The organism is Scandinavium sp. M-37 (assembly GCF_043558715.1).
Lineage (GTDB): Bacteria > Pseudomonadota > Gammaproteobacteria > Enterobacterales > Enterobacteriaceae > Scandinavium > Scandinavium vulneris_A.
On record NZ_JBIGIN010000002.1, the window covers coordinates 1 to 56,043 of the forward strand.

Consider the following 56,043-nt stretch of genomic DNA (forward strand, 5'->3'; position numbering starts at 1 on the left):
GGTCGATATCGATGGTCTGGCCGTCTTTGTCGCCGATCTGAATGGTCAGCTTGTCTTTCGAGCCGTCCAGTACGTTCACGCCGTTGAAGTTGGTGGTCTCGGAGATACGCTTGATCTCGTCCAGACGGGCTGAAATTTCTTTCTGGATGGATGCGCGGTCATCGCTGGAGTTGGTGCCGTTTTTCGCCTGAACGGTCAGCTCACGAATACGCTGTAAGTTTTCGGTGACTTCTTCCAGCGCGCCTTCAGTGGTCTGTGCCAGGGAGATGCCGTCGTTGGCATTACGCGCCGCCTGGGTCAGGCCACGGATGGAGGAAGTAAAGCGGTTAGAAATCGCCAGGCCAGCGGCATCGTCTTTGGCGCTGTTGATACGCATCCCGGAAGAGAGACGCTCGATGGCGGTGCCCAGAGAGGTCTGGGATTTGTTGAGGTTGTTCTGAGCCATCAGGCTCAGTGAGTTGGTATTAATGACCTGGGCCATATTAATATCCTTTTATAATGAGAACGGACGGAAAGAGTCATTATGCGAATTAGGTGGCGCATACCTCATTCATCGGTGACAGAGCAAAATCACTGAAATATTTCTTTGATTTTTTTCAAAGGTTATAAATAGCGGAAGAAGTGACGGCTATTTTCTCAATCATAATATTTGATGGCGCAATAAGCGTGACTCTGTGTATTTACGCCCCTCTGACGTTGTTGCCGGAAATGTAAAAAATTAAACTTAACGCCATTCCCACCGATGGGTCTCAGTGAAGACTCTTATTTAATTAACAGGAACCCACATTATGGCGTCATTCGCTGTTCCGGGCCTTGGTGGATCCGGGCTTGATATTCCTTCTATGCTGTCGCAGCTGCGGGTAGCTGAAAATCAAAAACTCAATCCGTACCTGCAAAAGCAAAGCAGTTTCAACGGGCAGGTGTCGTCGTGGGGCAAGATCTCCAGCTCCCTGGATGCCATCAAATCGAACATGGAAAAGTTGCAGGATGAAGGCTTCAACGGCGTCAGCGTTGGGGATAACAAAGCGTTCAAAGCCACCGCCGGAAAAGGTGCCATCCCGAACAGCTATTCGATGGTCGTTAAACAGCTGGCAAAGTCGCATAAAATCGGTACCGAGCCGCAGACCAGCAACGACAAAGAACTCGGCGGGAGTGAGACCAACCGTAAAGTCAGCATCACGCTCGGCGACGGTAAGCCGATGGACGTCGATCTGAAAAAAGATGAAACCTCGCTGACCCAGATTGCCAAGAAAATCAATGAAAAGAATGGCGACGTCACGGCCGAAGTGATGTCGGCGGGCGGCGGGAAATTCAAGCTGGTTGTGACGTCGAAAAAGACCGGCAGCGACGGTGAAATCACCGTTAACGTTGACGGGGACAGCACGCTGGCTGAAGTGCTGAACTTTGATCCGAAAGGTTCAAGCAAAATGACCGAAATCACCGCCGCGCAGAATGCGCTGATTGAGATTGACGGGGAGGAGGTTGAGCGCAGTTCGAACACCATCGCCGATGCGATCACCGGTATTACCCTTGAGCTGCGTGAAGTGTCGGAGGTGGTGGCGGAGGGGCCACCAAAGGAATACAAATCTGAAACCCTCTCGGTGACGGCTGATACCTCACAGGTGAAAACCCTGATTGAGGAATTCGTTAAAAACTACAACGCTTTCCTGAATCTGTCGGCCAGCGTCAGCGCGTATACCGCCCCGGACAAAAACGCCGATCCGACCCAGCCGAACACCGGCAACGGCGCGCTGTTTGGCGACGGTACGCTGCGCCGCCTGACCAGCCAGATGAAATCCACCGCCGTCGGCAACTACGGCGAAGCCAGCGAACTATACCAGTCGTTGGCCACCCTCGGCATCACCGTGAAGTTTGATGACGTCAATCCGGGTGAAGAGCGTACCGGCACCATCGGGCTGCTGTCGATCGACAGCAAAAAGCTCGACGAAGCGTTGAAAAATAACCCGAAAGAAGTCGAAGCCCTGTTCCTCGGTAAAGACGGGGCGGATGGCCTGAAAGGCCGGATGGAAGATGTATTCAAAATCTATCTCGGTGACAGCGACAGCACGCCGAAAACCGAAGGGGCAATCACCACTGCGGTCAAAGGGTTGAAAGAGCAGGAGTCGCGCATCGCGAAGCAGATCACCCGAGTGGAGATGCGCATTGAGGACAGCCTTAAGCGTAGCGAAAAAGAGTTTTTACGGCTCGATAAAGCGATGACCGAAATGAACAGTCTGAGCCAGTCGCTGCAGGCCGCGCTGCTCGGCCTGATGAAAGAATAACCCCTCAACATTCCCGGGCAGTACGGCTGCCCGGCAGGATTTAACGATGTACACCAAAACAGGTAACAGCGCCTATTCCGCTGTCTCTCTTGATAGCCAGATTGTCGGTGCTACGCCGCATCAGCTGATTGTCTTACTGTTTGACGGGGCGATTAACGCGATGCGTCGGGCAGAGATCTACTTCCAGTCCGGTAATATCGCCCGTCGCGGGGAGATGATCTCCCGGGCTATCAATATTATCGATAATGGCCTGCGCGCCGGGCTGAACCATGAAATTGGCGGCAAGATTGCCGACGATCTGGAAAGTCTGTACGAATACGTTTCGCGTAATTTGCTCGAAGCAAATCTCAATAAAACGGGCGAAAAGTTGCCGCACCTGATTTCCCTGATGGTCGACCTGTCCGAGACCTGGAAAGCTATCGACCCACAGAACAAGCAGGTCAAACATGGATAACACAACGCTGGTTCAGCTAGAAGACCTGTTGGCGCGTAACCATGCGCTGCTGACCCTTGCCGGGCAGGAAGCCTGGGACGCGTTTGCTGACGATGTGGAAGTCTATTCTACGCAGCTAAAAGCGATGGTAGATGTTGATTTCAATGAGCTGGAAAGCACGGAGCGTGAAATGGCCGTGCAGCTGCTTGAGGCTCTGTTGATACAGGACTCGCGGCTGATGCAGTGCATCCAGGCCCGGCTCAATAACCTCAGCGGGGAGATGTCCTCCCTGCGGCAATCCCGCCGTTCTGCGCAAGCCTATACCGCCGTTTAACGGCGGTTTTTTTTGCCCGGTAAACGCACTGCCGCCGGGCGTTTTCTGCGGGCCAAAAAAAAGCTCGCCACCAGGGCGAGCAAACGTTGAGGCAACGAACGCGTTAACATTAAATCGTGATGTTGTATTTGCGACCGGTTGGCGCGAGGCTCGACTCTCCCGCCGGGCCGTACAGAGTATTGGCATGTCCAACGTGGTCGACCACCTTCTGCAGATGCTGGTTTTTATGCATATGTCTTTGCAGAAGCACTTCCACTTTCAGGTTGAGCATCCGGGTATCGCGAACTTTCTCATCAATCTGCTGCCAGCAGACGGACAGCTTACCCTGCGTAGGATAGGGGGCAACGAATGCCGACACCTGCTCCTGCTGGCGACGCATCTCATCGTAATACTGAATGGTCGACAGCAGCTGGCTTTTGTTATCAGCCAGCACCTGGAGGGAAACCGGATTGATTTGCCCCCGGTTGAGCTGGTTGACCTCTTCAATCATGATCGCCTCCAGTTCATCCAGAGACGTTTTCATCTGCGCGAGTATCGGGTACAGCTTATCCATATCTAAAAAAAATCCTGCGATTAGTGAAACTGAAACATATCCTGCACCAGCGCCTGGGCGATTTTTTCGGGCTCCAGAGGGAGTTCCCCGGCGGCCAGCGCGGCACGAATTTCGGCGACGCGGGCGTGATTCACATCGCGGCTGTCGTCGGTCTGAATCTGGCGAGTCAAGGCGCTCAGGGTGACGGCGGTTTTGTTTTCCCCGGTTGCATCGCCTGGGGTCGTGCTGTGGTCCTGCGCCGTGGTACGTGTACGCATCTCGGTAGCGGAGAGGAGGCTGCTAACCGGAGTCGTGGGTTGAGTGCTGTCTATGCTCATCGTGGTCCTCGCAGGTAAAAGGTTTTTTCGTCGGTCTATACATTGCTCATCGGTGTTTGGCGAAAAAACTAAAATTATTGTCGTAAAAAAATCATCACCTCACCGTCCGCCCCGACTTTCCCGCTGACGGTTTGCCCGTTGGCGGTCTGAACTTTCAGCATCTCATCGACTGCGGCGTTACCCAGCGCTTTGCCCTGACCGCGAATGCGAAAGCCTGCGCCGGAGGTGACTAAATCCACCGTTTGCCCGGCATGCAGTCGCCATTGCTGGCGCAGCTGGTTTTGCAAGACGGGTTTACCGACGGTGACTGCCCGGGTCAGGCGCTGACCGATAATGTCATCCGGTCTGAAGATAAGTCCGCTGGGCTGCCCGTCAATGCTGCCGGTGATCGGTTCGATATCACCCCGCTGAACAATAGTCCCACTGGGCAGGCTTTGGCTGGCGACCCACCAGGTCCCCTGCGCGCTGACGCGGACCGGCAAATAGTGTTTGCGCGCACCACAGCGGGCGCTCACGGTGCGTTTTCCGGTTAACCGCGTATCGTGCCCGGTGATGCTGAGTTCAGGCGCATCACAAACGGCGGCAATCTGCTGCGGAGTGGCAAGCAATTCAACGGTGCGCACAATCTCGCCCTCGGCGTTACCGGGCTGGAACAGCGCATTGAGTTTGAGCAACAGTCGCTGTTCGGCGCTCGGCAGCGACGGTACGCTGGCGTACAGTGGCGCAGAGCCGAATGCGGCCAGCATGACCGTGAGGAATAAAGGGAGTTTCATCTTGTTGCCTTGTTTAAATAAGCGTAGAGTCTTCTGGAATAATATCCATGGTTAAATTATATACGCATCGCAAATGCTTTTATTGGGCTAAATGCTGACACTTTTGCAGCCATTTAAATTCATCAGTCATTCCTCGCAAAAATATCTTCCTCGAATTCGTTAAAAGCGCTTATTTCTGTCGGGTCTTCGCAGTGTGATATTTCACCAGCGCTGTCTACACTATCGCACTCTGGATAATGCGAGGCAGGAGCCCCTCTTTATGGTCAATAAACTTGATGATGCGTTTCGCTTTCAACAGCAGGCGTTGAGTCTGCTCACGCGCCGTCAGGACGTGCTGGCATCGAACATTGCCAATGCCGACACGCCGGGCTACCTGGCGCGTGATCTGGATTTTTCTCAGCAGTTAAAAAGCGCCATGAGCAATACGTCTATGGCGAAAACATCGGTCTCACTTTCATTAACCTCGAACCGTCATATTGAGGGGCAGACAGTGCCATTTGATGACCCTCAGTTGTTATATCGGGTGCCCGATCAGCCCAGTGCCGACGGTAATACCGTGGACATGGACAGGGAGCGCGTGAATTTTGCGGATAACGCCGTGAAATACCAGTCCGGCCTGACATTCCTCGGTGCGGATATTAAGAAAATGATGACCGTACTCAGTCAGGGATAATTTCGATGTCGTTATTTAGCGTTTTTGATATTTCAGGCTCGGCGATGGCCGCGCAGTCTCGCCGCCTTAACGTCAGCGCCAGCAATATGGCCAATGCCGACAGCGTGGCGGGGCCGGACGGCCAGCCTTATCGCGCCCGTCAGGTCATGTTCGAAGTCGATGCTGCCGCAGGTGATGCCATCGGCGGGGTGAAGGTGAGCGACGTTGTGGAAAGCAGTGCCCCGGATCGGCTGGTGTATGAGCCCGGCAACCCGCTGGCGGATGAGCAGGGCTACGTGCGGATGCCCAACGTTAACGTGGTGAACGAAATGGTGAACACGATTTCCGCTTCCCGCAGCTATCAGGCCAACGTCGAAGTGATGAACTCCGCCAAAACCCTGATGCTAAAAACCCTGACCCTCGGTCAGTAAGGACAACAGATGGCAGTCTCTCAGGTCAATAACAGCGGCAGCGGCACGGACTACGGCACGGGTAACAGCGCCGGCGATCTCAGCCAACACTTTATGGAATTGCTGGTCGCGCAAATGAAAAACCAGGATCCGACCAACCCGATGGATAACAACCAGCTCACCGCGCAGCTGGCGCAGTTCAATACCGCAGCGGGCGTTGAGAAGCTCAATACCTCGGTGGCCAGCATGCACGGCTTAGTCAACCAACTGGGCAGCATGAGTGCCGCCTCGTGGGTGGGGCGTTCGGTGCTTATTGAGGGCGATCCGAAAGTGACGACCGGGTCCGGCCTGGGCATTCAGCAAGACGGGGTGGAGGGGGCCGACAAGTTCAGCTTCCTGCTGGGCGGCGATGCGGACACGGTCACCGTCACGCTTGATGACGGCAACGGTGGTGCCTACACCGCTGAACTGAAAAACGTTAAGGCCGGGGTCAAGACCTTCAGCCTTGATGATTTGCAGAACTTCCAGCCAGAACCTGGCCCTGCGCCAGATACCGAATACACGCTCACCTTCGAAGCGAAAAGCGCCGAAGGCGAGAAGCTGGAGGTGTCGGGGTTGATGCAGGCGCTGGTTGAAGGCGTGACCATGACCGGCAACGGAGCCGTCCTTCACCTGCGCGATCACGACCCGATAGGCATGGGCGACGTGGTCGTTATCCAAAAATAATTCACTCTCACTTACTGGAATCAAAATATGGGTTTTTCACAAGGTCTTAGCGGCCTCAACGCCGCAGCAAAAGCGCTGGATGTGGTGGGCAACAACATTGCCAACTCCCAGACCTTCGGTTTTAAGTCTGGCTCGGTTGCGTTTGCGGATATGTTTTCCGGCGCAACAGGGCTGGGAGTTCAGGTGGCAGGCGTGACCCAGAACTTCGCCGATGGCGGGCCGGAAGCGACGGGTCGCAACCTGGATATGGCCATTGGGGGGCGTGGATTTTTCCGCATGGTCAACGAAGGTGGCAGCGTGTTTTATGGCCGTAACGGTCAGTTTGAACTGGACGTTAACGGCAATATCTACAACAAAACCAACAATCTGTTTTTGACCGGCTATCAGGCAACCGGTACACCGCCGGTGATTGCCCCGGGCGCGCCGATTGGCCCGATTCAGATCCCGACCGGTGACATGCCGCCGGTGGCATCGACCTCCGGCTCACTGGCCGGCAATCTGAAAGGCGACTCTACCGACTTTCATGAAAAAGATAAGTTCGACTATGAGGATGATAAAACCTACAACTACACCAGCCAGGTTGAAGCCACTGACAGTCTCGGTAACACCCACATTATTAAGCTCTATTTCGTGCAGACCGAAGCCGGGAAATGGACGGCGTATGCCCGCGATGAAACCTCGCCCGCTGCCGGTGATGATGAAGTTGTCGAGTTGGATTTAGAGTTCAATCCGGATGGCAGCCTGAAAGGCCCAGACACTCGCCTTGCAGTCAAAGGCGCGTCATTCAACGGATCTGCCGCTCTGAATGTTTCTTTGGATCTGTCTGACATCACCCAGGTGAAAGGTGACAGCACCATGAAGCTTAACGAAATCGACGGTCAGGCACCGGGCAAATACCAGACCTTCGTGGTGGGTGAGAACGGTGAAATTGTCGCAACTTACAGTAACGGCAAGCGTCAGACCGTGGCGCAGGTGGTATTGGCTGACTTCGCCAACAGCGGCGGGCTGGCGGCACAGGGCAGCAACGTGTGGGCGGAAACGCCGCAGTCCGGGCAGCCGTTCTTTGGCGCGTCGGGCACCGGTAGCTTTGGTAATCTGAGCGGTGGTCAGCTTGAGCAATCGAACGTCGATATGGGCCAGGAAATGGTCAATATGATCGTCTACCAGCGCAACTACCAGTCTAACTCTCAAACCATCAAAACCCAGTCTGAGCTTCTGCAGACGCTGGTTAACCTGCGTTAAGGATAGCCGACGATGGATCGCGCAATTTATACCGCCATGAGCGCCGCCAACGCGGCGCTCAATCGCCAGGCGGTGACCTCGAACAATCTGGCGAACAGCTCTACGGCGGGTTTTCGTGCCCAGCTCACCGCACATCGCGCCGTGCCCATTGACGGGGAAACCCTGCGCACCCGCGCACTGGTCGCCGAGTCAACGCCATTTCATGACAGCAGCATGGGGCCGGTGACGCACACCGGGCGCAGCCTCGACGTGGCCCTGCCGCAGAACGGCTGGCTGGCGGTGGCGCTCCCGGACGGCAGCGAAGGCTACACCCGCAACGGTGGCATAGAGGTGGACAGCGAAGGGGCATTGAGCGTCAACGGTAAACCGCTGATGGGGGACGGTGCCCCGCTCACCGTACCGCCGCAAAGCGAAATTACTATTGCCTCTGACGGCACCCTTTCGGCGCTGGGTGCGGGCGATGACCCGACGGCTCTGGCCCCGGTCGGACGCCTGAAAATGGTCAACGCCACCCAGGATCAGCTCTATCACGGTGACGACGGTGTATTCCGCCCGCTTGCCGGTGGGGCGCTGGCGCAGGACGAAACCCTGCGCCTCAACCCGCAGGCACTGGAAGGCAGCAACGTCAGCCCGGTGAAAGCCATGACCGAAATGATCGCCGTCTCGCGCGGCTTTGAGATGAACATGAAGGTCATCCGCACCGCTGATGAAAATGCTCAGAAGGCTAATCAGCTATTAAGCGTGGGCTAATGCCACGCCAAGGAGTCATACCATGATCCGTTCTTTATGGATTGCCAAAACCGGGCTAGAAGCACAGCAGCTCAATATGGACGTTATTTCCAATAACCTGGCGAACGTCAATACCAACGGTTTTAAACGCCAGCGTGCGGTGTTCCAGGACCTGCTGTATCAAACTATGCGCCAGCCGGGGGCCCAGGCCTCCGAGCAAACCACCTTGCCAAGCGGCCTGCAATTGGGCACCGGCGTACGTCCGGTTGCCACCCAGCGGGTACACACCCAGGGCGGTTTTAACCAGACCGGAAACGAGCTGGACGTCGCGATTGAAGGCAAAGGCTTTTTCCCGGTGCAAATGCCGGACGGCAGCACCGCCTACACCCGTGATGGTCACTTCGACAAAAACGAAAATGGTCAGTTGGTGAATGCCGACGGGCATCCGATCCAGCCTGGTATTACCGTGCCGCAGGATGCCAAAAAGCTGGAAATCAGCCCGGATGGGATCGTCAGCGCCACCGTTCCGGGTCAGGCCCAGCCGCAGCAAATCGGCCAGCTGGTGCTGGCGACCTTCGTCAACGAAGCGGGCCTCGAAAGCATCGGCGGCAACCTGTATCGCGAAACCCAGGCCTCCGGCGCACCGAACGAGCTGAATCCTGGGCTCGAAGATGCAGGCACCCTGAAGCAGAGCTACATCGAAACCTCCAACGTTAACGTGGCGGAAGAGTTGGTGAGCATGATTCAGGTGCAGCGTGCCTACGAGATCAACAGCAAGGCGGTGTCAGCCTCTGACCAGATGCTGCAACGCCTTTCCCAGCTGTAATGTCCTCTCTCTGACCGCCCCGGTTAGCGACGGCGGTCAGACTTTTATCGACACTCAAATGAAAACACTTTTGAATTTTTCCTTGTCCCACGCGCCACGTGTCGTGTTGCTGGTAAGCGGGCTGCTGCTCGGTGGCTGCGCGCATATTATGCAGACCCCGCTGGTGGACGGACCCACCTCCGCCGAACCCTTACCGATGGCTCCGGTGGCTACCGGGGGCTCGCTGTTTATGGCCGGGCAGGGCATGAACTACGGCTATCAGCCGATGTTCGAAGACCGCCGTCCGCGCAACGTCGGCGACACGCTGACTATCCTGTTGCAGGAAAACGTCAGCGCCAGCAAGAGCTCCTCTGCCAGTGCCAACCGAAATGGATCGGCGGGGATGGGGCTTATCGCCGTGCCGACCAAGCTGGATAGCTGGCTGGGGGATGGCAAAGCCGATTTCGAAGCCGAAGGCAAAAATGACTTCGCAGGCAAAGGCGGCGCGGCGGCGCGAAACACCTTCACCGGCACCATCACCGTGACGGTCAACCAACTGCTGCCTAACGGCAACCTGCGGGTCGTCGGTGAGAAACAGATTGCCATCAACCAGGGCACCGAGTTCATCCGTTTTTCCGGGGTGGTTAACCCCCGCACCATCAGCGGCAGCAACACCGTGCCGTCGACGCAGGTGGCGGATGCGCGCATCGAATATGTCGGCAACGGCTATATCAACGAAGCGCAGACCATGGGCTGGATGCAGCGCCTGTTCCTGAACCTTTCACCATTCTGATATCGCCATGAAAAAAGAATTTGTCCTGTTTTTTATCAGCATGATGGTTTACGCCACCATGCTCAGTGTGCCGAAGCTGGCCCAGGCGGAGCGCATTCGCGATCTCGTCTCGGTGCAGGGCGTACGCTCCAACTCCTTAATGGGCTATGGCCTGGTGGTGGGCCTGGACGGCACAGGCGACCAGACCATGCAGGCCCCGTTCACCGGGCAGAGCCTGAACAACATGCTCTCGCAGCTCGGTATCACCGTGCCACCCGGCACCAACATGCAGCTGAAAAATATCGCGGCGGTGATGGTGACCGCCGAACTGCCGCCGTTTGCCCGCTCCGGCGACAAAATCGACATCGTGGTCTCCTCGCTGGGTAATGCCAAAAGCCTGCGCGGCGGCACGCTGTTGATGACTCCGCTAAAGGCGGCGGATAACCAGATCTATGCCATGGCGCAGGGTAACGTGCTGATTTCCGGCGCGGGCGCACAGGCGGGCGGCAGCCGAGTGCAGGTCAATCAGCTTAACGGCGGGCGTATCAGCGGCGGGGCGACGGTGGAGCGTGAAGTGCCGAACGATTTCGCCGCCCAGAGCGTGGTGCGTTTACAGCTGAATGAATCCGACTTCTCGCTGGCGCAGCAGATCAGCGATGAGATCAACCGCCGCTACAGCGGTGGGGCCGCTATTCCGGAAGATGCGCGTACCGTGCGTCTGTTTGCTCCGGCAGACGCGCCGTCACGGGTGCGTTTCCTCGCCAACATTCAGGACATTCCCCTGCGGGTCAGCGTTCAGGATGCAAAAGTCATCGTCAATTCGCGTACCGGTTCGGTCGTGATGAACCGCCATGTGTCGCTTGATACCTGCGCCGTGGCGCACGGTTCGCTGACCGTGGAAGTGACACAGAACAACGTGATAAGCCAGCCGGACACGCCGTTTGGCGGTGGCGAAACGGTGGTGGTGCCGCAGACCGATATCTCCATTCGCGATCGTGGCGGCTCGTTACAGAACGTGCGCAGCAGTACTGACCTGAACACCGTGGTGCGGGCGCTGAATAACCTGGGCGCGACGCCGAACGAGCTGATGTCGATTCTGCAGGCGATGAAAAACGCGGGCTGTCTGCGGGCGAAGCTGGAGGTTAACTGATGAAGGCGCTTGATCGTTTCGACCGGCCTGCATTCGACGTGCGATCGCTGGACGTCCTTAAGCGTGAGGCCGGGCGCGCGTCACCCGGCGCGCTGAAGGCCGCGGCCCAGCAGATGGAAGGTATTTTCGTGCAGATGATGATGAAAAGCATGCGCGATGCCAGCTTCAAAGGCGACCTGATGAGTAGCCAGTCCTCAGAGATGTTCACCGCGATGCACGATCAGCAGGTGGCGCAGAATATCGCCGGCAGCGGGCAGCTCGGGTTTGCCAATCTGATCGTTCGCCAGTTGGGAGGCGACAGCGACACTCAGTTAACCGCCTCAGCGCCCGGTCGCGACCCGCTTGCACTGCCGGGCGAATCACTTTCTGCGGCCCGCAGCGTTACCGGACCGCAGCGTGTCCCGGCCCCGGTGACGCGGGCTCAGCCCGCGGAAGGGGCGCATCCGTTCATTAGCCGGTTGATGGGGCCGGCGCAGGCAGTGGCCCGGCTCAGCGGGTTACATCCACAGCTGATCCTTGCCCAGGCGGCGCTGGAGTCCGGCTGGGGACGGCGGGAGATTCCGGCGGCGGACGGGTCGCCGAGCCACAACCTGTTTGGCATCAAAGCTACCGGCGACTGGCAGGGGAAAACCACCGAAATCACCACCACCGAATACCTCAACGGCGTGAAACGCAAGGTCAAAGCGGCATTCCGGGTGTACGACTCCTATGAACACGCCCTGAGCGATTACGCCAGGCTGCTGACCAAAAATCCACGCTATAGCAACGTGGTGCAGTCCAGCACGCCGGAGCAGGGGGCGAAAGCCCTACAGGCGGGCGGCTACGCCACCGATCCGGCCTATGCCACGAAGCTGATTACCATTATTCAGAAGGTAAAAGGCGATATCCAGCAAGGGGTTGCCGCCTATCAGAACGATCTTTCGAAACTTTTTTAGCAAAGTTGTTTTAGTGAATGGCGCAATCACCGATGAAAGAAACAGAACACTGATTTTTTTGATCGGCGCAGACGCCGCTCATTAACAACGGAACCTGTTGGACCCTTATGAATAACCTCTTTAGTTTAGCGAAAAGCGGTTTGAGTACCGCACAATTGGCCCTGAGCGTGGTCGGTAGCAACCTGACCAACTCGATGTCTTCTAACTACAGCCGCCGCGATATTATTATCGGTGAGTCCGGTGGCCTCGCTACCCCACAGGGTTTTTACGGCTTCGGTGCACAGGTTTTCGGCGTGCAGCGCGCCTACGATGCGTTTGCCAACAGCCAGCTGCGGGGCTCCATTTCGAGCTGGTCGTCGTTGACCGGGCGTCATGAGCAACTCACTGAAATCGACGATATGCTCGGCAACGAGTCGGATAACGTTTCGGTGTCACTGAATAACCTGTTTAAGGCGCTGGCGACCCTGGAAGGTAATGCCGAAGACGGGCCTTCTCGTTCGGCGGTGTATAACTCGCTTGGGGCGCTGACTCAACGTTTCAATGAAAGCGGCAAGCGCCTGGCCGGGCTGGAAAAAAGCACCAATACCCACATTGAACAGAGCGCCAAAGACATTAACAGCGCGACGGAACAGCTGGCGGAAATCAATAAACAGCTGGAACGCATTCAGGCACAAAACGGTACGCCTCCGGCTGATTTGCTCGATCAGCGCGATGCGCTGCTGGAAGGGCTAAGCGAGCAGATTGGCATTGAGGTCAGCGAAAACAAAATCACTGGCCGGGTGGACATCACCCTGACCGATGGACGCCCGCTGGTCTCGGGCGATCGTGCCTATAAGCTGGAAACTTCACCTTCTGCCAGCGATCCGGACAAAATCATCGTTTCCTACGTCGGCAGCGACGGTAAAGCTTCGCCAATCAATGAGAGCAGCATCCGCAGCGGTCGTCTCGCGGGATTGTTCAAGTTCCGCAGTGAAGATTTGGAAGTCGCCCGCAATGAGCTGAATCAGATTGCGTTCCAGATGGCGACGCGCTTCAACGAACAGCATGAGATGGGCTTCGACCTGAAGGGAAATCCGGGAGAACCGCTGTTCTCGCTGCCGGAGATCAAAGCCATTGCCAACAGCGGCAATACCGGAACCGGTAAGCTGGAAAACATCAAGGTGGCGGATCCCTCAAAGGTGCGTGCGGAAGACTACGTCATCAGCTTTGACGGGGCGAACTGGACGGTCACCGGGGCTGATGGACGTGAGGTTGATGCCAGCGTAATGCCGGGCAATCCCGCGACGTTGGCGTTTGACGGTGTCAATATGGAACTGCCGAGTGGCGTCAACGCCGGGGACAGTTTCTCGCTCAATCCGCTGGATGGGATGGCGGAAGGTATTGGTCGTGCGATTGACAGCGCCGACAAAATTGCCGCCGCAGAGAATAAAGATGGAGGGCCGGGCGATCACGGCAACCTGTCCCTGTTGCTGAAAATTCAGGAAGAGAAGCTGATTGGCGAAAATACCCTGACCGGGGCGTATACCAAACTGGTCGGGACTATTGGCGCTAATGCCCGCGAGGTTCAATCGGGGCTGAAGTCCGCAGAAATCGATCTCGATACCAAATACAACACCAAGCAGGCATTGTCCGGCGTGGATTCGTATGAGGAAAATGTCAATCTGCAGATGTTTATGCAGTATTACCAGGCGAATACCCAAATCCTGAAAACCGCGACTGAAATATTCGACACGCTGCTGTCAATTAGATAAAGGAGGACAGAATGCGAATAAGTACGCTTTATATGTTTAAACAAAGCGCGGAGAGCATGTCGAAGCGCGTCAGTGATAATAACGATGTGTATATGCGTCTTTCGGCAGGCAAATCGCTGCTGCGTGCTTCCGATGACCCTAAAGGGGCGACCGATGCGGTGAAATATCAGGATGCGCTGGCAAAGCTCGAAATGTTCCGCAGCGCGCGTAGCGATGCGCGGAGCGCCCTGGAGCATGAGGATAATATCCTGAGCTCGGTCGGCAACCTGCTGACCACCAATCTGACCGAAAAAATCGTCGCCGCCAAAAGCGATACCTGGTCTGACGAAGACCGGGCGGCGCTGGGCAAAGAGATTGCCGGGATCCGCGCTAACCTGCTGGATTTAGCCAACACCCGCGACGGCAACGGGCGCTATATCTTTTCCGGATTCAAGACCGATACCCCTGCGTTTACCGACGCGGGCGTGTATCAGGGCGGCAGTCAGGTGCGTAAGCAAACCATCGCTGACGACAGCGACATGCCGGTCAGTCATTTGGGGAACGAGGTGTTTGGCGATATCTTTTCCATCCTCGATAAAGCGGTGGAAGAGCTGACGCGGGATCCAATTGTGAAGGAGGATCTGGATGACGCCCTGAGCGCAGCGAGTCTGGCGGTAGAAGACGGAATTAAACGTCTGGGTAAAACACAGGCTGAACTCGGAACCAACATGCAGCAGCTGGATGCGCTCGATTTGACCGGCGATACGCTGATCAATGACACCATCGTTAAGGTGCAAAACGCCATCGGGTCTGACTACGGCACCATGACCTCGTTAATCATGGATTCGAAAATGTCGGAATATGCGCTGAATGCGTCGATGCTGGTATTCCAGTCGATGCAGAAAATGAACCTGTTTGCCAAGTAAGACATTTTTTCTTCTCTTTTAATGTAAAGGCGCTCGCAGCGCACAGCCTTGTGCTGCCTGCTGCGAGCGACAACGGTCATGCTAAATAAACTAAAAATCTATACCGCGGTAAGCCTGGTTATCAGCCTGTTTGCCATTATTCTCCTCGGGGTAACGGTTTTTTCCGTTTCTAATTCCATCTCTAATAACGGTAATTTCAAACGTATTCTGGTGGCTTCAGAAAATAACGACCAGATGCGTGACACGGCATATAACATCAGCGCCACGCTGGCGAACATCAATGGCATGATGCTGATGTCGTCCCTGGGACATTCCCTGCCACCCGCGTTGGTAACGCACACACAGGATGTGCTGAAATCTGCCCACAATAATATGGAGCAGTTTATCGCTTCGCCCTTCAATACCCCCGAAGAAGAGAGTGCCGCAGCCCAGGTGAAGAGCGCATTTGATGCCGTTCATAAGGTGGCGCTGGCGCGAATGGATTACCTGCAACGTCCGCAGGAATACACCGGATCGCTGGAGAGCGAGATGGCAATGCGCACGACGCTGCGCGATAAAATTGAACGCTACAGTGACCTGACGGCCAGCCAGAGCAAACGCTACATCGACTCGGCGGAAACCGATTATCAGCGCATGATTAGCGTTGGCCTGGTGGTGCTTATCCTGTCGATTGCGATGCTGATAGCCGTACGTTTCTGGTTACGTAAAACGCTTGTGCGGCGTATGGAAATGACCGTCGAGGTGCTGAAAAAAATCGCCGCGGGCGATCTCAGCAACGCCGTCGAAACAGGCAGTGATAATGAAATCGGCAAGATGCTTAACGAAATGGAGCAGATGCGGACCTCGCTGACCGGCACTATCCTGGGCATCCGCCAGAGCGTGCAGCATATTCATACCAACGCTCAGGAAATTGCCCACGGCAATAACGATCTCTCTTCCCGTACCGAAGAGCAGGCGGCGGCATTGCAGGAAACTGCCGCCAGCATGGAGCAGATAAAAACCACCGTCCGTCAGAATGCTGATAACGCCCATGCCGCGCGCCAGTTGGCAGAAAGCGCCAGCAGCAACGCCGAACACGGCGGGGAAGCCATGCAGAGTCTGGAACATATCATGGCGCAAATCAGCGAAAGCTCGCGTCAGATTGCCGATATCAATAGCGTTATCGACAGCATCGCCAACCAGACCAACATTCTGGCGCTGAATGCCGCCGTCGAAGCCGCGCGCGCCGGTGAGCAGGGGCGTGGCTTTGCGGTGGTGGCCGAAGAAGTGCGTAACCTGGCCAAACGCAGCGCCGATGCGGCGAAAGAGATTAACCAACTGATCACGGTGTGTGTCAGCAATATGGATACCGGTTCGCGCCAGGTGAATCAGGCCAGCGTAGTGATGCAGGAGATTGTCAGTTCGGTAGCGCAGGTGACACAGATTATGGGTGAGATAACCTCTGCTTCTGACGAGCAGAGCGCGGGCATCAATCAGATTTCTCAGGCCGTGAATGAGATGGATCTGGTCACCCAGCAAAATGCCGCCATGGTCGAAGAAGCGGCGATGGCGGCCGGAGATCTGGAGGCGCAGTCCGATGCGCTGGAAAAACTGGTCGCGCAGTTTGTCCTGAGCACCGAAAGTGAACGAGTCAATAAACCCATGCTGGATGAGCGTATTACCCCGCGCCATCCTGTTATCAACGACAAAGATAACGCGCAGTGGGAAACGTTTTAATCCTGAGTCATACATTTAATTACCGTCAGGTTTGCGGCTAATTATCGTCATCAAAATTAGCCGCGCCTGAAGTAACAGATTGGGCATTTTTATAAAAGCTTATTGCACTATTTGAATGCTCATTTTCACCGGATAATTCTTACTGAGAATATTGGGTGGAAAGGAACGTGGACGGGATATACACGGCTGAAGGCCTTGAAGATAAAGCGGCACTGTGGTCGAAATTTCATAGCATCGTCCGGCAGGAAGCTTTGCGCTTGCAAAAACGCCTGCCCGCCAGTGTTGAACTGGACGACCTTATTCAGGCCGGGGCGATGGGTTTTTTAGGGGCGATTGAAAATTTCGATCCTAAAAAAGGGGTAACGCTCAGTGCATGGATTACGCAACGGGTACGCTGGTCATTATTAGATGAATTACGTGAGCGTGACTGGGTGCCTCGTCGGGTGCGAACGCACACCCGTGAAATAAGTGCCATTATCCAGCAAATAGAACAGGAGAAAGGAAGGGAGGCGACCGAGTCCGATATTGCGGAAAGAATGGGCGTGTCGCTGAAAGAGTTTCAGCAGATGCTGGCGGATAATAACAGCAGTCAGATGTATTCGATGGATGAGTTGCAGGAAAATTTTGCTGACGTGTGGGAAAACAACGGTGAAGAAAATGCGGCGCTGAATCCAGTGAATGACGCTATCCAACAAAATCTGATAGAGAATATTTCTGAACATATTCGGCTGATCCCTGAACGTGAGCAACGGATTTTGCAGTTGTACTATCAGCAAGATTTAAACATGAAAGAGATTGGTCTGGTACTGGGTATTACTGAGACACGTGTCAGTCAGTTGCATAGCCTGGCTGTCAAAAGGTTACGGAGTCGTATGGATTACGAGGCCGGAACGTAACAACTATCTAACATTAACAATATTAATATTGTTTATGATTAAGGACTTAGGTTAAAACCCGGAGAATTAAGAACGTTTAATAACGCTTATTGATCAATTGAATCAGGTGGTTACACGTTTAACGGTTGACCAGGACATTTCCGATGCGTTGTGCGGAAAATTCTTAGTGGATATGATTTGCTCAGCTTCACGGTGCAGTCATCCTTTGGCATTGAATTGAAAATTATATAATTGACTGAGTTATTCTCTAACGCGACTCAGGCATCTCAATGCCAAAAGATCCTCTGCATCAGTCCAGTAACGAAAGTTACGTATGTTGACTCCGCCAGCGCATGGCTGATGAATAATGAGGTCTTTCTTGTGTCCAACTTTGATGAGTACTTACAACAGATCCACGATATTAACTTGTCCTATCTTCTGCTGGCTCAGCAGTTAATTCGACAGGATAAATTTGCCGCAGGTTTTCGCCTGGGATTAGCAGAAGGTACGATTGATAATCTGAAAGAACTGTCGCTTCCACAATTAATGAAGCTGGCGGCAACCAATCAACTGATTTGCCGACTGCGCGTTGACGATGAAGTGGTGATTGAGAATTTGACTAAAGATTCGCGTATTGAGGCGTTACAGCAAATTCATACCGGAATTATTTTATCGACTAATTTGCTGAACTCACTGACTGAAGAACCGGTTGCCGTTGAACGAGGTGGCTGGAATGTCTGAGAAAAGCCTGCTGCAAGAAATTGAAGAAGTGAACATCGCGATGGGATTAATTTCTCTTGGCGCACGAATGCAGGTTCTGGAATCAGAAACCTCGTTAAGCCGTCGTCGCCTGTTACGCTTATATAAAGAACTGCGCGGCTGTCCGCCGCCGAAAGGGATGTTACCGTTTTCCGAAGACTGGTTTATGTCCTGGGAACAGAATATTCACTCGTCGATGTTTTATAACATCTATCTCTATTTAAAACAGACGAGTCAAGGCCGTCCGATTGAAACGCTGATGAAGACCTATCGGTTATATCTCGAACAGTGCAGTCCTTCGGCTGACGAGAAACCGGTATTGGGCCTGACGCGTGCCTGGACATTATTACGTTTTATTGACTGCGGCATTATTTCCCGCAAAGCCTGCAACGTCTGTCAGGGCGGCTTTGTGGTGACCACCGAGTTCATTAAAAACCCGTTTACCTGCAGCCTGTGTAGCCCACCTTCGCGTGCGTTCAAGAAGTCACAGGTCAGTCGCGGCGGGCGACCGAACCCGTTTGCCGTTCCGCTGAGAATGTCGGTGATCGCCTGATCCCCTGCGCGGTGGCGGGCACAGGATGGCATGTAGACGATGCCGCTTCAGGCGGCATCGGAGAGGAAATAAAAAGGAGTAGTTGTGTTAGTTATCTTTGGCTATCTTGTTGTTATCGTAACCGTTTTCGGTGGGTTTGTGCTGGCTGGTGGCCAAATGGCGGCCCTGTTCCAGCCAGTAGAGCTGTTGATCATCGGCGGAGCCGGGGTCGGGGCGTTTATCGTCGGCAATAACGTCAAGTCACTGAAAGCGACCGGTCGGGCGCTGGTGAAGCTGTTTGTTGGCCGTCGCTATAACAAAGCGGTGTACATGGATCTGATGGCGCTGCTGTTTTTACTGCTCTCCAAAAGCCGCGTACAGGGCCTGATGTCGCTGGAAAAGGACATTGAAGACCCACAGAACAGCGACATTTTCAGCGCTTATCCGCGCCTGATGACGGACCCGATGCTCAGCAACTTCGTGCTCGATTACTTCCGCCTGATGATTGGCGGCAGCATGAACTCGCATGAAATCGAAGCCCTGATGGACGAAGAGATTGAAACCTGCGAAGAAGAACTCGAAGTCCCGGCGCACAGCCTGAACACGGTGGGCGATGCCTTCCCGGCTTTCGGGATCGTGGCGGCGGTGATGGGCGTGGTCAATGCACTCGGGGCAGCCGATCGCCCGGCGGCGGAGCTGGGGATGCTGATCGCGCACGCGATGGTCGGCACCTTCCTTGGCATTCTTATCGCCTACGGATTCGTTCTGCCGCTGGCGACCCTGCTGCGCCAGAAGAGCACCGATCAGGTCAAAATCCTGCAATGTATCAAGGTGACGCTGCTCTCCAGCCTCAACGGCTATGCACCGCAAATCGCGGTCGAGTTTGGCCGTAAAACCATTTTCACCAGCGAACGCCCGTCGTTTGAGGAGCTGGAAGATCATGTGCGTGAGGTTAAATCCAACGCCAGTAATAAAACCAAAGCCACGGAAGCTGCCGCATGAAAACGGGATCTCCGGTGATCATCTCGCGTAAGCGTAAAAAGAAAAAACGCGAACACCACGGCGGGACCTGGAAAATTGCCTACGCCGACTTTATGACCGCGATGATGGCGTTTTTCCTGGTGATGTGGCTGCTTTCCCAGTCTACCGACATGCAGCGGGAGCTTATCGCCGACTACTTCCGCATGCCGCTGAAACCGTCTATGGCGAACGGCGACAAAACCAGCCTGAGTGACAGCATCATTCCCGGCGGCGGCGACGATCCGATTAAACAAAAGGGCGAAGTCTATAAGGGCAAGCTCGACAGTATGGACAGGCAAAAACGGGTGCAGAGCCTGCGCCAGGCCAAAGAGAAGCTGCAGGCGATGATCGAAACCGATCCGCGTCTCAACAATTTTAAATCGAACATCCTGCTGACCCTGACCAACGACGGCCTGCTGATCCAGATTACGGATACTGAGGACAGGCCGATGTTCAAGGTCGGCAGTGAGCGTCCCGAGCAGTACATGAACGGTATCTTGCAGGCGCTGGTGCCGCTGCTCAATGAACTTCCCAACACGCTGAGCCTGACCGGGCATACCGATTCCCTGCCTTATGCCGGGGGCGATGGGGGCTACAGTAACTGGGAGCTGTCATCCGGACGGGCCAACGCCGCGCGCCGGGTGCTGGTCAGCGCCGGGCTCAGCGATGAACGTTTCCTGCGGGTGATCGGCACCGCCAGCCGGATGCCGTTGGCCGACGTCACGGCGGATAACCCGAAGAACCGTCGAATCAGCATTCTGGTGCTCAGCAAACCCAAAGAGCAGGAGATCCTGATGGAGAACACGCCGTCGCCGCAGCCAGAGCCGCGGGTGCCGAACACCACGCTGCAACCGGTACAGGGTTATACCGATGGACATGAATGATTTTTCAGAGATTTTCTTTACCGAAGCGGAGGAACTGCTGGCCGAAATGGAACAGCAGCTGCTCGGGCTGGATATCAGCACGCCGGATAAAGAACAGCTTAATGCCATCTTTCGCGCGGCCCATTCGCTGAAAGGCGGTGCCGGGACGTTTGGTTTTGTCGCCCTGCAGGAGACCACGCACCTGCTGGAAAACCTGCTCGATCAGGCACGCAGCGACGAGCTTCAACTCAACCGGGCGATCATTAACTTATTTTTGGAAAGTAAGGACATTATGCAAGCGCAGCTGGAGGCCTACCAGGCGTCTCAGGATCCCGACGAGGCGAGTTTCCGCTATATCTGTGAAGCGCTGCGGGACATCGCATTACAGGAACAGGGGGCTGTTGCGCCCGTTATATCTGATGTTACCCCGCAGGTCGTGGCTGTTAGCCAGAACGGCAGCAGCACCGACGGCGAAACGTTACTCAGCGTAACGCTCAGCAACGTCGAGGGCGACGAGCAGGGGCTGCTGCGCGAAGAGTTGGCGCACCTGGGCGATATTCAGCAGATTGAAACTTCGGCCAACAGTATGACGGTCGCCCTGTCGACGACCGCCACGGCGGACGATATTACCGCCGTGCTCTGTTTTGTTCTCGATGCCGCGCAGATTGTGATTCAGCCCTGTCCCCCCGTGGACGCCGCTTCAACAGAAGCTGACCCCGTTCCGGCACCGACACCAACCCCCGCGCGCCCGGCCAGCGCACCGCGCGCGGCGAATCAGGAGTCGGGCAGCATTCGGGTGGCGGTCAGTAAGGTCGATCAAATTATCAACCAGGTCGGGGAGCTGATCATCACCCAGGCGATGCTCTCCCAACTGACCCATACCCTTGAACCCGCCAGTCACGACATGCTGTTGAACTGTGTCGCGCAGATGGAACGCAATACGCGTGAGCTCCAGGAATCGGTGATGTCGATTCGCATGATGCCAATGGACTACGTTTTCAGCCGCTTCCCGCGGTTGGTGCATGACCTCGGTTCGCGCCTCAATAAAGAGGTCGAATTGACGCTGCAGGGCGGTTCCGCCGAGCTGGATAAGAGCCTGATTGAGCGCATTATCGATCCGCTGACCCATCTGGTGCGCAACAGCCTCGACCACGGCTTTGAGTCCAAAGAGACGCGCCTCGCTAATGGCAAATCGGCCGTCGGTCATCTGACGCTGTCGGCAGAGCATCACGGGGGCAACATCGTGATTGAAGTCACCGACGATGGCGCCGGTCTGAACCGGGAAAAAATCCTCGCTAAGGCCCGCTCGAAAGGGATGAACGTGAGCGATACCCTGAGCGATGACGAAGTGTGGATGCTGATTTTCGCCGCCGGTTTCTCGACCGCCGAGAGCGTGACCGATGTCTCCGGACGTGGGGTGGGGATGGATGTGGTCCGGCGTAATATCCTGGCGATGGGCGGTCATGTGGACGTGCTGTCGACCCCGGGCCAGGGCACCACCGTGCGCATTATTCTGCCGCTGACGCTGGCTATTCTCGACGGGATGTTGGTGAAAGTGGGCGAGGAGATTTATGTCCTGCCATTGGGGGCGGTGATGGAGTCCCTGCGGCCGACCGAAGCGATGCTGTGTCGCTTTGTCGGCGAAGAGCGCTTACTGCACGTGCGTGGGGAATACCTGCCGCTGGTGATGGTGCGCGAGCGTCTTTCCGTTCCGGGGGAAGGGCCGGGCGACGAGGGGATCGTGGTGATCGTCCAGAGCGCGGGCTGTCGCTATGCGCTGTCGGTCGATCAGCTCATCGGGCAGCAGCAGGTAGTGGTGAAAAATCTCGAACAAAACTACCGCAAAGTGCCAGGCGTCTCGGCGGCGACGATCCTCGGCGACGGCAGCGTGGCGCTGATCCTCGACGTGGTGGAAATGGCCAATCTTAATCATCAGCACAGTAATCATGTCGGCGCTGAGTCCGGCATCGAAGGAGTAACAGCATGACGCATGCAACCGCGGTTAAATCCGTCAGCGCCGACGCAGCGGCGCAGGAATATCTGGTGTTTCGTCTCGGGCAGGAGCAGTACGGGATTGAGATCCTCAAGGTGCAAGAAATTCGCGGCTGCGATCGGGTGACCCGTATTCCCAACGCCCATGATTTCATCACCGGCGTTACCAACCTGCGTGGCGTGATCGTCCCGATCGTTGATCTGCGCGTGCGTTTTCAGCTGCCGGTGGTGGAAAACGATGAGAACACGGTGGTTATCGTGCTCAATCTCAACGATCGGGTGGTGGGGATCGTGGTCGATGGGGTGGTGGACGTGTTGTCGTTGGAGCCTGAGCAGGTGAAACCGACCCCGGACGTCGCCTCGGTGCTATCAAGCCGCTACCTGCTGGGGCTGGGGGTCATCGACAGCCGGATGATTATTCTGGTCAACATTGAGAAACTGCTCAGCCGCGAAGAGATGGCGCTAATGGATTCATTGACCGAAAGCTACGCTGAGTAATCCCGCTGCCCGATGGCGCTGACGCTTATCGGGCCTACGGTTTGTAGGCCGGGCGCTACGTCAGCATTCACTCCATTGCCACATGGATAGCCTCGCCGAGTTTTTCCATCACCTCGCGGTGCTTGTCGCTGGTCGGCAGGGCGCAGTTGATGCGCAGGCAGTTGCGGTACTTGCCGGACGCGGAAAATAGCGACCCCGGTGCGACCTGTATTTTCAGCTCACACAACTGCTTCGCCACACACACCATATCGACGATTTCCGGTAATTCCACCCACAGCATAAACCCGCCCTCGGGCCGGGTGACGCAGATCCCGCAGGGAAAATACTGGCGCAGCCAGCAGGTGTAGGTCTCCATATTGCTCTGATAAATCTGGCGCATTTTGCGTAAATGGCGGTGGTAGTGGCCTTCGCGTATGAACGCTGCGACCGCCAGCTGGGTCGTGGGCACGTTGGTGCCGCTGGCGGCATATTTCATGTGCAGCACCCGGTCATGATAGCGGCCAGGCACTATCCAGCCGACGCGCAGGCCGGGGGCGATGGTTTTGGTAAACGAGCTGCACAGCAGCACCCGGCCGTCGATATCCCAGGATTTAATGGTGCGCGGGCGCGGGTAGTCGTTCGCCAGCTCGCCATACACATCGTCTTCGAAAATCACAATATCGTGGCGTTGGGCCAGGGCCAGCACCGCGCGTTTGCGGGCATCCGGCATGATAAAACCGAGCGGGTTGTTGCAGTTAGGGACGAGGATCACCCCTTTGATTGGCCACTGCTCGAGCGCCAGTTCGAGGGCTTCCACGCTGATCCCGGTTTGCGGATCGGTGGGGATCTCGATGGCTTTAATATCGAAGCCGCGCAACAGCTGCATGGTGCCGTAAAACGACGGCGATTCGATGGCCACGATATCGCCCGGTTTGCACACTGACAGCAGGGCAATCGCCAGCGCCGCGTGGCAGCCGCTGGTGATGATGATGTCGTCGGCGCTGACCGCCGCTTCGCTGTCGAGCATCAGGCGGGCTATCTGTTCGCGCAGTTCCCGACGGCCCGCCAGTTCGTCATAGCTGAAGATCTCGGCACTGTTGTGCTGTACCAGGCGGCTCATCTCGCGCCAGAGTGGTTTCAGCCCCGGCTGCGTGACGTCCGGCGAACCGCCGCCAAAAGGAATAATCGATTTATCATGGCGAGCATCCAGCAGGGTTAAAATTTGATCCCAGTGGCTGACATCCACCGGACGCTGAACCGGGCGCGACATCGCCGGAACCGGCGGCTGGGCTTTGCGCGGAGCAATAAAATAGCCGGAGCGTGGCTGCGGCGTGACCAGCTGTAGCGTTTCCAGCGTCTGGTAAGCCTGCTGGACGGTGCTGATACTGACGCCGTGTTCCTGACTGAGACTGCGCACCGACGGCAGTTTTTCGCCCTGACGATACAGCCCTTGTTCGATCCGGTCGGCGATAATATTCGCCAGATGCTGGTAACGCGTCATTGCTGTATCCCCATTTCTCACCATACAGATGATTAAACCAGTACAGATCGGCGCGAAAAACGCCGTGCAGATACCGTTTTAGCCAATCTGTATGTTAAAGAAAAGTAGAATTTGAATCTGTATTGTAAAGGCTGCTCCCGGCGATGATAGGGCATCGACAGCGTGGGGAGGTGCAGGATGGAATTTCATGAAAATCGCGCGAAAGCGCCATTCCAGATTTTTGTATTGATTGGCCGCTGGGCGTTACAAAGCTGGCGGGTCTGGCAAACGCGCCGCATGTTAGACCGCCTGAGCGACGAGCAACTTAAAGACGTCGGCCTGCGGCGCGACGACTACTGCTAAGGGTTCAACCCGGCCATCGTGCCGGGTTTTTTGTTTCACATTCCATGCTCTTTGACCAGGACGTTTCTTGATACTTATCAGGGTAAGTATTAATCTCTGGCCACGTTGTCAGGGGGACGCTATGACTGAAGAAGCTTTGTTCGCCCGCCGTCCGATGGGGATGCGCATGGCGATGGTGGTGCGCCAGTGGCGTGGGATTATCGATAATGCGATGACCGATACCGGCTTGACGCAGTCGAGCTGGACCACGCTCATGCAGCTCCAGCAGTCGGGCGATAATATATCCGTCAGCGAACTGGCTGAAATGCAGGGCATTGAACTGCCGCCGCTGATGCGCACCCTGGTTCACCTCGAAGAACAGGGCTATTTGCTGCGTACGATATCGCCGTACGACAAGCGATGCCGCCTGTTAACGCTGACCCCGAAAGGCCGTGACGTTCTGCAACGGCTGACCAACGTGATTGAAGCCTGTCAACAGCGGGTGACGGAAAACATTCCTGCCGACGTCATGGACGCCTTTAGCGACACGCTTAACCAACTCGCCTGCAATCTGCGGAACATCCGCGACGACATAAATAAGATCTAAAAAAAATGATGAGCCCCGAACAAAAATTTGCCCGCTGGGTTAGGGTCAGTATTGCCTCTTTCCTGCTGATGTTTATTTACTTTATTGTGGCCGATATCTGGATCCCGCTGACGCCGGATTCCACAGTGATGCGCGTGGTCACGCCGGTATCGGCCCGCGTCTCTGGCTATGTTTCACAGGTGTATGTCCATAACAACAGCCAGGTGAAAAAGGGCGATGTGCTGTACGAGTTGGACCCGACGCCGTTTATCAATAAGGTGGAAGCCGCACAAATCGCGCTGGAACAGGCGAAGCTCACCAATCAGCAGTTGGATGCACAAATTGCCGCCCAGCTCGCCAATCTCAAGACCGCGCAGATAACCGCCCGCAATAATCAGGCGACGTACAGCCGCTATCAGCGCCTGGCGACGATGCAGAACGTGTCGCAGCAGGATCTGGATAACGTGCGCACCGCCTGGCAGAACAGTCAGCAATCGGTCAGTTCGTTAAATGCGAGCATTGATAATCTGCGGATCCAGCGCGGCGAACGCGACGATGACCGCAACGTCACGCTGCAAAAATACCGCAATGCGCTGGAACAGGCGCAGCTCGATTTGGGCTGGACCAAAATCCGCGCCGAGGCCGACGGGACGGTGAGTAACCTGCAACTCAGCCCTGGCTTGTATACCAGTGCAGGCAACGCGCTGCTGGCGCTGGTCAATCACGATACTGATATCGTGGCTGATTTTCGTGAAAAAAGTCTCCGCCATACCCACGCCGGAACCGCTGCCGCGGTGGTGTTTGATGCACTGCCGGGAAAAGTGTTCCGCGCACATGTGACCAGCAGCGATGCGGGGATCCTGGCCGGGCAACAGGCGGTCAACGGGCAGCTTTCCCAGCCGGAAGTATCAAACCGTTGGGTGCGTGATGCCCAGCGGATGCGCATTCACATCGAACTGGATGAGGCCATTGATAAAACGCTGCCGACCGGGTCGCGGGCGACCGTTCAGCTGTATAACAGCGAGGGGATCTTTGCCCGATTTTTCTCCGGGCTGCAAATCCGTCTGGTGAGCTGGCTGCATTATGTCTATTAATACCCTGGCGCGCGTTTTCACCCCGCACGACAACATCGTCTACACCGCCAACGACTTTCGGCAGACGTTGCGGATAGTGTTCGCCGGGATGATTGCGCTCAGCATTTCGACTTTTTACAACGTGCAATACGGCGTCTTTTTCGTGGTCTATCCCCTGATGCTGCTCTCGCTGGTGCCGGTGTTTAATCGCCATGTGGCCACCCAGTTTGTGTTCAGCGCGGCACTGAACTGCGTTGAAATGGTACTGATCATCGGCTATCTGTCGCAATGGCCGGTGGTGATGACGCTGGTGGTGTTTGCGCTGTATGTGATGCGCTTTCGCTTTATGAGCCAGGGGCCGCTATTTTTGTTCGGTTCGATGGGCGTGGTATGCCAGAGCGTGATGCTCAATTTTATGAGTTATTCCACCAACAGCTGGCACACCCTGATGTTTTCCAATATCGAGGCCAGCATTATGGCGGTGGCGTTAAGCGCGCTGATGCATTTTCTGCTGCCCGACGTGGAGCCGCGTCAGCCGCCGCCGCGCATTGAAAAAAATGCGGCGCGCGTTCGCCATGAATCTCTGCTTTCCGGCACCGTGGCGACGATTATCTTTGTGATTTTTCAGGTCTGCGATCTGAGCGATTCGCTCTCGGCGTTAATGGCGGGCGTGCTTATTCTGTTTCCGATGCATTATCGCGGAGCGGTGCTGAGTTCGCTCTGGCGCGTGGTCGGGGTGGTACTCTCCTGCCTGTATATCCTGCTGGTGCAGCTGGTGCTTTACGATCACAGTAGCCACATGTTGCTGATGATGCCGTTGATTGGCCTCGGACTGGCGTTCAGCGCCCGTCTGCACGTCATGGAAAAAGTCGGGGCCGGGGTCGGGTTCGCCAGCATCACCACCATTGGCATCATGTTTGGGCAAAACCTGCACCCGGAACAGGACCTGGTGTTCAGCGATCTGTACCGCGTGGTCTCGGTGACGGTCTCGCTGCTGGCCACGCTGACGATGGTCTTTCTGCTGCACCTGATCCTCAACCGCTTCGCCGCCACCCGGTTTGTGGTGAATAACCCGAATGCGTGACGCCCGATGGCGCTGGCGCTTATCAGGCCTATAAAGCCCTAGGCCGGGCGCTAGCCTCAATGAATCAAGGGCATCACCAGCGCCGGGAGCTGGGACAGGAGCCATAAAATCAGGCCGATGGTGCCGCCGACCAGCGTGCCGTTAATGCGGATAAACTGCAGATCCTTGCCGATGTTCAGCTCAATCTGGCGCGACATGTCCCGTGCATCCCAGCTTTTGACCGTATCGCTGATGTGACGGGTGAGGAATCTGGCAAAGTCAGGTGCCACCCGGCGAGCGGCCTGTTCGAGATGGCCGTTGAGCGAGGCGCGCAGGGCGCTGTCGGCTACCAGCGTTTCACCGAACCATTGCCCGGCTTCGGCAATTCGCTTCTGCGTCCGGGAATCCTCGTTTTGCATATCATCCTTCAGCCACTGGCGTAAATCGGCCCACATTTCGCCGAGATAGCGATTAAACGCCTCATCGTCTTTCAGATAGCGTTTGATATTGTCGGCTTTAACGGCCATCTCCGGGTCGGATTTCAGGTTGTCGATGAGCTTGCGTACCGCGTTATCAAAGGCGTGACGCACCTGATGGGCGCTGTCCTGGCTGACGTCATCCAGCAGGGTATTCACCGCCTCGGTGACCATTTCGGCGCTGTGTTCGCCCAGCCATTCGGTCGGCAACAGTTTGGCTTTCAGCGGATGCTCTTTCTCCAGCCAGTGAATAATTTGCCGGGCAATAAACTCACGGCTGCTTTCCCGCTGGAGCAGGGCGATCAACTGGGCAATCAGCGCGTCGAGCAGCTTCTGATGGCGGTTGTTTTTGGTCATACTCTCCAGCATCACTGCGCTGGTGCCGGTTAAATCGACCTTATCAATCGCTTTATGCACCGCGCGTTTGAGCAATCCCTGAATCCGTGAGTCGTCGGTTAGTTCGAGAAAACCGCTCATTACCTTGATCAAATGCTGGCCTACGCGCTGCGCGTTATCAGGCTGCTTAAACCAGTTCCCAATCATCAGCGCCGGTTCATGTTTCTGAATTAAATTCACCAGCGACTGGGTATCCAGAAATTTTTCCTGCACGAAATGCCCGAGATTGTCGCCAATCCGGTCTTTATTGCGCGGGATAATCGCCGTATGACGGGAAATGAACGGCAGCGGCACGCGGCGAAATAAGGCCACTACCGCAAACCAGTCGGCCAATGCGCCAACCATTGCCGCCTCCGATATCGCCTTCAGCGCCCCGACCCACGGGACAGGCGGCAAGAATAGCGTGGTGACGAAAATGGCGGCCGCAATCAGCAGCAATGAGAGCGCCAGCAGTTTGGCGCGTTTGAGTTCAGCTAATTTATCCATAGGTATAAGCATAGAGCGGGACGGCGGTGGATGGCAAAATGTTGCACTAAATCGCTACCCGGCCTCGGACTGAATGTCGTGCCCTATGGCGAAAGGGCTCTATTCGTCGCGCAACGCCTGTAAAAAGTGGGTGAACAGCGTCGGCAATGGTTCGTCGTACCACAGAGCATACAGATCGGCGGGGATCGTCTCGTCGAGTTTGAGAAACACCACCCCGGGCCAGTGGATCAATGCGCAGGATTCAGGCAGGAGCGACACGCCGTTGCCGGTGCTGACCAGCGCCAGCGCGGTTTGCGGCTCGAACACCTGATGGGTTATTAACGGTGAAACGCCCCGTTCCAGGCAGTGGTCATACACCTGACGAGCAAAATCGCTGTGGGTGAAGGAGAGTGAGATAAAGGCGCGATCGGCCAGATCTTTCAGAGATACCGTCCCGCGCTGGCACAGTGGATCGTTTTCATGCACTGCCACCCGCATCGCTTCCCGGGCGATCAACTGGCAGCGGATCCGACTCTCAACGTGCGGAATGACGTTACGGTTGATGGCAATATCAATGGTGCGGGCGCGCAGAGCCTCGATTTGTTCCTGCTGGCCGACTTCGTGCAGGGTCCAGTTGACGTCCGGATTCGCTTCGCGAAAGGCTTTCATCCGCGTCAGCAGGGGGCCCCACATCGCGCTGCCGATTACCCCGATGTTGATATGCTGCTTCTGGCTGCGGCCAATCTGGCGCACATAGTTTAGTGACTGCTCGGTGGCGCTGAGCAGCCTGTCCACTTCCGTTTTCAGCACTTTTCCGGCGTGGGTTAAGGCGACCTTACGGCTGGAGCGTTCGAATAACTCCACCCCGAGGATCGCTTCCAGCTCTTTGATTTGCACGCTGAGCGGCGGCTGAGAGATGTTGAGCTTCGCGGCGGCACGACCAAAATGCAGCTCGTCGGCGAGGATCTGAAAGTAGCGCAGCATCCGCAAGCGGACGCGGCTGTTGGCCTGGGGATCGAGCATACCGGGCACCGTAAAGAAGGAGGGTGGCGGTATGATGCAACCCTCCCGGAAGGCTGTCAAACCGTGACCGCCTCGCCCTGATGCAGGCGTTCTGCTTTGCTACAGGCGATGGCCGCCAGCAGCGTTATCATTAACAGTGCGTAGGCACAGGTTGAGGCATTCACCGCGCCGTGCAGGCCGTAGCGGCTGTTGACCAGGGATGAAACGGTGGCAAACAGCAGGGTGCCGACGGTGCCGCAGGTCAGCAGCGCGGAGATAAGCGTTGGCGAACTGCGGCTGACCTGCAACGACCCGTAGCTCATCAGGCCGGAGAATAGCCCGGAGTTGAAGAAGCCGAATGCTCCACAGGCAACCAGGATGAGCGTGGTGTTAGCGCTGTTGCTGATAAGTGCGATGGCGACCAGCCCCACGGCGGTACAAATCAGCAGGAAAGTACGCAGCTTCATCCATTTGACGGTGAACTGATTCAGGAACAGCCCGATCGCTTTTGCCACCCAGTATACGGTGGTGAACAGCGCGGCCTGTTCCGGCAACAGCGTAAAGCGCCATTGCAGATAGCCCGGCGTCCACAGGGTAAATATCGGTTCGGCCAGCAGGAACAGGAACAGCGCGCCGCACAGCAGCCACACCGAACGGCCCCAGGGTTCACTGCGGGTAACGTCCTGATGGGTGTCCACTGGCGCTTCGGTGGCCGGATAACGGCTGCGCAGGGTGAGAATAAGCATCACTACGCCAAGACCGCCCATAATGGCGTACATCGCTATCCAGCTCGCGCCGAGTTTAAACAGCCACGCCAGCAGGAACGAGAGGGTGGCCCCCGCCAGGCTGAAGAAGAAGTCGGTGAAGATCAGGCTCGACGAACGGCTTTTTTCGTCCGGATTGATGCGCACCACCAGATAGCTGCCGATGGTCATGAAGATGCCGCCGCAGGCACCAATAATGGCGACGGCGATACTGAACATGGTCAGCGTCGGGGTGACGAACAGCAGGGCGCTGATGAGAATGGTCAGCGCGGCGGCACTCACCAGCGGCTTTTGCAGCCCCCATTTTTTCATCAGAATGCCGCCGAGCATGATCGGCACAAACATGCCGATATTCATGAGGGTGAACACCTGGCCGATAAAGCTCGGATCTTTATTAAAGGCGGCGCACAGCGGGCCGAGGACGATGCCAAGCGTCGAGACCAGCGCGCCGACGAAGTAATAGCTCAGATATGAAATCGCATTCAGACTGCCGCGAGAGTAATTTTCTGACATCTGCATTTCTCCTGGCGGGCAGTGCGCCCGCCGCTGGACGGGAACTTAGCGGCAGTTCTTCACGAACTGGCTAATCAGGCGAATGAAATCGTCGGTGACCATCGCCGCGCATTTCAGGGTTTGTTCGTGGGACAGTTCCACGTCGCTCAGGCCTTCCGCCATGTTGGTAATGGCCGACACCGCCAGCACTTTCAGGCCGCAGTGGCGGGCGACAATCACTTCCGGCACCACCGACATGCCGACCACGTCGCCACCGATTTTTTGCATCATGCGGATTTCCGCCGCGGTTTCGAAGTTCGGCCCCGGATAGGAGACGAACACCCCTTCGTGCAGCGGCAGGTCGAGGCTTTCCGCGGTGTGGTGCAGCTTCGCGCGCAGGTCCTGGTCATAGGCATTGGCGAGGCTAAAGAAACGCGGCCCGAAGCGGTCATCGTTCGGGCCAACCAGCGGCGTGGACGGCATGGTGTTGATGTGGTCGTTCAGTGCCACCAGGCTCCCGGCCGGAATAGCAGGATTCAGCGAACCTGCGGCGTTGGTGCAGAACATAAACTCACAGCCGAGCAGCTTAAAGGTGCGCACCGCATGGGTCATGATGCCCATCCCGACGCCCTCGTAAAAATGCCCGCGCCCCTTCATGCAGATCAAGTCCACCCCGTGCAGCGAGCCCATCACCACTTCGCCCGCGTGCCCAATCACGGTGCTGACCGGGAACCCCGGCAGTTTTTCGTAAGAGATAACGGTTTTGTTTTCCAGCTTATCGGCCAGCACGCCGAGGCCAGAACCGAGGATAAACGCAATGCGCGGCGTAAAACCGGGCTTCGCGGCCTTGAGGACTTCAACCGCTTCAAATGGGGTGTCGTTAATCACGGAATGAGACATACATAGCTCCTGAATGCGTTGGGTATGTGCCCATTCTGAGAAGCGAGCGATGGGGAATCCAATTGGATATAAGCAGGTATTGATTCGATTTTTCGAATAGATAGAAAGGGCGGGATGATGGATGTGTGGGATTTCAGTGGGTTACGTGGAGTCGTTGTTTAGCGTGGTGGCTGGTGTGTGGAAAAGGGTGGCTTGAAGTGTGATGGGGTTCACTGGTGGGGAGAAGGTGCTGAACGGCTAATAATTATATAAATGATGTATTAATGTTCTGAGTTTATTTGCTGAGTGTATATATTGAGTTATAAATTGCGCGTTGAGTTATTTTATATTATTTTGATTTTAAATCTCGCATAGATAAATGGATATTTATTATGGCAGATACTAGGGATATAGAAGACATAGCAAGCAGGATAGTCGATATTGTTGTTTCACCGGATACCGTTACTGGATTGATTAACGGAGCACTGACCGTTCCACTCGACCTCGGGTATCTTACCGTGGGCTATTTTGATACTGATTCTCGCTTTGAACATCAAATACAGCGTATCCGTATGGCTGAGGCCATACACAATGATATTCTTAATTATGAGAACATAACTAATGCCATTGAGTTAATATTTAAAGAATTCAATAAGCATCTTACCGTAAATCAGCAAGATAAAGCTTATCGTGGCGTGGTGTCTTCAATTGCGGGTCGGTTGACTACCGCAAAAATAGTGTCAATTATCGGTGCTGCGGTACTTACACGTGTCTCAATGATTGGGGCAAAAAGCGCGAAAAGCTGGATTGGAAAAATAACATTGATTCTTCTCGTTGGTGGCATGAGTGAGCGTTCAATCCGGAAATCTGAAAATTTGGCTATTGAAGCGCCTGAAATATATGAAATACTTCGGCCCCATGATTATGATCTCACCTATTTTTTGTTTGAGCCTGCGGTAAAGCCCTTTGTTGAGGCTATCCATGTGGGTGTATCACAGGGACAACCCTGGTTCGATAAGATTATCGATCGTATTGAGAGTAAATTACATGTCACGCAATAATCCACTCACCATCATCTTCAACAAGATTCTGAAGGGGTTAGCGCTTATCGCCGTAAACGTATGGGCATTCATTGAATCTGTACTCTTTGTTGGCGGTTTAATCGGCTGCATTATGCTTCCTGTCCAGTGGCCAATGAAATTTGTTTTTGCAGGTCTATGGCTGGTGGCTTTCTTCGCCGTCACCAGACTCTTTGGGTTGTTAGAAACCTACCTTGGGAAAAATAAAAAAAGGAAATAATATGTCTAATCCAGCTTATCTTTGGTTAACCGATGAAAATAATTCACCTATTGTGGGGGGAAGTTGTGTACTAGGGCGTGTAGGTTCTATTGAGATAAAATCATTGTCACATCATATGACTATCCCAACCGATCGTAATACTGGCAAACTCACCGGTACACGTCTTCATACTCCAGTATTATTTCAAAAGGAATTTGACCGGGTAACGCCACTTCTGTATCGCGCGATTAGTCGTGGTATTACGTTAAAAAAAGCAGAAATAAAAATGTATCAAATTCTTGAGTCGGGAATTGAAGCTGAGTACTTCAATATTCTGATGGAGAATGTAAAGATTACAGGCATTACTCCCAGTCTTCATCCTGGTTCGGGTTGTGGAACACATATAGAAAATATTGAACTTCGCTATGAATCAATTCAGTGGAAGTATGTAGACGGAAATATTATTTTCAAAGATAGCTGGAATGAACGAACTACGGCCTGAAAAGTTAGGCTCTCGCAGCCCCGGCTGGTGAACATTACCGGCGCTGCGAACCACAATCGGCTAAACGTCGATTTGCTGTTTTCCACCATGGTTATCAGCTCCATGATTTGTTGTTGCTTACGTTCGGAGAGCTTCTGAATGCGGAACATAGTGTCTTCCAGCGCCGGTTGCAGATTTTTGCGGTAATGACAATGCATTCGTCCATCACCCGGACTTCCAACTTACGCCCCGGCTCAAAACCGGCTTTCGCCAGCCACTGGCCGCGCAATATAATCGCATCTACCTATTCCCTATAAACCGTCATTTCCTCGTCATCTTTCTGTCATCTCCCATTCTTATGGTGTTTCACATTCATAAAAAGGTGACAACAACATGAAAATTAAACTTATTTCTCTGGTAATTGGCACGACCCTTTCTTTCTCTGCGCTGGCGGCGCAACCGACCGCGGAGCGCTTTGTGGTGAGCTTCCCTGAAGGCTCGCACATCAACTACAGCGGCGCGTTTGCCAGCGCGTTTCCGAACGGCTTGCCGGTGGGGATCGGCTCTGGCCTGCTGTTTACCGGCAAGCAGGGCGATGCGCTGACCTTTGCTACCGTGACGGATCGTGGCCCGAATGCGGATGCGCCGAAGGTCGGCCAGAACGAAGCGAAGATTTTTGTGACGCCGGATTTTGCGCCACAGCTGATGTCTATCCGGGTGGAAAACGGCAAAGCCGAGGCCACAAATGTGCGTCCGCTGCATGACGATAAAGGCAATATCAACGGTCTGCCGCTGCAAAGCGGAGTGATTGGCTCTACCAACGAAGTGGCGCTGAGCGATACCCTGAAAACCCTGACCGGGGATAATCGTGGCCTGGATACCGAAGGCATTACCCCGGACGGCAAAGGTGGTTTCTGGCTGTGTGACGAGTACGGACCTTTCATCGTTAACGTCGACGGCAAGGGCAAAATCCTCGCCATTCACGGCCCACAGGCGCTGGACGGCGAAAAATCGATTGCCGGTGGTCTGCCGAATATCATCAAGTGGCGTCAGCCAAACCGTGGCTTTGAGGGCATTACCCGAATGCCGGATGGGCGCATTATCGCGGCGGTGCAGAGCACGCTGGATATCGACGGCAAGAGCAAGAAAAAGGCGCTGTTTACCCGCCTGGTGAGCTTCGACCCGGCGACCGGCAAAACCGCGATGTACGGCTATCCGATTGATGACGTGTATGACAAAAACAGCGATGCCAAAATCGGCGATATCGTGGCGCTGGACGACCACCACATCCTGCTGATAGAGCAGGGCGGCGATAATAACGATGTGATGCGCAATAACATCTACAAGGTGGACCTAAGCAAGGCCAGCGATCTGTCGGCGTTTGATAAACCGGGCGAATACCCGGAATTTGACAGTGCGGATCAACTGGCCACGCGTGGGATCACGTTGGCGAGTAAAACCCTGGCGGTCGATCTGCGTAAGCTCGGCTGGCAGCAGGAAAAAGCTGAAGGGCTGGCGTTGATCGATAGCAAGACTCTGGCGGTGGCTAATGATAATGACTTTGGGGTGAAAACCGTGATGCAGCAGCCGCTTGACGGCAAAAAGCTGAAGGATTACCGGGTCAACGATCAGGGCAAGCTGACGGTGGACGATAAGGTGGTGGCGACGACTATCGACATTAAACCGCTGGAAAAACCGGAAGCAGATAGCGAGCTGTGGGTGGTGACGCTGCCGGAACCGTTGCTGTAATTATCTGCATTCTGCACAGGGCAAATTCCACCGTTTGTCTGATTCATCACCCTATGCATGATGGGTGTCGTGTTGGGTTAAAACTGTGGAATAATGTCGCCATTATGAGCCTATCCCGTTAGGCTCTAACCATGGTATGGGAGTGGATAATGGCGACTGAACTGCTGGGACTGACGTGGGATGAGAACGTTCTCCCCGAGGTCAAAGAAGTGGGTACACGTGTAGCACTTTTTACCTTCAAAACCCATATGGCAGGGTTCGTTTGGGATGCCGCTCAGTTGGAGAATAATCCCTACACCTTTGTTGAAGTGAAAACCTTGCTCGATGGCGTGACCGTGGGAGGGCATAAAGTCAGCGATACCGAGCAGGTGCTAAATCTGGCGGATAGCGGTAAAAAGCTGATCGAATTAGTGCAGTCCGGTCGGTTTGACCTTGATAAAAGAACCTTCACGCTGCTGCATAGCATCATTGCACGTAATGAAGCCTTAGAGTGGGGAGTGTTCCGGGGCGAAGGCGAGGAAGTGCATTACAGTGCCCGTGTTCATCTCGGGGAACTGGGCACCCATTTTCCGCCGGTGACAGAGGCCGGAGCACAGGAGTTGAACCGAATTTTTACTGAAGGCGTCAGCCAAATAAAAATGCTGGATCCTTTTGAGGGTGCACTGGCGATGTTTTTGTTTGGTGCATATTTTCAATTTTTCTTTGATGGTAACAAGCGCACCAGTCGCCACATGATGAATGGCTGGCTGATGCAGCATGGCTATAATCCAATCAGTATTCCTGCGGCTCGCGCACTGGAATTTAACAGTAAAATGGTGCGCTTTTATCACAGCAAAAACGCGAGCGAAATGATGGCGTTTTTGGCGGATTGTTATCAGCCGTGAGTAGATGCCGGAGGGCAGCGCGCAGAGAGGCAAATGCCTGGTCACTCAATCATCTGAGACGCATGTTCATACGTTTCGACTAAATGATCGCGCAACACGCCAGAGCCATGCAGGGTCACCAGTAGGTTCTGCCGCGCCCGGGTAAAACCGACATATAACCGCTTAATGTCATCGCTGAGATCGTCTTCGTTATCCCTTCTTTTAGCCGCATCCATAATAACAACCGACTGGAACTCGAGGCCTTTGCTGCTCGGCAAAGGCATTATGCAGAGAGTTTCATGCTGTGGAGACCAGTTTTTTTTATCGTTGCTGTTGATAATGATTTGGTGGGGAATTTTGCGTGTTTCGAGATGAGACTGGAGTGAATGACTGATGCTGTATGTGGAGGGACAGAGAATGGCAATATCGGACCATGCAACACCCTGCTGATGTTGTTCCACGACCCAATCCAGGGCACAGATTATTTCTTCATCCTGACTACTGAAACAGGCAAGAGAGGGGTAATTACCATGCTTTCCTCCGGCATCAGGCTGATGATACTGGAGCGCATCTTCAATATGGTTGTTCAGATAGTTGAAGGCGATACTACTGGCGAAATGCAAAATTTGCTGCGTATTACGGTAATTGATATTGAGAATAGTTGTGCGCCCCTGCGCTTTAATATCCACGCTTGATAAGGTGAAATCCAGCGCTTTCTTTTTTTGGTAAATAGATTGCGTGTCGTCATAAAGAAACAGCAACGCGTTATCCTTCGTATCCGGCATCCGTGCAAGGATTTTTAGCCATTCAGGCTTAAAGTCGTGGCCTTCATCTATTAATACGGCGCTATATTGCTCGGGTTCAATTACCCCATCGTTGAACCCCTGGATGAATGCCTCTTCCATTCGTTCAATATAGTCTTTTTTATTGCCAGGCTGAAGGTTATGTTTCTTTAATAATTGATTGCACCAGGAATGAAAATGGGTGACTTCAACAGGTAGACGCAGCGTGTGGGTCGCCAGCATTGACTTCAGTTTTTTTGCCAGAGTGATGTTGTAGCAAATCACCAGGATGGGTTTATCGCTCTCGAGCGTTTTTGCCAGTTCCAGACAGCGGTGGAGCAAAATGAGTGTCTTACCCGAACCGGCGACGCCGTGTATCACTCGATGTCCTGTGCCCATGCTTCGCGCCAGGAGCTCTTGCTGCGTATCCATGATTGAGACGATATCCGGTGCGCTAAGGGTAAACGTGTTGGCAGCCACGTCGGTGATCGCCGGGTTAATACGAATGTCGGGATAGAGGTGCCAGCGAATACGGTCAATTTTCTGCGGGTCTATCTGGTGTGAAAAAGGATGCTTAAGCAGTGACATAAGGCAGTGCGACACACTCTCCCGAGACATGAATTCATTGAGCTCGTCTTTACAGATGACCAGATCGTTGGGCAAGAGCTCGGCGAGTTCTTCGTGTGAAAAGGCTTTATTGAGCTGGGCGCGGGTGATGTTGGAAAGGTAGACGCCGTAGCCATAGGGTAGAATAAAACTCCCCTTGTATTTGCCTTCCTGTTGCTGTAATTGCGGATCTTTTTTCAGGCTATCAATGGTCTGGAAAGCGTATTGCCGAACTTGTTCGATGGGATTTTTTAATGCTTCAACGGCATTTTTTATTTCATAGAATACCGTTGATTTATTGACGGATTTTATTTTAGTGATAAACCAATCTTTAACTTCCAGAAATAACATTCCGTTATCGGGGGCGAGGATGACAAAATCAGGATGCATACGCTTTTCACCCATCGGTATGTCATACCAGCACGTGTAATTATCGTTCAGTCCCCTTTCTAAAATCCGTGCTAATCTTTTCTCACCCGCCGTTATTTTTTCACTACAGCTGCTTATTGTCGGAATAATGATAGCCATGTCTTGTCCAAATTGGTTGCCCTAATATTATTCATCGGTTGAATATCAAAGCCTATATTTGAAAGATTTTTTTATAATATTTGGACTCTAGCAAAAAAAAGACGTGTCGGGAAGAATCATTATACAAATCACTTCCTGGGGGATAGCCATCCCCCATTCGAGTATAGGCTCGGTTACTTCTGCAACCCCGCAAACGCCGCGCGAATCTCCGCTTCCGGCAGTTGCACCCCGATAAATACCAGCACGCTGTGCGGTGTTTCCTCGCCCCACGGGCGGTCCCAGTCGGCGCTGTACAGGCGCTGTACGCCCTGGAACAGCAGGCGGTTCGGTTCGCCGTCAATCCACAGCATCCCTTTGTAACGCAATAATTTATCCGCAAAGTCGAGCAGCAGGTTTTCCATTACCCGTGAAACGTCGCTGATATCGACCGGGTAGTCGAGTTCCACCACAATCGATGAGATGTCGTTTTGCTTCTCGGCCATAAAATGGAAGCGCGGTTTGGGCTGGATAACGGTCTCTTCGAGCATAAAACCGTTGGTGTTGAACAGCTGCGCCAGGTCGATATCCCCGTGAATGACGGTGTAAATCGGTGCCCGGGCGTTGATGCGTGTCAGCCGTTCACGCAGCTTGTCGGTGTCGGTGGCGACGTCGGTTTTGGTCAGCAGAATGCGGTCCGCGTAGCCAACTTGTGACTGTGCCAGCGTGAACTGGTTCATCTGTTCATCGGCGTGAACGGCGTCCACCAGGGCAATCACCCCGTCGAGCAGGTAGCGTTCGCAGAGGATCTCGTGGGAGAAAAAGGTCTGCACGATCGGGCCGGGATCGGCCATGCCGGTGCATTCGATGACCAGTCGGTCGAATTCGATATCCCCGCGATCACGGGCGTCGAGTAAGTCCAGCAGCGCGTCTTCCAGCTCGTTGGATTTGCTGCAGCAGATGCAGCCGTTGGTCAGGGTTTTGATCTGCGTGGCGCGATCGCCAATCAGCTGGTCGTCTACCGAGACTTCACCGAACTCGTTTTCGATGACGGCGATTTTAAAACCGTGCTGCTCGTTGAGGATGTGGCGCAGCAGGGTGGTTTTGCCTGCGCCGAGAAAACCGGTCAGAAGTGTGACTGCAATCGGGGTCATGGTGTCTCCATTAACAGCAGCGCATGCCGCCTTCTCCACTGCCGCCGTAACGCGCCTGCTGGCGCTCGCGGAAGAATTCATCGTAGGTCATGTACGGCTTATCCGGATGATTGGTCTGCATGTGTTCGACGTAGTTGTCGTAGTCCGGGATGCCAATCAGCATCTTTGCCGCCTGACCGAGATATTTTTTGGCCTGCCCTAAGTTACCAAACATTGTGCCATCCAGAAATAAGAAGCCCGGCATTGCTGCGCTTGCCAGGCCTACAGGGTAGGTAGGGCGGGTAAGCTTGCGCCACCCGCCGTTTTTTTTTAATGATGTGAAGAGGTCTTCACGCCGCCTTCCGGCACCGGAACGTACGGGGTCTCTTTGTCGGTACGCGCGTCGATGGCGCGGGCCTTCATCCAGGTTTTAATCCCGTAGAAGATGATGCTGTAAACCACCACCAGGAACAGAATGCTCAGGCCCGCGTTGGTGTAGTTGTTCACCACAATATGGTTCATGTTAGCAATCTGCTGGGCGGTGAGGTCACTGCTGCCCGCGGCAATCTTATCTTTGTACTGGTTCGCCATGAAGAAGAAGCCTTCCAGCTGCGGGTTGGTGCTGAACAGTTTCAGACCAAGCGCCCAGGTGGTGCACAGCAGCAGCCACAGAGCCGGAACCACGGTGACCCAGATGTATTTGGTACGCTTCATTTTCACCAGCACGACGGTGCCGAGTACCAGCGCTACCGCAGCCAGCATCTGGTTAGAGATACCGAACAGCGGCCACAGGCTCTTCACGCCGCCCAGCGGATCAACCACGCCCTGATACAGCAGGTAGCCCCACAGGCCGACGCAGCCCGCAGTTCCCAGAATCCCGGCGACCAGAGAGTCGGTTTTTTTCAGGAACGGCACGAAGTTACCGAGCAAATCCTGCAGCATGAAGCGGCCCGCTCGGGTGCCTGCGTCCAGCGCGGTGAGGATGAACAGCGCTTCAAACAGGATCCCGAAGTGATACCAGAAGCCCATGTCGGCCCATGGCAGCACCTTGTGGAACACGTGTGCGATCCCGACGGCAAGCGTTGGTGCGCCACCGGCACGGTTCAGAACCGACGGTTCGCCGATGTCTTTCGCGGTCTGCATGATCTGCTCAGGCGAAATCACGAAGCCCCAGGAGCTGACGGTCGCTGCTGCGTGAACGCTGGCATCTTTCAGCTGTGCCATGATCATCGCCGCGTTGTCACCGCCCATCTCATGCAGGTTTGGCATGGTGATACCGAGACCTGCCGGTGGGGTGTTCATCGCGAAATAGAGGCCCGGTTCGATGATAGACGCCGCAACCAGCGCCATGATCGCCACGAAGGACTCCATCAGCATCGCGCCATAGCCAATCAGACGGGCATCTTTCTCATTCGCCAGCAGTTTCGGCGTGGTGCCGGAAGCGATCAGCGCATGGAAGCCAGACACCGCGCCACAGGCGATGGTGATGAACAGGAACGGGAACATCGCGCCTTTCCACAGCGGGCCAGTCCCGTCGATATACTGGGTCACGGCAGGCATTTTCAGTTCTGGGTTGAGGATAACGATCCCCAGCGCCAGGCCGACAATAACCCCGATTTTCAGGAAGGTGGCGAGGTAATCGCGTGGAGCCAGAATCAGCCACACTGGCAGTAGCGCAGAAACAAACGCGTAGCCAATCAGCGCGAAGGTGATGGTGGTGTCTTTAAAGGTCAGCGCCGGGCCCCAGTACGGGTCGTGGGCGATAACGCCACCGAACCAGATGGAGGCCACCAGCAGCACGATGCCGATAACCGATATCTCGCCCACGCGACCCGGGCGGATAAAGCGCATGTAAATACCCATAAACAGCGCGATCGGCACGGTGGAGCAGACGGTAAATACACCCCACGGGCTTTCGGCGAGGGCTTTCACCACGATAAGCGCCAGCACCGCCAGGATGATTATCATGATCAGGAAGCAGCCGAACAGGGCGATGGAGCCCGGTACGCGGCCCATTTCCTCTTTGACCATTTCACCGAGCGACGAACCGTTGCGGCGCGAGGAGATAAACAGCACCATAAAGTCCTGTACTGCCCCGGCCAGCACAACGCCTGCCAGCAGCCACAGGGTGCCGGGCAGGTAGCCCATTTGTGCCGCCAGTACCGGGCCGACCAGCGGGCCTGCTCCGGCAATCGCCGCAAAGTGGTGCCCGAACAGCACGTAGCGGTTGGTCGGGACGTAGTTGAGTCCGTCGTTGTTGATGACCGCAGGCGTGGCGCGCGTTTCATCGAGTTTCATCACCTTTTGGGCGATGTACAGGCTGTAGTAGCGATAGGCCACCAGATACACCGAGACCGAGGCGACCACGATCCACAGGGCGCTGACGTGTTCGCCGCGGCGCAGGGCAACCACCGACAGGCAGAATGCCCCGATGACCCCAATGATGACCCACGGCACATGCTTGAGAAGTTTTTTCATATCCATAGTTAAAAACCTGGCGTTATTAGAATGCGTTAAGTGTTTGTTGGAACGGCTTAATAGAGGTATTGATGCTGCGGCTATGGTGCCAGAGGTTCGCGCGCGCAGAATTGCGAAAATCGGTGAGCGGTTATATGCGCGGCTAAGCGGTCTTTTTAGGCGGTGAGCGGTTTGAGAGGGCGGGGAGTGGGGAGTAATATGTGATTGAGATCACAGTGAATTCCCCCTCACCCTGGGCGGGCGAGGGGCTGTCAGGGATCAGAACAACGTATCCAGCTCTTCGAGCACGCAATAGCTGTCGTCCACCAGCAGCAGGGTTTTCCACTTATCAAACGTCAGGCATGGGTGAGAGGTGCCGAATACCAGGATATCGCCGACCTGTACGTCGCTGCCCGCCGCCAGTTTCAGCATGCAGTGCTGGTCCATAATACCGGTGCTGGTGATGGCTCCAGGAGCAAGTGGCAACGCTTCGCCGTGACGGTAATGGGCGATGGGCTGCGGCAGCCCGGCGTCGAAGGCGCTGTCGCGCTTACCGATGTTCACTACGGCTCGCCCGGTTTCCGGCACCGATTGCACCATCGCCACCAGCTCCAGGGCAGAACTGAGGTCCCCCCCGAGATCGCAGGCTACGCGGTCGCGGGCTTTCAGCTGCTGCTGGGCCTCGTCATAAATCCCGGCATCGTGGGTGATGTAACACCCTGGACGGATAACAACCCGGCACTGCGGTGGTTTTTGCGCCGCCAGCCAGACGCTGCACACCACGTCATACCAGACGCTGCCCGCCCCGGTGAGGATGAACTCCCCGTCGACATAGCGGGCCATGTCACAGGCCAGCGCTGCGGCATCGCGCAGCAGGGCTTCGACTAACGGCTGCGGGTTTTCACCGTGCAGCACGCCTTCGTACAGCTCCAGCCCGCGCAGACGCAGGCCGGGCAGGTCGGCAACGATCTGCGCCAGCGCCAGCCCTTGTTCGGTGGTGCGACAACCGCAGCGTCCGCCGGGTACGCCCAGTTCCACCATCACATCCAGCACCTGATCCTGCGCGGCGAAGAAGGCAGACAGGGTGTTGGCATTCGCTTCGCTGTCAACGCAGCAGATAAAATCGGTGTCGCGATAGTGCTGTTTTAGCTGCGCCACCACCTGCATGTTGGCTTTGCCGACCAGTTGATTGACCATCAGCACGCGCTTCACGCCGCTGGCCAGTGCCGCACTGGCCTGCCAGGCGCTGCCCACACCAATCGCCCACGCGCCTGCGGCCTGCTGGGCCTGAAAAATCCACGGGGTCATGGTGGTTTTGCCATGCGGAGCCAGCGATACGCCGCGCGCGTCGGCATAGCGCTGCATCCATTGAATATTGTTTTCCAGGGCCGATTTTTTTATGACTGCCGCAGGCAAGCACACGTCTTCTGCCAGCACGTTGGCAGGGGAATAGAGGATCGCGGATTTGTGGGGGACAACCGTATCGGAGTGGTATTTCATTTCACGTTCCTTATCGGGTAGGCAAGATGTGATGTTTTGATATCAGTTATAAGCTCATGAAATAATAATGTATTTTATGTTTTATCTGCTTTTTATGAATAAAAGTATCATCTTTTAATGACTTCTTTGCGTAGTTTTTCACTGTTTTGGCGGCTTGTAAATGGTTAACTTATCCGCAGAACAGAATCAAAGTGAGGCGATATGAAGGTGGACTGGCTGTTTAAAAATGTCACCGTGGTGGACGGGAGCGGTGGCCCGCAATACCGCGCCGATGTGGCGGTCACGGACGAGCGGATTGTGGCGATTGCCCCAAGTCTGGAGGTCGAGGCGGCCCAGGTGGTCGAGGGCGAAGGTCGGGTACTGTCGCCGGGTTTTATCGACGTGCATACCCACGATGACATCAACGTCATCCGCATTCCGGAGTACCTGCCGAAAATCAGCCAGGGCATTACCACGGTGATTGTCGGCAACTGCGGGATCAGCGCCGCCACGGCGACGATGAAAGGTGAAGTGCCAGACCCGATGAACCTGCTGGGCGAAAAGCCGCAGTTTATCTACCCGACCGTGGAAGCTTATGCCCACGCGGTGGAACAGGCCCGCCCGGCGGTGAACGTTGGCACGCTGATTGGTCACACCGCCCTGCGCAATAACCATATGGACGACCTGTTCCGCACCGCGACCGAACAGGAAATTAGCGCCATGCGTGAACAGCTGCGCGAGGCCTTAAAGCAGGGCGCGCTCGGACTGAGCACCGGCCTGGCCTACGCCAGCGCCCATCAGGCATCGACCGAAGAGGTGATGGCGTTGGCGGAGGAACTGGCGGCGGAGAAGGGGATTTACACCACCCATTTGCGCTCTGAGTTTGAGCCGATTCTGGAGGCGCTCGACGAAGCGTTCCGCATCGGTCGCCACGGCAAGGTGCCGGTGGTGGTTTCGCACCACAAATGCGCCGGGGCGAAAAACTGGGGGCGGACGAAGGAGACTCTGGCATTCTTTGACCAGATGCGTCAGCACCAGGACATCTCCTGCGACTGCTACCCTTATTCGGCCAGCTCCTCGACGCTGGACATGAAACAGATAACCGATGAGTTCGACATTGTGATTACCTGGTCTGAGCCGCACCCGGAGATTGCCGGGCAGACGCTGCAACAGATTGCTGATGGCTGGCAGATGACGCTGCACGAGGCGGGCCAACGTCTGATGCCAGCGGGGGCCATTTATTACAACATGGACGAACAGGACGTGCGGCGGGTCATGCGCTATCCGGTGACGATGATCGGTTCCGACGGTTTACCCAATGATCCGATGCCGCACCCGCGTCTGTGGGGCGCGTTCCCGCGCGTGCTCGGCCATTACTGCCGCGATGAACAGCTGTTCCCGCTGACGCAGGCGGTGCACAAGATGACCGGAATGTCGGCCGCGCGTTTTCAGCTGGCGCAGCGCGGGCTGGTGAAAGTGGGTTACTACGCCGATCTGGTCCTGTTTGACCCGCAAACGGTGCGCGACGTGGCGAGCTTCTCCGACCCGAAACAACCGGCGGAGGGTATCGAGGCGGTGATGGTCAACGGCGTAATGAGTTATGGTAGTGATAAACGTATTATCGGACGGGCAGGGCGATTCCTGCGGCGTCAGGACAGCAATAAGGAGCGTGTATGAGCATTAAACGTTACGGCGTGGAAGGCGGAACCGGCACCGGAGGACAGCATCTGCCGTTCGCCCGGGCGGTGGAAGCCGGTGGCTGGCTGTATGTGTCCGGTCAGACGCCGATGAAAGACGGCGAAGTAGTGGAAGGCGGCATCGTCGATCAGTCCCGACTGGCGATTCAGAACTGCGTCGATATCATGACTGAAGCGGGCTACACCCTGGCTGACGTGGTGCACGTCAAAGTGATCCTCACCGATTCCCGCTATTTCCAGTCGTTTAACAAGGTATTCCGTGAGTTCTTCGGCGCCAACCCACCGGCGCGTATTTGTTGCGTGGCAGATCTTGTGGTCGACTGCAAAGTGGAAGTGGATGTGACCTGCTATAACGCCTCCCGGATTTAAGTAAATGGCCCCCGTAATAAGGGGGCTGAATAAAATATAAAAATGGTTATGCGGTACATTTTCTGAATGCTACCTGGAATCTCTTTTATCTGAGGGACGACTGGCTTCTGTACGCCTTTTTTCAGGTAACCCTTCACGTTAATACATAATATTGGGACGTGAGTTATGAATAATATGTCATTTCTGCTTTGGTTCGCCCTTTATGCCTGCGCGATGATTACGCTCGGCTGGTATGTTTCCCGCAAGCAAAAAACCGGCGACGATTTTCTGCTGGGCGGACGCTCGCTGCCGATGATCCTCACGCTGGGCTCAACGGTCGGCACCATGGTGGGGACCGGCTCCAGCGTAGGCGCGGTGGGCTTTGGGTATACCAACGGCTGGGCCGGAATGCTGTACGGTTTGGGCGGGGCGGTCGGGATCCTGCTGGTAGCGTGGCTATTTGCGCCCGTGCGTAAAATGCGCTTTATGACCATGAGCGAGGAAATGTGTTATTACACCGGCGGCAGCAAGATAATAAAAAATCTGGTGGCGGTGCTGATATTTATTGCCTCAATTGGCTGGCTGGGTGCCCATATATTGGGGGGCGGATTATATCTCGCATGGGCCAGCGGGATTGATATTAACGTCGCCAAAGTGATTATCGCCTTCGCCTTTATTGTTTATGTCGGGATTGGCGGTTATTCCGCGGTGGTATGGATAGATACTATTCAGTCTATTGTGCTGTTCGTCGGTTTTATTCTGATGGCGGTGCTGGCGGTGCATCACGTGGGCGGCTGGAGCCATATTCAGCAGGCGGTCGACCCGGCGGCGCAAAGCCTGTTTGCGGTCGATAAACTCGGCGTGCTGCCCGCTTTCTCGCTGGCGCTGGTGATTGCCGTCGGCGTGCTGGCGACGCCCTCTTATCGACAGCGGATCTATTCGGCGAAAACCGTCTCATCGGTTCGCCAGTCCTTTACCATCACCGGCCTGCTGTACCTGATGTTTTCATTCCTGCCTGCCATTATCGGGATGGCGGTCTGGACCATGAATCCCCAACTGGAAAACAGCGGGTTCGCCTTCCTGTTTGCCACCCAGGTTCTGCCCCCGGTGCTGGCGATGGCGGTGTTGATTGCCGGGATGTCGGCCAACATGTCGTCGGGCAGTTCGGATGCGATTGCCGCAGTGTCGATCATGCTACGTGACCTCTACACCCTTGTGACTGGTCATATGCCCGCGCCGGAAAAGGCGATCCGCACTTCGCGCTATTTCCTGGTGCTGGTGATTGCCCTGGCGTTGGTGTTTGCCCTGACCTCCAACGACATCATTAGCTACATCACCAAGATGATCTCAATGATCATGTCCGGGATGTTTATCTGCTCAATGCTGGGCCGTTTCTGGACGCGCTTCAACTGGCAGGGGGCCGTCGCAGCGCTGGCCGGAGGCGCGGGCGCGTCACTGGTGGTGCTGATGGACAGCAGCTGGATGGCGTTTTGGGGCAACCCGTGTCTGCCGTCGGTGCTGACCAGCCTGATGGCAGGCGTCGGCGTGACGCTGGTGACGCCTGCCAGCCGCGTGAGTCGCGAAGAGGCGTTGGCGATGATTACAGCCGAACGTGAAAGCCAGCCCGCAGCGCCGCCGCTGCCGATTGGCAAACGTAAAGCGACGGAGAGTTAAAGATGCAGACCTATATAGCCGTCGACTGGGGTTCGACCCATCTGCGCGCCTGGCATATTGAGCATGGTCAGTGCATCAACACCCTGAATCTGCCCTGCGGCGTGACGCAAATCGCCCCAGGGGAAGCCCCCGACGTGTTCACCCGCCACATTGCGCCGTGGCGTAAGGGCAGCGCGCTGCCGGTGGTGATGGCCGGAATGATTGGCAGTGATGCGGGCTGGCGAGCGGTGGACTATTTACCGTGCCCCCTGTCGCTGAATCACCTCGGCGAGCGGCTGTGCGAGGTGGCTGACAACGTCTGGATTGTGCCCGGCCTGAAGCAGGATTTGGACGGTGAATACAACGTGATGCGCGGGGAAGAAACCCAGCTGCGTGGGGCGGTGCAGTTGGCACCGGCCCATTGCTACGTGATGCCCGGCACCCACAGTAAGTGGGTCAGCGTTGAAGATGGGCAGGTAACACGGTTTGACACCGCGATGACCGGGGAACTGCACCACGTGCTGATGCAGCATTCGCTGATTGGCAAAGGGCTACCCAACCAGGTGCGTGATGATGCGGCGTTCCGCCATGGGCTGGAAACGGGGATGACTACGCCTTCGCTGGTCAATCGACTGTTCGCCACCCGCGCGGCCTGGGTGCTGGGCGCGTTGGCGAAAACGTCGGTCAATGATGCGTTGTCGGGGCTGTTAATCGGCGCGGAAGTGGCGACGCTCAGCCGTCAGTATCAGCCGCAGCAGGTGACTCTGGTGGCCAGTGAGGTTCTTACCCCGCTTTATCGGCAGGCCTTCGCTTGTCTCAATATCACGGTGGTGGAATGCGCCGCGCAAACGGCGTTCTTAGAAGGGATCAGGAGGATCAATGATGCACGATATTAAGCTGGTGGCGATCCTGCGCGGAGTTACGCCGCAGGAGGCCGCCGATCATATTGGGGTGCTGATCGAGGAAGGCTTTCGCTATATCGAGATCCCGCTCAACTCACCTGACTGGCAGCTCAGCATCCCGCAGGCGGTGGCGCAATTTGGCGAGCAGGCGATGATAGGGGCAGGCACGGTGCTGACCGTGGCGCAGGTGACGACGCTGGCGGAGGCTCGGGCCAGACTGGTGGTCACCCCGAATACGCAGCCGACGGTGATTCGTCACGCGGTCGACAACGGGATGCTGGTCTGTGCGGGGTGTGCCACTGCCACTGAAGCGTTTACCGCTTTGGAGGCCGGGGCGCAGTGGCTGAAAATTTTCCCGTCGTCGGCATTCGGTCCGGCCTACATTGCGGCATTGAAGGCGGTGTTACCGCCTGACGTGCCGGTGCTGGCGGTGGGAGGCATCACTCCCGACAACTTGGCCGACTATCTGGCGGCAGGGTGCGCGGGCGCAGGGTTGGGCAGCGACCTGTATCGCGCCGGGCAAAATGTGGCCCAGACGCGTGTGCAGGCCAGACGGTTTATGCAGGCCTGGCATGCGGCCCACGCCCCCGGGCATTAATCGCCCAGCGGCTGGCGGTCAACGCCGCCGCGATGGCTGTCCAGCACCAGCTTGATTCGGCGCATCCGGTCTTTGGCCTGCGCCTTGTTGGCCATTGCCAGTTCGGTGGCCAGCACGTCGACCATCGCCAGCATCGCGTAACGCGAGGTACTCGGCTTAAAGATGTAGTCGTTTTCGCGCACCAGCAGCGGCAGCACCAAATCGGCCAGTTTGGCCAGCGGGGTGTCTTCCGGCGTAATGGCGATCACCTTGGCGCCATACTGGCGAGCAATCGCCGCGCTTTCGCAGATTTCCGGGGTAAAGCCACCCAGTGACAGCGCCACCACCACATCCTGCGGGGCGACGGAGGAGCACATCATCCGTACCAGCAGACCGTCATTCTGGCTCACCACCGGCAGGCCGAGGCGAAACAGGCGATACTGCATTTCCTGAGCGCAAATTGTCGATCCGCCGCCCATACCGACTGCCAGGATCTGCCGGGCGTTGCTTAGCCAGCTCACCGCCTGGTTAAGGGCCGTGACGTCGAGCGCGCGACGGTTGGTTTCCAGCACGCTGATTATCGACTCGTAAATCCCCTGTACGCCCTCTAAGTCCGGCACATCAAGAATAAAGCGCTGCCCAACCGCCAAAGACTGCGCCAGTTTCAGCTTCAGTTCACGCACGTCTTTGCAGCCGAGCGCCCGGGCAAAACGGGTGACCGAGGCCTGGCTGGTGTGCGTCAAACGCGCCAGTTCGGCGATCGGTAATTCGGCGGCGCTGGCAACATCGTCAAGAATAAACTGGGCGATGCGCTTTTCCGTGGCGGTCAGGGACATAAAGCGGTCGGTGATGCAGGAGATGATGTCGATTGTCCAGGCCATACGCAGTACCAAAAAATTTAATAAGATTGGTACTTTGTACCACAAAATGCTGCCGAACGCTGAACTGCGCGCTTGTAGACGTAATATGGGGATAGCGCAAATGAAAATAGGGTTTTTTCGTGTGATCGCATGCGAATTTTCTTAAAGTTTTTCGTTTCCAGGCCGAATAAACGGTTAACTTCCCACTGGAAAAGAAAAAATGTTAAATCGCATAAAAATTGTCACCAGCCTCGTGCTGGTTTTGGTCATATTTGGCCTTTTGCAACTGACATCCGGCGGTCTGTTCTTCAACGCGTTGAAGCACGACAAAGAAAACTTCACCGTCCTGCAAACTATCCGCCAGCAGCAGGCCACGCTGAATGGCAGTTGGGTCTCCTTGCTGCAAACCCGTAACACCCTCAACCGGGCCGGGATCCGTTACATGATGGATCAAAACAATATCGGCAGTGGGGCGACGGTGGCGGATTTGATGCAGATCGCCAGCAAATCACTGGCTGACGCGGAGAAGCGCTGGACGGAATATGAAGCCCTGCCGCGCGATCCACGCCAGAGTGAAGCCTCGGCACTGGAGATCAAACGCAACTACGACATCTATCACGGTGCGCTGGCGGAGCTTATCCAGCTGCTCGGCGCGGGCAAGATCAACGACTTCTTCGATCAGCCGACTCAGGGCTATCAGGATGGTTTTGAGAAAGCCTACGTGAACTACTTCCAGCAAAACGATCATCTGTATGAGCTGGCGGTGGAAGATAACAACAGCTCTTACCACCAGGCGATTTGGGTATTGGTCAGTGTGCTGGTGGCGGTACTGGCGGTGATCGTGGTGGTCTGGCTTGGGATCCACAAAACGTTGATCCAGCCGCTGACGCGTGTGATCGACAGCATTCGTCATATCGCCGGGGGCGATCTGGTTAAGCCTATCGATGTGCACGGCAGCAACGAAATGGGCCAGTTGGCCGATTCCCTGCGCCATATGCAGAGCGAACTGGTGCGTACCGTGGGCGAAGTGCGTAACGGCGCGGACGCGATTTACAGCGGTGCCAGCGAGATTGCGATGGGCAACAACGATCTCTCATCCCGTACCGAGCAGCAGGCCGCTTCCCTGGAAGAAACTGCCGCCAGTATGGAAGAGCTGACCGCGACGGTGAAACAGAACGCCGAAAACGCCCGTCAGGCGAGCCATCTGGCGCTGAGTGCGTCAGAAACTGCGCAGAAGGGCGGCAAAGTAGTGGATAACGTGGTGCAGACGATGCGCGACATTACCAGCAGTTCGCAGAAAATTGCCGATATCATCAGCGTTATCGACGGTATTGCCTTCCAGACCAACATTTTGGCGCTGAACGCCGCGGTTGAAGCTGCCCGTGCGGGTGAGCAGGGGCGCGGGTTTGCGGTCGTTGCCGGTGAAGTCCGTAACCTGGCGCAGCGCAGCGCCCAGGCTGCCCGTGAAATTAAGAGCCTGATTGAAGACTCGGTCAGCCGCGTCGATATCGGTTCTACGCTGGTGGAAAGCGCAGGCGAAACCATGGATGAAATCGTCAATGCGGTGACTCGCGTGACCGATATCATGGGTGAAATCGCCTCGGCGTCTGACGAGCAGAGTCGCGGTATTGACCAGGTCGGTCTGGCCGTCGCCGAGATGGATCGTGTGACCCAGCAGAACGCCTCGCTGGTAGAGGAATCCGCGTCTGCGGCAGCCGCTCTCGAAGAGCAGGCCAGCCGTTTGACGCAGGCGGTGGCGGTGTTCCGTATTCAGCAGTCGCAGATGGCGGCGAAGCGTGATGCATCCGCCCCGAAATCCAGTGCTCCGGTTCAGACGCTGCGTAAATCTGCGGCCACTGAAAACGGTGAGAACTGGGAAACCTTCTGATAAGCAAAGGCCCGGCGGTCTGCCGGGCCTGGAACATCTTACTCTACAACATCTTAACCTTCTGATTTCACCACTTTGATTTCCACCATTCCAATCCCCAGCTGACGCGGTGAGTGACCGAGAATGTTGCCCTCGTTGGTGGTCTGCGGGTCCGGCGGCACGATGGTCAGCAGATTGCTGCTGGTCGGGTTGTCGAAATGCAGTGTGGTGGTGGTGACCTCATTGCCGAGAGTCAGCGTCTGCTCGCTGTTGCCGACGCGGACCGGAATCGGCTTGTTAGCATTCGGACCAAAAGCTTTGGCGGTGATCACCAGGTCGAATTTCTGCGGCAGCGGATCTTTGTATTCAATTTTCACTTCATTGGCGAGCTGCGCGTTAGACCAGCGGCCCCAGGTTTCCGGGCGTGAAATGCCGCTGAACTGTTTGACCTCTTCCGGTGCCCCGGCGACGTTAAAGATGAAGCTGTCGGCCTTGTAGCGAATGTCGTTGTCGACAATTTTCAGGGTATCGACGTTGCCTTTATAACGCTCCATATCGACGAGGGTATCTTTGAACGCGGCTTTGCCTTTCCACTGCGCTTTATCGACATGCTGCACGGTTTGCTGGCCGCCAAGCTGACCCTGCGACACGCACCAGTCGGTCGACAGCGCCAGTTCCGGCGCCCACAGCTGGGCCATTTTGTAGCAGCGATCTATCCACATGAAGTTGTCGCGCGGGGCGAAATCCGCCAGTTGGTAACGCAGTGGGGCGGAGTATTCACTTTCCGGCAGCGGCTCGACGCGGTTGTCCGACACGCGCAGCAGCAGCGGCAGGCGGAAGTGCGACCCGGAGAAGGCGATCATCCCTTTCTTCTCGTCGATAGTGAAATCCTTGATAGATTTCGGGAAGTTCCACAGACGAATGATATCCGGCTTCCACGCCAGCACTTTCTCTTTCATGTTGAGGAACACTTCCGCCAGCGACTGCCCGGAAAGGCTGCTGCGACCGAGGCCGATAAAGTTGTCGCCGCCGAGAATATCGAGCACCGTAGCGCCGTTATCCAGGGTGCTGCGCTTTACGCCCATCACTTCCTGCTGCGGCTGGTCGCCGCGAATAACGAAGAACAGATTGCTGCGATCCTGTTTGTTGAGGTAATCCCAGGCGGTATTTTTCATCGCCAGATGGTCTGAAGAGACCACGATAACCGTGTCTTTAAAGTACGGCGAGGCTTTGATTTTTTCGATAAGTGCCGCCACGTGCTCCTGGCTACAGGTGACCGCGCTGAATGACTGGTTGGTTTTACCGCCGATATCATACTTTTTACGGTCGCAGGTCCGCGAGATAAAGCCGTCCGGATGATGCGTGTCGACGGTCAGGGTAAACAGCGAGAAACGCTGGCCCGATTGGGAGAGTTCCTGGTACTTTTTCCATACTTCATCAAGCACGGTATCGTCGTAGAAACCCCAGTCGTTACGGTAGGTCGGGTCTGCGACGGTCGTTTTCAACTCTTCCGCGCCGTACAGGTGATCAAAGCCGTGCGATTGCAGGAACACGTCTTTCCCGGCGAAACGCAGGTTAGCACCCTGCATAAAGTAGTTCTGGTAGCCGGAGTTTTTCAGGATATCGCCAAGGCAAATGTTCTGCGGGAAGAAGCTCGATACCGAGGCCGAAGCGTTGCCTTCAAACGGCGCGAACAGCGGAATGCCGCACTGCGAGGCGACCATCCCGGCGATGGTGTAGTCGGTGCCCGGCAGTTGCATTGTATGGCTGAAATCAATGCTTTCGTCTTTTAGCTTGCCCAGTTCCGGGGTCAGGTTCGGGAAGGCATTGTTATCAAAATAGGTCCGCTCGAGGCTTTCACCGTAGATATACACCAGGTTCAGCTTCGGGTTGGGGATGCTTTTCGCCGGCTCTTTGTAATAGGCCGCAAAATCCGGATCGCCGTCGCGGGACTGGGATTTCACCAGCTCGGTTATCTGGCGAAACGCCGGGCTGGCGTCCACCGAGGCGAGTGCCAGCCCCAGCGCCAGCACGCTGTAACCCAAATGATGAGGATGATGGCGACGACGGCGCAGTACCCAGCCGAGCCCACCGAAAACCAGGATCAGCGCCAGCACCAGGCCCACGCCGGGAAGAATGTATTTGCCAACGCCCGCACCGGTCAGACTGTTGGTGAGGGTGTAGAGCACCGCGTCGTTGATGCCGTCGCCGGTGAAATAGTTACTGGCGTAGAGCGTCAGGTTCAGGACCACAAAAAGGCCGAGCACCGTCAGGATGGAAGCAAACCACCAGGTATTACGCCCCGCTTTCCATGCATAAATCACCACAGAAGCGAGAAACAGAGCAATAGAGACAAGCTCGGACACAGCACATCCTCAGTCACACTGGTCATCCGCTGACCAGCCACAATTTTTGGCCCTACACTGTAATTGCAGTGCAATATTGCTGCAATTGTAGCGTCATTAAATTGTGCGTGGATACAGATTTGGTTTAGATATGCGGTTTTTTTAACCCGCTCACATCCTGTGTGGGCGGGTTCTGAGGCGGGATTAAGAGATGAATTTTGTGCCTTGTTTGAGTACCAGATCGCAAGCCTTGGTTTTAACTTGTTTTCCTAACTCGGAATCGCCCAGCGTGCTGAGGTTCAGCTGTTGGCCATTCTGCGCATTCAGCAGACCCTGAATACCGTCCATATAGTTGGTATCCGCTTTCTGCTCGGTGGCGGTGTCGAGGCCCAGTTTATCCAGCACCTGATTTTTAACGTTGTCGGCGCTGGTCACGGAGGTCAGCTTCTGGTTAGCACAGTAGCTGAGGATACCCGCGGCGTTGTTCATGTTGTCAGCGCTCAGCGCTTTACCGCTGCCGTTCAGCAGGCTGGTTAATGACGAGAGTGAGGTCCCGCCCTGCGAAGACGTTGAGCCGCTCAATTCGCTGGCAGCGCTGGAAAGGGTGTCGCTAAGAGAAATAGCAAAAGTGCTGGTGGAAAGCAGTGCGCTGGTTAGCGCGACGGTGCAAAGAAGGCGTTTAGCTGTTTTCATAGGTTCGACTCAGTTGGCAGAAACTCCGCCAGTATAGCGCTGGCAGAGTTCGGAATGGTCTCAATACTCTTTGCCGGTGACGCGGCTGCGGTAGCTGTCCCAGTTGAAGATCACCCACAGGCTGTTACCCAGGCGCATCCTGTCCATCACGCGTTCGCCCAACAGCTTGTTCATGTCTTCCATGTTGCTGTTGGTGAGCATCCCGGTCGGGCGTTTAGACGACGAACGGCGGTCAACAATCTGGTTGATGATCACTTTCTCGTAGCGCGATTCGGTCTGGACGCCAATCTCGTCGATCACCAGCAGGTCCACGTTGCTCAGGTCGTTGAGCAGTTGTTCTTCAGTGGTTTCGCGGTTGGTAAAGGTATCTTTCATGGCGGACATGATGTCGGCCACGGTGATGATTAGCACCGATTTTCCGCGCAGCAGCAGTTCGTTGCAGATGGCTGCCGCCAGGTGGTTTTTACCGGTGCCCGGCTTGCCGGAAAAGATGAAGCTTGCGATGTTGCCATCAAACTCATCAACGTACTGACGCGCTTTCGACAGGGCGTTCATCTGCCCGTCGCACTCCACGCGGTAGTTATCAAACGAACAGTTCTGGTGCAGCGGACGAATGCCGGAGCGGTTAAAGGTACGCTGCATTTTCATCGCCCGGTTTTCACGTTCCAGCGCGGCAGAGCGCAGCTGTCCCTGTTCCTTTTGCCAGGCCAGCAGTTCTTCGCCTGTTTTAAAGGCCGGTTCGACGTGTTTCGGCATCATTTTTTGCAGGCGCTGCATCAGATCACCAACATTTTTCATCATTAACCTCGAAAACCCGGGGGAATTTGATTATCAGGCTCGGAGAGCGTGTTGAGATCGCGTCTCGGCTGTCCGCCGTTACTGGCCCGGCCAATTTGCAGGCTGCGCGCCAGTTTCTGCTGCCACTGTACGTGGTGAAATACTTTGCCTTCCGCCTGCCAGTAAGCGGTAAAGGAAGCCAGTTCTTCCGGCGTGGCGGGCTGGGTGAGCGCGATACCCCACAGGGCGGCCATGCGCTGGAAATCCGCATCTGGCTGCCAGTCGGGGTACATGGCGAATTTCCCCATCGGCACCGCCACAGGCACGGCCTGTGGCTCATCGAAGAACTGCCCATCCAGCGTGACATCGCTGCCCGGACGGGCGAGCTTCGCTTCAAGCTCCAGCAACTGCTCCAGACGCGCAGGCGCAATCGCATAAAACGCCGGAGCGTTATTGGCAAACACCGCCACGGCACCGTTATCGGCTTTGTTTAATACGCCATCCGGATCGTGCAGAAACGCATCAATCCCGATGACGCTGGACGTCAGAATTCTGGAAGACATGGTGATTACTCAAGCAAAACGATGAGACGTATAACATGGGCAGATAGTAGCACAGACCCGCGTGCAGGAGGAGATGCCCGGCGCGCGGCTCAGACGCGGGGGCGTTTGCGGTACAGCCACAGGCCGGGGATCGATAACCCGACCGACAGGGCGCCCACAATCGAGGTGGCTTTGAGGAAATTCTCCAGCAGGGTCATCATCAGCGCGTCGCTGTAGCCGACGTGGCTGATTTTCACTGCCGAGATCATCGCGGTATAGGCTGATATGCCGGGAAACATCGGTATAACGGCGGCGACGGTAAAAATTTTGGGGTGCGCCAGATACCAGCGTGACCATTGGATCCCAATGCTGCCGACCAGCATGGAGGCAATAAACGTCGACCACTCGATGTTCATTCCGGCCATCATC

Annotated in this window: 57 protein-coding genes and 1 pseudogene (1 of these 58 only partly in view); 37 read left to right on the top strand and 21 right to left on the bottom strand. The window is 55.6% G+C overall.

Translation table 11 applies throughout. The features are described from left to right. Positions 1–481 (bottom strand): annotated as a pseudogene (locus tag ACG0Z5_RS01920) (flagellin FliC); the annotation flags it as partial. Between the two features lie 307 nt (positions 482–788). Here ACG0Z5_RS01920 and fliD point away from each other — a divergent pair. From fliD to ACG0Z5_RS01935, 3 genes are read left to right on the top strand one after another with little or no spacing between them, the layout of a single operon-like run. Beyond that, the gene (gene fliD, locus ACG0Z5_RS01925) at positions 789–2,282 is read left to right on the top strand and encodes a flagellar filament capping protein FliD (protein WP_394445065.1); all 1,494 of its coding nucleotides are present in this window, start codon (positions 789–791) and stop codon (positions 2,280–2,282) included. A gap of 46 nt (positions 2,283–2,328) precedes the next feature. Then, complete coding sequence (gene fliS / locus ACG0Z5_RS01930; RefSeq protein ID WP_394445066.1) at positions 2,329–2,736, top strand: flagellar export chaperone FliS; 408 nt, start codon at positions 2,329–2,331, stop codon at positions 2,734–2,736. Next, entirely contained in the window at positions 2,729–3,049 is a 321-nt protein-coding gene (locus ACG0Z5_RS01935; protein WP_394445067.1) for a flagellar protein FliT, read from the top strand. Before fliS ends, ACG0Z5_RS01935 begins: the two co-directional genes overlap by 8 nt. A gap of 109 nt (positions 3,050–3,158) precedes the next feature. Here ACG0Z5_RS01935 and ACG0Z5_RS01940 read toward each other — a convergent pair whose 3' ends face one another. The 3 genes from ACG0Z5_RS01940 to flgA all read right to left on the bottom strand — a co-directional run bounded on the left by ACG0Z5_RS01940 (position 3,159) and on the right by flgA (position 4,692). Continuing rightward, a complete protein-coding gene (locus tag ACG0Z5_RS01940) occupies positions 3,159–3,602 on the bottom strand; it encodes a flagella synthesis protein FlgN (protein WP_394445068.1) in 444 nt (147 codons plus the stop codon). 20 nt (positions 3,603–3,622) lie between these two features. Beyond that, on the bottom strand, positions 3,623–3,919 hold the full coding sequence (gene flgM / locus ACG0Z5_RS01945) for a flagellar biosynthesis anti-sigma factor FlgM (protein ID WP_394445069.1): 297 nt from the start codon (positions 3,917–3,919) through the stop codon (positions 3,623–3,625). Positions 3,920–3,993: 74 nt separating this feature from the next. Beyond that, positions 3,994–4,692 carry a flagellar basal body P-ring formation chaperone FlgA gene (gene flgA / locus ACG0Z5_RS01950; protein ID WP_394445070.1) on the bottom strand — a complete coding sequence of 233 codons (699 nt, stop codon included), beginning with the start codon at positions 4,690–4,692 and terminating at the stop codon, positions 3,994–3,996. Positions 4,693–4,951: 259 nt separating this feature from the next. Here flgA and flgB point away from each other — a divergent pair, with 259 nt between their 5' ends. From flgB to ACG0Z5_RS02045, 19 genes are all read left to right on the top strand, one after another. After that, a complete protein-coding gene (gene flgB / locus ACG0Z5_RS01955) occupies positions 4,952–5,365 on the top strand; it encodes a flagellar basal body rod protein FlgB (RefSeq protein ID WP_394445071.1) in 414 nt (137 codons plus the stop codon). A gap of 5 nt (positions 5,366–5,370) precedes the next feature. Then, positions 5,371–5,775, top strand: a complete 405-nt coding sequence (gene flgC / locus ACG0Z5_RS01960; RefSeq protein ID WP_394445072.1) for a flagellar basal body rod protein FlgC — start codon at positions 5,371–5,373, stop codon at positions 5,773–5,775. A 9-nt stretch (positions 5,776–5,784) separates the two neighbouring features. After that, the gene (locus ACG0Z5_RS01965; protein ID WP_394445073.1) at positions 5,785–6,480 is read left to right on the top strand and encodes a flagellar hook assembly protein FlgD; all 696 of its coding nucleotides are present in this window, start codon (positions 5,785–5,787) and stop codon (positions 6,478–6,480) included. A gap of 27 nt (positions 6,481–6,507) precedes the next feature. Continuing rightward, the gene (flgE, locus tag ACG0Z5_RS01970; RefSeq protein WP_394445074.1) at positions 6,508–7,722 is read left to right on the top strand and encodes a flagellar hook protein FlgE; all 1,215 of its coding nucleotides are present in this window, start codon (positions 6,508–6,510) and stop codon (positions 7,720–7,722) included. Between the two features lie 12 nt (positions 7,723–7,734). Beyond that, positions 7,735–8,472: a flagellar basal body rod protein FlgF gene (locus ACG0Z5_RS01975; protein ID WP_394445075.1), complete on the top strand. Its 738-nt coding sequence runs from the start codon at positions 7,735–7,737 to the stop codon at positions 8,470–8,472. Between the two features lie 22 nt (positions 8,473–8,494). After that, positions 8,495–9,277 (top strand): flagellar basal-body rod protein FlgG, encoded by a 783-nt coding sequence (gene flgG, locus ACG0Z5_RS01980; protein WP_394445076.1) that lies wholly within the window; start codon positions 8,495–8,497, stop codon positions 9,275–9,277. Positions 9,278–9,335: 58 nt separating this feature from the next. Next, the gene (locus ACG0Z5_RS01985; RefSeq protein WP_394445077.1) at positions 9,336–10,049 is read left to right on the top strand and encodes a flagellar basal body L-ring protein FlgH; all 714 of its coding nucleotides are present in this window, start codon (positions 9,336–9,338) and stop codon (positions 10,047–10,049) included. 1 nt (position 10,050) lies between these two features. Beyond that, positions 10,051–11,178, top strand: a complete 1,128-nt coding sequence (locus ACG0Z5_RS01990; protein ID WP_394445316.1) for a flagellar basal body P-ring protein FlgI — start codon at positions 10,051–10,053, stop codon at positions 11,176–11,178. Beyond that, entirely contained in the window at positions 11,178–12,113 is a 936-nt protein-coding gene (flgJ, locus tag ACG0Z5_RS01995; RefSeq protein ID WP_394445078.1) for a flagellar assembly peptidoglycan hydrolase FlgJ, read from the top strand. The genes ACG0Z5_RS01990 and flgJ overlap by 1 nt, the downstream gene beginning before the upstream one ends. A 107-nt stretch (positions 12,114–12,220) precedes the next feature. Continuing rightward, positions 12,221–13,864 (top strand): flagellar hook-associated protein FlgK, encoded by a 1,644-nt coding sequence (gene flgK / locus ACG0Z5_RS02000; RefSeq protein ID WP_394445079.1) that lies wholly within the window; start codon positions 12,221–12,223, stop codon positions 13,862–13,864. 11 nt (positions 13,865–13,875) lie between these two features. Further along, positions 13,876–14,769, top strand: coding sequence for a flagellar hook-associated protein FlgL (gene flgL / locus ACG0Z5_RS02005; protein ID WP_394445080.1), 894 nt, complete (start codon positions 13,876–13,878; stop codon positions 14,767–14,769). Between the two features lie 78 nt (positions 14,770–14,847). Next, on the top strand, positions 14,848–16,485 hold the full coding sequence (locus tag ACG0Z5_RS02010; protein ID WP_394445081.1) for a methyl-accepting chemotaxis protein: 1,638 nt from the start codon (positions 14,848–14,850) through the stop codon (positions 16,483–16,485). 167 nt (positions 16,486–16,652) lie between these two features. After that, a complete protein-coding gene (locus ACG0Z5_RS02015; protein WP_394445317.1) occupies positions 16,653–17,381 on the top strand; it encodes an RNA polymerase sigma factor FliA in 729 nt (242 codons plus the stop codon). Positions 17,382–17,741: 360 nt separating this feature from the next. Then, positions 17,742–18,101 (top strand): flagellar transcriptional regulator FlhD, encoded by a 360-nt coding sequence (flhD, locus tag ACG0Z5_RS02020; RefSeq protein ID WP_394445082.1) that lies wholly within the window; start codon positions 17,742–17,744, stop codon positions 18,099–18,101. Further along, complete coding sequence (flhC, locus tag ACG0Z5_RS02025) at positions 18,094–18,672, top strand: flagellar transcriptional regulator FlhC (RefSeq protein WP_394445083.1); 579 nt, start codon at positions 18,094–18,096, stop codon at positions 18,670–18,672. The genes flhD and flhC overlap by 8 nt, the downstream gene beginning before the upstream one ends. Before the next feature lie 84 nt (positions 18,673–18,756). Beyond that, the gene (motA, locus tag ACG0Z5_RS02030; RefSeq protein WP_394445084.1) at positions 18,757–19,653 is read left to right on the top strand and encodes a flagellar motor stator protein MotA; all 897 of its coding nucleotides are present in this window, start codon (positions 18,757–18,759) and stop codon (positions 19,651–19,653) included. After that, a complete protein-coding gene (motB, locus tag ACG0Z5_RS02035; protein ID WP_394445085.1) occupies positions 19,650–20,555 on the top strand; it encodes a flagellar motor protein MotB in 906 nt (301 codons plus the stop codon). Before motA ends, motB begins: the two co-directional genes overlap by 4 nt. After that, positions 20,542–22,521, top strand: a complete 1,980-nt coding sequence (cheA, locus tag ACG0Z5_RS02040; protein ID WP_394445086.1) for a chemotaxis protein CheA — start codon at positions 20,542–20,544, stop codon at positions 22,519–22,521. The genes motB and cheA overlap by 14 nt, the downstream gene beginning before the upstream one ends. Continuing rightward, the gene (locus tag ACG0Z5_RS02045; protein ID WP_394445087.1) at positions 22,518–23,024 is read left to right on the top strand and encodes a chemotaxis protein CheW; all 507 of its coding nucleotides are present in this window, start codon (positions 22,518–22,520) and stop codon (positions 23,022–23,024) included. Before cheA ends, ACG0Z5_RS02045 begins: the two co-directional genes overlap by 4 nt. 67 nt (positions 23,025–23,091) lie before the next feature. Here ACG0Z5_RS02045 and ACG0Z5_RS02050 read toward each other — a convergent pair whose 3' ends face one another. Further along, complete coding sequence (locus ACG0Z5_RS02050; RefSeq protein ID WP_394445088.1) at positions 23,092–24,504, bottom strand: PLP-dependent aminotransferase family protein; 1,413 nt, start codon at positions 24,502–24,504, stop codon at positions 23,092–23,094. A 177-nt stretch (positions 24,505–24,681) separates the two neighbouring features. Between ACG0Z5_RS02050 and ACG0Z5_RS02055 the strand changes: the two genes are divergently transcribed. The 4 genes from ACG0Z5_RS02055 (at position 24,682) to ACG0Z5_RS02070 (ending at position 27,568) form a co-directional block, all read left to right on the top strand. Then, entirely contained in the window at positions 24,682–24,846 is a 165-nt protein-coding gene (locus tag ACG0Z5_RS02055; protein ID WP_394445089.1) for a DUF1127 domain-containing protein, read from the top strand. A 121-nt stretch (positions 24,847–24,967) separates the two neighbouring features. Beyond that, positions 24,968–25,432, top strand: a complete 465-nt coding sequence (locus ACG0Z5_RS02060) for a MarR family winged helix-turn-helix transcriptional regulator (protein ID WP_394445090.1) — start codon at positions 24,968–24,970, stop codon at positions 25,430–25,432. Between the two features lie 5 nt (positions 25,433–25,437). Further along, positions 25,438–26,505 carry an HlyD family secretion protein gene (locus tag ACG0Z5_RS02065; RefSeq protein ID WP_394445091.1) on the top strand — a complete coding sequence of 356 codons (1,068 nt, stop codon included), beginning with the start codon at positions 25,438–25,440 and terminating at the stop codon, positions 26,503–26,505. Beyond that, the gene (locus tag ACG0Z5_RS02070; RefSeq protein WP_394445092.1) at positions 26,495–27,568 is read left to right on the top strand and encodes a DUF2955 domain-containing protein; all 1,074 of its coding nucleotides are present in this window, start codon (positions 26,495–26,497) and stop codon (positions 27,566–27,568) included. The genes ACG0Z5_RS02065 and ACG0Z5_RS02070 overlap by 11 nt, the downstream gene beginning before the upstream one ends. A gap of 56 nt (positions 27,569–27,624) precedes the next feature. On the opposite strand, the gene ACG0Z5_RS02075 is transcribed toward ACG0Z5_RS02070, so the two are convergent. The 4 genes from ACG0Z5_RS02075 to xapA all read right to left on the bottom strand — a co-directional run bounded on the left by ACG0Z5_RS02075 (position 27,625) and on the right by xapA (position 32,042). After that, positions 27,625–28,905 carry a DUF445 domain-containing protein gene (locus tag ACG0Z5_RS02075; RefSeq protein ID WP_394445093.1) on the bottom strand — a complete coding sequence of 427 codons (1,281 nt, stop codon included), beginning with the start codon at positions 28,903–28,905 and terminating at the stop codon, positions 27,625–27,627. Between the two features lie 99 nt (positions 28,906–29,004). Then, the gene (locus ACG0Z5_RS02080; RefSeq protein WP_394445094.1) at positions 29,005–29,907 is read right to left on the bottom strand and encodes a LysR family transcriptional regulator; all 903 of its coding nucleotides are present in this window, start codon (positions 29,905–29,907) and stop codon (positions 29,005–29,007) included. A 56-nt stretch (positions 29,908–29,963) separates the two neighbouring features. Further along, positions 29,964–31,163: an MFS transporter TsgA gene (gene tsgA, locus ACG0Z5_RS02085; RefSeq protein ID WP_394445095.1), complete on the bottom strand. Its 1,200-nt coding sequence runs from the start codon at positions 31,161–31,163 to the stop codon at positions 29,964–29,966. Positions 31,164–31,208: 45 nt separating this feature from the next. After that, the gene (xapA, locus tag ACG0Z5_RS02090) at positions 31,209–32,042 is read right to left on the bottom strand and encodes a xanthosine phosphorylase (RefSeq protein ID WP_394445096.1); all 834 of its coding nucleotides are present in this window, start codon (positions 32,040–32,042) and stop codon (positions 31,209–31,211) included. Between the two features lie 371 nt (positions 32,043–32,413). Here xapA and ACG0Z5_RS02095 point away from each other — a divergent pair, with 371 nt between their 5' ends. The 3 genes from ACG0Z5_RS02095 to ACG0Z5_RS02105 are packed head-to-tail and all read left to right on the top strand — an operon-like array spanning position 32,414 to position 33,801. Beyond that, positions 32,414–33,082 (top strand): hypothetical protein, encoded by a 669-nt coding sequence (locus ACG0Z5_RS02095; RefSeq protein ID WP_394445097.1) that lies wholly within the window; start codon positions 32,414–32,416, stop codon positions 33,080–33,082. Beyond that, complete coding sequence (locus ACG0Z5_RS02100; protein WP_394445098.1) at positions 33,069–33,320, top strand: hypothetical protein; 252 nt, start codon at positions 33,069–33,071, stop codon at positions 33,318–33,320. Before ACG0Z5_RS02095 ends, ACG0Z5_RS02100 begins: the two co-directional genes overlap by 14 nt. 1 nt (position 33,321) lies before the next feature. After that, positions 33,322–33,801, top strand: coding sequence for an Hcp family type VI secretion system effector (locus tag ACG0Z5_RS02105; protein ID WP_394445099.1), 480 nt, complete (start codon positions 33,322–33,324; stop codon positions 33,799–33,801). Between the two features lie 94 nt (positions 33,802–33,895). Here the strand turns inward: ACG0Z5_RS02105 and ACG0Z5_RS02110 are convergent, their stop codons facing one another. Beyond that, entirely contained in the window at positions 33,896–34,069 is a 174-nt protein-coding gene (locus ACG0Z5_RS02110) for a SymE family type I addiction module toxin (protein ID WP_394445100.1), read from the bottom strand. Between the two features lie 104 nt (positions 34,070–34,173). Here ACG0Z5_RS02110 and ACG0Z5_RS02115 point away from each other — a divergent pair, with 104 nt between their 5' ends. Beyond that, positions 34,174–35,529, top strand: coding sequence for an esterase-like activity of phytase family protein (locus tag ACG0Z5_RS02115; protein WP_394445101.1), 1,356 nt, complete (start codon positions 34,174–34,176; stop codon positions 35,527–35,529). Between the two features lie 149 nt (positions 35,530–35,678). After that, positions 35,679–36,413 carry a Fic family protein gene (locus ACG0Z5_RS02120; RefSeq protein ID WP_394445102.1) on the top strand — a complete coding sequence of 245 codons (735 nt, stop codon included), beginning with the start codon at positions 35,679–35,681 and terminating at the stop codon, positions 36,411–36,413. Positions 36,414–36,454: 41 nt separating this feature from the next. Here the strand turns inward: ACG0Z5_RS02120 and ACG0Z5_RS02125 are convergent, their stop codons facing one another. The 5 genes from ACG0Z5_RS02125 to ACG0Z5_RS02145 all read right to left on the bottom strand — a co-directional run bounded on the left by ACG0Z5_RS02125 (position 36,455) and on the right by ACG0Z5_RS02145 (position 43,374). Then, complete coding sequence (locus tag ACG0Z5_RS02125; RefSeq protein ID WP_394445103.1) at positions 36,455–38,308, bottom strand: 3'-5' exonuclease; 1,854 nt, start codon at positions 38,306–38,308, stop codon at positions 36,455–36,457. 173 nt (positions 38,309–38,481) lie between these two features. Beyond that, positions 38,482–39,438 carry a GTPase gene (gene yjiA, locus ACG0Z5_RS02130; RefSeq protein WP_394445104.1) on the bottom strand — a complete coding sequence of 319 codons (957 nt, stop codon included), beginning with the start codon at positions 39,436–39,438 and terminating at the stop codon, positions 38,482–38,484. 10 nt (positions 39,439–39,448) lie between these two features. Beyond that, positions 39,449–39,652 (bottom strand): YbdD/YjiX family protein, encoded by a 204-nt coding sequence (locus tag ACG0Z5_RS02135; protein ID WP_319628319.1) that lies wholly within the window; start codon positions 39,650–39,652, stop codon positions 39,449–39,451. A gap of 95 nt (positions 39,653–39,747) precedes the next feature. Next, positions 39,748–41,901 carry a carbon starvation CstA family protein gene (locus ACG0Z5_RS02140; protein WP_394445105.1) on the bottom strand — a complete coding sequence of 718 codons (2,154 nt, stop codon included), beginning with the start codon at positions 41,899–41,901 and terminating at the stop codon, positions 39,748–39,750. Positions 41,902–42,153: 252 nt separating this feature from the next. Next, a complete protein-coding gene (locus ACG0Z5_RS02145) occupies positions 42,154–43,374 on the bottom strand; it encodes an amino acid deaminase (protein ID WP_394445106.1) in 1,221 nt (406 codons plus the stop codon). Positions 43,375–43,575: 201 nt separating this feature from the next. Here ACG0Z5_RS02145 and ACG0Z5_RS02150 point away from each other — a divergent pair, with 201 nt between their 5' ends. The 5 genes from ACG0Z5_RS02150 to ACG0Z5_RS02170 all read left to right on the top strand — a co-directional run bounded on the left by ACG0Z5_RS02150 (position 43,576) and on the right by ACG0Z5_RS02170 (position 48,551). Further along, positions 43,576–45,030 carry an N-acyl-D-amino-acid deacylase family protein gene (locus tag ACG0Z5_RS02150; RefSeq protein WP_394445107.1) on the top strand — a complete coding sequence of 485 codons (1,455 nt, stop codon included), beginning with the start codon at positions 43,576–43,578 and terminating at the stop codon, positions 45,028–45,030. Continuing rightward, entirely contained in the window at positions 45,027–45,419 is a 393-nt protein-coding gene (locus tag ACG0Z5_RS02155) for a RidA family protein (RefSeq protein ID WP_394445108.1), read from the top strand. The genes ACG0Z5_RS02150 and ACG0Z5_RS02155 overlap by 4 nt, the downstream gene beginning before the upstream one ends. 165 nt (positions 45,420–45,584) lie before the next feature. Next, positions 45,585–47,072 (top strand): sodium:solute symporter family protein, encoded by a 1,488-nt coding sequence (locus ACG0Z5_RS02160; RefSeq protein ID WP_394445109.1) that lies wholly within the window; start codon positions 45,585–45,587, stop codon positions 47,070–47,072. A gap of 2 nt (positions 47,073–47,074) precedes the next feature. Continuing rightward, positions 47,075–47,947, top strand: a complete 873-nt coding sequence (locus tag ACG0Z5_RS02165; protein ID WP_394445110.1) for a 2-dehydro-3-deoxygalactonokinase — start codon at positions 47,075–47,077, stop codon at positions 47,945–47,947. Further along, positions 47,934–48,551, top strand: a complete 618-nt coding sequence (locus ACG0Z5_RS02170) for a 2-dehydro-3-deoxy-6-phosphogalactonate aldolase (RefSeq protein ID WP_394445318.1) — start codon at positions 47,934–47,936, stop codon at positions 48,549–48,551. Before ACG0Z5_RS02165 ends, ACG0Z5_RS02170 begins: the two co-directional genes overlap by 14 nt. Here ACG0Z5_RS02170 and ACG0Z5_RS02175 read toward each other — a convergent pair. Further along, a complete protein-coding gene (locus ACG0Z5_RS02175; protein ID WP_394445111.1) occupies positions 48,548–49,411 on the bottom strand; it encodes a MurR/RpiR family transcriptional regulator in 864 nt (287 codons plus the stop codon). The genes ACG0Z5_RS02170 and ACG0Z5_RS02175 overlap by 4 nt on opposite strands. A gap of 199 nt (positions 49,412–49,610) precedes the next feature. Here ACG0Z5_RS02175 and tsr point away from each other — a divergent pair, with 199 nt between their 5' ends. Then, complete coding sequence (gene tsr, locus ACG0Z5_RS02180; RefSeq protein ID WP_394445112.1) at positions 49,611–51,278, top strand: methyl-accepting chemotaxis protein; 1,668 nt, start codon at positions 49,611–49,613, stop codon at positions 51,276–51,278. 53 nt (positions 51,279–51,331) lie between these two features. Here tsr and opgB read toward each other — a convergent pair whose 3' ends face one another. The 5 genes from opgB to ACG0Z5_RS02205 all read right to left on the bottom strand — a co-directional run. Beyond that, positions 51,332–53,623, bottom strand: a complete 2,292-nt coding sequence (gene opgB, locus ACG0Z5_RS02185) for a phosphatidylglycerol--membrane-oligosaccharide glycerophosphotransferase (RefSeq protein WP_394445113.1) — start codon at positions 53,621–53,623, stop codon at positions 51,332–51,334. A gap of 183 nt (positions 53,624–53,806) precedes the next feature. Then, positions 53,807–54,295 carry a DUF2501 domain-containing protein gene (locus ACG0Z5_RS02190; protein WP_394445114.1) on the bottom strand — a complete coding sequence of 163 codons (489 nt, stop codon included), beginning with the start codon at positions 54,293–54,295 and terminating at the stop codon, positions 53,807–53,809. Between the two features lie 60 nt (positions 54,296–54,355). Next, on the bottom strand, positions 54,356–55,093 hold the full coding sequence (gene dnaC / locus ACG0Z5_RS02195) for a DNA replication protein DnaC (RefSeq protein ID WP_394445319.1): 738 nt from the start codon (positions 55,091–55,093) through the stop codon (positions 54,356–54,358). 2 nt (positions 55,094–55,095) lie between these two features. Next, positions 55,096–55,635, bottom strand: coding sequence for a primosomal protein DnaT (gene dnaT, locus ACG0Z5_RS02200; protein ID WP_319628307.1), 540 nt, complete (start codon positions 55,633–55,635; stop codon positions 55,096–55,098). 89 nt (positions 55,636–55,724) lie between these two features. Further along, positions 55,725–56,043, bottom strand: partial view of a threonine/serine exporter gene (locus tag ACG0Z5_RS02205; protein ID WP_319628306.1) — the 3' portion only. Its footprint extends 155 nt past the window's final position; only the last 319 of its 474 coding nucleotides appear in the window; the start codon falls outside the window, past its right edge — the gene reads right to left on this strand; the stop codon is at positions 55,725–55,727.

Excerpts from the sequence above, each read along its gene's own strand:
- ACG0Z5_RS02165 (WP_394445110.1), top strand. The coding sequence starts at position 47,075 with ATGCAGACCTATATAGCCGTCGACTGGGGTTCGACCCATCTGCGCGCC.
- ACG0Z5_RS02150 (WP_394445107.1), top strand. The coding sequence starts at position 43,576 with ATGAAGGTGGACTGGCTGTTTAAAAATGTCACCGTGGTGGACGGGAGC.
- ACG0Z5_RS02095 (WP_394445097.1), top strand. The coding sequence starts at position 32,414 with ATGGCAGATACTAGGGATATAGAAGACATAGCAAGCAGGATAGTCGAT.
- flgE (WP_394445074.1), top strand. The coding sequence starts at position 6,508 with ATGGGTTTTTCACAAGGTCTTAGCGGCCTCAACGCCGCAGCAAAAGCG.
- tsr (WP_394445112.1), top strand. The coding sequence starts at position 49,611 with ATGTTAAATCGCATAAAAATTGTCACCAGCCTCGTGCTGGTTTTGGTC.
- ACG0Z5_RS01975 (WP_394445075.1), top strand. The coding sequence starts at position 7,735 with ATGGATCGCGCAATTTATACCGCCATGAGCGCCGCCAACGCGGCGCTC.
- fliS (WP_394445066.1), top strand. The coding sequence starts at position 2,329 with ATGTACACCAAAACAGGTAACAGCGCCTATTCCGCTGTCTCTCTTGAT.
- ACG0Z5_RS02190 (WP_394445114.1), bottom strand. The coding sequence starts at position 54,295 with ATGAAAACAGCTAAACGCCTTCTTTGCACCGTCGCGCTAACCAGCGCA.
- ACG0Z5_RS01985 (WP_394445077.1), top strand. The coding sequence starts at position 9,336 with ATGAAAACACTTTTGAATTTTTCCTTGTCCCACGCGCCACGTGTCGTG.
- flgC (WP_394445072.1), top strand. The coding sequence starts at position 5,371 with ATGTCGTTATTTAGCGTTTTTGATATTTCAGGCTCGGCGATGGCCGCG.
- tsgA (WP_394445095.1), bottom strand. The coding sequence starts at position 31,163 with ATGTCAGAAAATTACTCTCGCGGCAGTCTGAATGCGATTTCATATCTG.
- fliD (WP_394445065.1), top strand. The coding sequence starts at position 789 with ATGGCGTCATTCGCTGTTCCGGGCCTTGGTGGATCCGGGCTTGATATT.
- ACG0Z5_RS02050 (WP_394445088.1), bottom strand. The coding sequence starts at position 24,504 with ATGACGCGTTACCAGCATCTGGCGAATATTATCGCCGACCGGATCGAA.
- dnaT (WP_319628307.1), bottom strand. The coding sequence starts at position 55,635 with ATGTCTTCCAGAATTCTGACGTCCAGCGTCATCGGGATTGATGCGTTT.
- flgL (WP_394445080.1), top strand. The coding sequence starts at position 13,876 with ATGCGAATAAGTACGCTTTATATGTTTAAACAAAGCGCGGAGAGCATG.
- ACG0Z5_RS02115 (WP_394445101.1), top strand. The coding sequence starts at position 34,174 with ATGAAAATTAAACTTATTTCTCTGGTAATTGGCACGACCCTTTCTTTC.
- flgM (WP_394445069.1), bottom strand. The coding sequence starts at position 3,919 with ATGAGCATAGACAGCACTCAACCCACGACTCCGGTTAGCAGCCTCCTC.
- flgA (WP_394445070.1), bottom strand. The coding sequence starts at position 4,692 with ATGAAACTCCCTTTATTCCTCACGGTCATGCTGGCCGCATTCGGCTCT.
- ACG0Z5_RS02065 (WP_394445091.1), top strand. The coding sequence starts at position 25,438 with ATGATGAGCCCCGAACAAAAATTTGCCCGCTGGGTTAGGGTCAGTATT.
- flgJ (WP_394445078.1), top strand. The coding sequence starts at position 11,178 with ATGAAGGCGCTTGATCGTTTCGACCGGCCTGCATTCGACGTGCGATCG.
- ACG0Z5_RS02010 (WP_394445081.1), top strand. The coding sequence starts at position 14,848 with ATGCTAAATAAACTAAAAATCTATACCGCGGTAAGCCTGGTTATCAGC.
- flgG (WP_394445076.1), top strand. The coding sequence starts at position 8,495 with ATGATCCGTTCTTTATGGATTGCCAAAACCGGGCTAGAAGCACAGCAG.
- ACG0Z5_RS02055 (WP_394445089.1), top strand. The coding sequence starts at position 24,682 with ATGGAATTTCATGAAAATCGCGCGAAAGCGCCATTCCAGATTTTTGTA.
- ACG0Z5_RS02125 (WP_394445103.1), bottom strand. The coding sequence starts at position 38,308 with ATGGCTATCATTATTCCGACAATAAGCAGCTGTAGTGAAAAAATAACG.
- ACG0Z5_RS02140 (WP_394445105.1), bottom strand. The coding sequence starts at position 41,901 with ATGGATATGAAAAAACTTCTCAAGCATGTGCCGTGGGTCATCATTGGG.
- flgB (WP_394445071.1), top strand. The coding sequence starts at position 4,952 with ATGGTCAATAAACTTGATGATGCGTTTCGCTTTCAACAGCAGGCGTTG.
- ACG0Z5_RS02105 (WP_394445099.1), top strand. The coding sequence starts at position 33,322 with ATGTCTAATCCAGCTTATCTTTGGTTAACCGATGAAAATAATTCACCT.
- ACG0Z5_RS02175 (WP_394445111.1), bottom strand. The coding sequence starts at position 49,411 with ATGGCCTGGACAATCGACATCATCTCCTGCATCACCGACCGCTTTATG.
- yjiA (WP_394445104.1), bottom strand. The coding sequence starts at position 39,438 with ATGACCCCGATTGCAGTCACACTTCTGACCGGTTTTCTCGGCGCAGGC.
- ACG0Z5_RS02155 (WP_394445108.1), top strand. The coding sequence starts at position 45,027 with ATGAGCATTAAACGTTACGGCGTGGAAGGCGGAACCGGCACCGGAGGA.
- ACG0Z5_RS02070 (WP_394445092.1), top strand. The coding sequence starts at position 26,495 with ATGTCTATTAATACCCTGGCGCGCGTTTTCACCCCGCACGACAACATC.
- ACG0Z5_RS02045 (WP_394445087.1), top strand. The coding sequence starts at position 22,518 with ATGACGCATGCAACCGCGGTTAAATCCGTCAGCGCCGACGCAGCGGCG.
- ACG0Z5_RS02170 (WP_394445318.1), top strand. The coding sequence starts at position 47,934 with ATGCACGATATTAAGCTGGTGGCGATCCTGCGCGGAGTTACGCCGCAG.
- xapA (WP_394445096.1), bottom strand. The coding sequence starts at position 32,042 with ATGTCTCATTCCGTGATTAACGACACCCCATTTGAAGCGGTTGAAGTC.
- ACG0Z5_RS01935 (WP_394445067.1), top strand. The coding sequence starts at position 2,729 with ATGGATAACACAACGCTGGTTCAGCTAGAAGACCTGTTGGCGCGTAAC.
- ACG0Z5_RS02120 (WP_394445102.1), top strand. The coding sequence starts at position 35,679 with ATGGCGACTGAACTGCTGGGACTGACGTGGGATGAGAACGTTCTCCCC.
- motB (WP_394445085.1), top strand. The coding sequence starts at position 19,650 with ATGAAAACGGGATCTCCGGTGATCATCTCGCGTAAGCGTAAAAAGAAA.
- ACG0Z5_RS01965 (WP_394445073.1), top strand. The coding sequence starts at position 5,785 with ATGGCAGTCTCTCAGGTCAATAACAGCGGCAGCGGCACGGACTACGGC.
- ACG0Z5_RS02060 (WP_394445090.1), top strand. The coding sequence starts at position 24,968 with ATGACTGAAGAAGCTTTGTTCGCCCGCCGTCCGATGGGGATGCGCATG.
- ACG0Z5_RS01940 (WP_394445068.1), bottom strand. The coding sequence starts at position 3,602 with ATGGATAAGCTGTACCCGATACTCGCGCAGATGAAAACGTCTCTGGAT.
- flgK (WP_394445079.1), top strand. The coding sequence starts at position 12,221 with ATGAATAACCTCTTTAGTTTAGCGAAAAGCGGTTTGAGTACCGCACAA.
- ACG0Z5_RS02080 (WP_394445094.1), bottom strand. The coding sequence starts at position 29,907 with ATGCTCGATCCCCAGGCCAACAGCCGCGTCCGCTTGCGGATGCTGCGC.
- ACG0Z5_RS02075 (WP_394445093.1), bottom strand. The coding sequence starts at position 28,905 with ATGGATAAATTAGCTGAACTCAAACGCGCCAAACTGCTGGCGCTCTCA.
- ACG0Z5_RS02145 (WP_394445106.1), bottom strand. The coding sequence starts at position 43,374 with ATGAAATACCACTCCGATACGGTTGTCCCCCACAAATCCGCGATCCTC.
- ACG0Z5_RS02160 (WP_394445109.1), top strand. The coding sequence starts at position 45,585 with ATGAATAATATGTCATTTCTGCTTTGGTTCGCCCTTTATGCCTGCGCG.
- ACG0Z5_RS02100 (WP_394445098.1), top strand. The coding sequence starts at position 33,069 with ATGTCACGCAATAATCCACTCACCATCATCTTCAACAAGATTCTGAAG.
- dnaC (WP_394445319.1), bottom strand. The coding sequence starts at position 55,093 with ATGAAAAATGTTGGTGATCTGATGCAGCGCCTGCAAAAAATGATGCCG.
- flhC (WP_394445083.1), top strand. The coding sequence starts at position 18,094 with ATGTCTGAGAAAAGCCTGCTGCAAGAAATTGAAGAAGTGAACATCGCG.
- ACG0Z5_RS02135 (WP_319628319.1), bottom strand. The coding sequence starts at position 39,652 with ATGTTTGGTAACTTAGGGCAGGCCAAAAAATATCTCGGTCAGGCGGCA.
- cheA (WP_394445086.1), top strand. The coding sequence starts at position 20,542 with ATGGACATGAATGATTTTTCAGAGATTTTCTTTACCGAAGCGGAGGAA.